Raw genomic sequence first — 57,671 nt, forward strand, 5'->3', positions numbered from 1 at the left:
GGGAAGAAAGGCTATATGCTGCAAGTAAACGCTGATGAGTATGAAAGCAACGGCGCGCCGGTAGAAAAAGAAGAAGGCCAGGCCAGAGTTACAATCGAGTTGGAGCCAATCGAGAAGATGATCCAAGAAGAAGAGATTGTTTTAGAGCCAATCTATTTTGATTTTGATAAAGCCGATATCCGTAAACAAGCCGCCTTTGAGCTGGATAAATTGGTATCTATAATGAAGAAGCATCCGGAGATGGAAATCAAGGTAGAAGCGCATACAGATAAGCGCGGGCCACAAAATTATAACCAGCAACTCTCAGAGCGTAGAGCTAAGAGCACGGTAGATTATGTGGTATCGCAAGGTATAGACAAGACCAGGATAAACTGGGAAGCCTTTGGCGAGTCTAAACCAAAAGTAGAATGTGACAACTGCAGCGAAGAAGAATACCAAGAGAATAGGAGATCTAAATTCGTAATTATAAAAGAGTAATATAATTAAAATTTAAAGAAAAAGCGGTCTTAATGTTAAGACCGCTTTTTTTATTAGAGAGTATTTATAATTTCTGCTGCCGCTTCTAAGGTTTTATTTTGTTTTGCGAAACAGAAACGCAATACTTTGTCGTCTTGCATGTTTTTATTAAATACCGAGACAGGAATACTTGCCAGCTTTTTTTCTTTAATTAAGCGTATGGCATAATCTGTATCTTTTTCTTTGGTGATTGTTTTATAAGATGCTGTTTGAAAATAAGTTCCTTCAGAAGGTGTAAAGGTTAATCTGGAATCTTTTATAAGATCTAAAAAGTAATCCCTTTTTTGTTGGTAGAACTCTGCTAACTGCAGGTAATTTTCCTCTTTTTGTAAATATTGGTTTAAAGCAATTTGCAGCGGATGATTTACACAAAATACATTGTATTGATGCACTTTTTGAAATTCTTTCATCAAAGCTTTAGGAGCAACACAATAACCCAATTTCCAACCGGTAACGTGAAAAGTTTTACCAAAAGAATAGGTTATAAAAGAACGCTCGCGTAAGTCTATAAATCTTGCTACGCTTTGATGCTTATGCTCATCAAAAACAATATGTTCATAAACTTCATCACTTAACACCAACACATCCGTACCCGAAACAATTTCTTGTAATTTTAAAAGATCGTGTTTTTTTAAAACCTTACCGGTAGGATTATGCGGTGTATTAATAATTATCATTCTAGTTTTCTTCGAAACTTTTTGCTCTACCGCTTCCCAATCTATAGAGTAATCAGGGGCTTTCATTTGTATTAGCACCGGTTTACCGCCATACAATTCTATAGCCGGCTCATAACAATCGTAAGCGGGTTTAAATACAATTACCTCATCGTCTTTTTTTACAAAGGTAGAAATAGCCGTAAATATAGCTTGAGTTGCACCGGCGGTGATAGTAATGTCTGTTTCCGGGTGATAATTACTATTATAAAGATAGTTCAATTTGTTACACAAGGTTTTACGCAAACTAAAAATTCCCGGTAAGGGTGCATATTGATTTTTACCTGCTTTACGGAAAGATTCTTCTACTAAATCCAATAATTTTGAATCGGGCATATAATCTGGAAATCCTTGAGAAAGATTTATGGCTTCGTGTTTATTTGCCAAATTACTCATTTCAGTAAAAATAGTGGTTCCTGTATTGGGAAGTTTGGAGGTGAATTTCATGCTTTACAATTTACTTGGCTATAAGATAAAAAAAATCCCAAACTCTATAAGAATTTGGGAAGTTTTTATAAAATAAACGTTACTATTTATTTCTTGGTCGTAGCCGAAAGGTATTCGCGGTTCATTCTTGCGATGTTTTCTAAAGAAATTCCTTTTGGGCATTCTAGTTCACAAGCACCTGTATTACTACAATTACCAAATCCTTCTTCATCCATTTGTCTTACCATTGCTTGCACTCTATCTGCTGCTTCTACTTCTCCTTGTGGTAACAAAGCATATTGCGACACCTTGGCAGAAGTAAACAGCATTGCGCTGGCATTTTTACAAGCTGCTACACAAGCCCCACAACCAATACAAGTTGCTGCGTTAAAAGAGTCGTCTGCATCGTGCTTATTTACCGGAATAGTGTTGGCATCTATCGTATTACCTGAAGTATTTACAGAAACATAACCACCGGCTTGTTGAATACGATCAAAAGAAGTGCGGTCTACAATTAAATCTTTTATAACCGGAAAAGCAGTTGCTCTAAATGGTTCTATTACAATAGTATCTCCATCTTTAAAGCTACGCATATGTAGCTGGCAAGTGGTGGTAAGTTTTTCTGGACCGTGCGGCTCACCGTTTATTTGTAAGTTGCAAGAACCACAGATACCCTCTCTACAATCATGGTCAAATTCTACAGGATCATCGCCTTTAGCAACCAATTCTTCGTTAAGTACATCTAGCATCTCTAAAAAAGACATATCTCCTTCTATGCCATCTATCGGGTAGTCTACTATTTTTCCTTTTGCGTTGGCGTTTTCTTGACGCCATATTTTTAGTGTAAGTTTCATATTCTCTATTAGATTTTAGTATTGAGTATTGAGTACCGAGTGGCTAAATCCTAACACCTCTTTTTCAATACTTACATCTATTTATAACTTCTTGTTTTTAACTCGATGTAATCAAATTCTAAGTCTTCTTTGTGCAATTTGGCTTCCCGCGGATCACCGGTGTATTCCCAAGCTGCAACATATTTATAATTTTCGTCGTCGCGCAAGGCTTCGCCTTCTTTGGTTTGGTATTCTTCTCTAAAGTGACCTCCACAAGATTCGTTACGGTGTAGGGCATCTTTAGCAAACAATTCTGCCAATTCTAAAAAGTCTGCTACACGACCAGCTTTTTCCAGTTCCGCATTTTTATTATCGGTTTTACCGGTTACTTTTACATTTTTCCAGAAATCTTCGCGTAAAGCTCTAATTTCATCTAAAGCTTCTTTTAAACCATCAGCGTTTCTAGCCATACCGCATTTATTCCACATTATCTTACCTAATTTTTTGTGGTAGTGGTCTACAGAATTTTGACCGGCGGCATTCATTAAACGATCAATCTTATCGCGAACAGCATTTTCTGCTTCTTCAAACTCTTTCGTGTCGTCCGGGATAGGACCGGTTTTAATATCGTCTGCCAAGTAATCTCCTATGGTATAGGGTAAAACAAAATAACCGTCTGCCAAGCCTTGCATTAATGCAGAAGCTCCAAGTCTGTTAGCGCCGTGATCTGAGAAATTAGCTTCTCCTGCGGCATAACAACCGGGTATGGTGGTTTGTAAATTATAGTCTACCCAAAGTCCTCCCATTGTATAATGCACAGCGGGATAAATCATCATTGGTGTTTCGTAAGGGTTTTGGGCTACAATTTTTTGATACATTTCAAACAAGTTACCGTATTTGTTCTCTACGGCTTCTTTTCCTAAACGAATAATCTCTTCTTTCGAAGGATTTTTATGTCCGGAAGCAAAAGCTTTTTCTTTTCCATAACGCTCAAAAGCGCTAGAGAAATCTAAGAAAACAGCTTCACCGGTTTTATTTACCCCAAAACCTGCATCGCAACGTTCTTTTGCTGCTCTAGAGGCAACGTCTCTTGGTACTAAGTTACCAAAAGCGGGATATCTTCTTTCTAAGTAATAATCACGTTCGTCTTCCGAAAGCTCTGTTGGCTTTAGTTTTCCTTCGCGAATGGCTACCGCATCTTCTTTCTTTTTAGGAACCCAAATCCTTCCGTCATTCCGTAAAGATTCTGACATCAAGGTTAATTTAGATTGATGATCTCCGGAAACGGGAATACAAGTTGGGTGAATTTGCGTATAACACGGATTGGCAAAATAAGCTCCACGTCTGTGCGCGCGCCAAGCTGCCATAACATTGCTTCCCATTGCATTGGTAGATAAGAAAAATACATTACCATAACCACCAGAAGCAATTACTACTGCGTGGGCTGCGTGTCTTTCTATCTCGCCGGTAATCATATCGCGGGCAATAATACCGCGGGCTTTGCCGTCTACTAAAACCAAATCCATCATTTCGTGGCGGTTAAAAGCTTGAATTTTACCGCGATTAATTTGACGGTTCATTGCAGAATATGCTCCTAAAAGAAGCTGCTGTCCTGTTTGTCCTTTGGCATAAAAAGTTCTGGAGACTAAAACCCCACCAAAAGAACGATTATCTAAATAGCCGCCGTATTCACGCGCAAAGGGAACTCCTTGTGCCACACATTGGTCAATAATATTACCGGAAACCTCTGCCAATCTATAAACATTGGCCTCACGAGAGCGGTAATCACCACCTTTTACAGTATCGTAAAACAAGCGGTAATCTGAGTCGCCATCGCCTTGGTAATTTTTAGAAGCGTTTATACCTCCTTGTGCCGCAATAGAGTGCGCACGACGCGGAGAGTCTTGGTAGCAAAAAGTTTTTACATTATAGCCTAATTCTGCTAGTGTTGCTGCAGCACTGCCGCCTGCTAAACCTGTACCTACAACAATAATATCTATATTACGTTTATTTGCCGGGTTAACCAGGTTGATATTATTTTTATGATTATTCCACTTTTCTGCTAGTGGTCCTTCTGGTGTTTTTGATTCTAAAACTGACATAAATCTTCCGTAAATTATAATGTATTAATATAGTGATAAAGGGCAATAAAAATAAACCCTAACGGTACAATAATGGCGTAAGCGGTAGTAAGACCGCGCACCCATTTAGAGGCACTGTCTTGGTAGCCTTTAATACCTTCTTGGTATTTGTTTTTGACGCCTAACGATTGAAAAGATGAAGCAAAACCATGCAATAAATGCAGCATTAAAAATATAAAAGCAATTACGTACAAGCCAACGCGTACGGGACTCTCAAATTTGGTTACTAAATCTTCGTAATAGCGTGTAGAGTTTTCGCCAATTGGGTTGGTTTCTACATATTTATGAATCATTTCGGGAACCCAAAAATCGTAAAAATGTAAACCTAAAAAGGCTAATACAACGGCGCCAGAGAAAATCATATTTCTAGAAACCCAAGAAGAATTTGCACTTCCATTAAACTTGACATAATTGACAGCCCGGGCTCTGTTGTTTTTAATTTCTAAGTAAATACCCATTATAAAGTGAAAAACCACTCCAAAAATAAGTACCGGTTGCAATAATGCTTGCACCACAAAATTATTACCCATAAAATGAGAAAAACTGTTAAAGAGTTCTGCGCTTATTACAGAAGTAAAGTTTACAGTTAAATGTTGAGCTAAGAATAAAACTAGGAAAAGTCCGGATAAGGCCATAGCAACTTTTCGTGCTATGGTTGATTTTAATAATCCACTCATTGGTTTTTGTTTGTTTAGAGAAATTTCTAACAAAAATACGGTTACTTAAAGTTATTAACAAACTTTGCTCCGCGTTTAAGTTTTATTTAGAATTAGTTTAATCAAGGATAAGATTGCTAAATAGATTTACTAAGTTTTAAGAAGTATTAAAGTGTAGTATACTATAGAATTAGTAATTTTGAAGAAATCTAAAATTATATAGTTATTATGAGATATACGCCCATAGATTCTAGTTTATTTAAAGAAAATCGTAAAAATTTTATGGCGCAAATGCGGCCAAAAAGTTTGGCTGTTTTTAACTCTAACGATGTATACCCAATTGGGGCAGACAGTACCATTCCATTTCAACAGGATAGAAATATTTATTATTTAAGTGGGGTAGACCAAGAAGAAAGTATTTTGGTTTTATTTCCCGATGCTCCCAAAGAAAAGCACCGCGAAATTCTTTTCCTTACGGAAACAAACGAACATATTGCCGTTTGGGAAGGCGAAAAGCTTACCAAAGAAAAAGCCTACGAAACCTCTGGCGTAAAAACCGTGTATTGGCTTAAAGATTTCCAAAAAGTTTTTCAAGAACTAATGTCCCAAAGCGAAACGGTTTATATTAACACCAACGAGCATTACCGTGCTAACATAGAAACAGAAACCCGGGAAGCGCGTTTTAATAAATGGTTAAAAGAAACCTATCCTGCCCATTCGGTAGAAAAAAGCAATCCTATTTTGCAGCGTTTACGTTCCGTAAAGCATCCTTTAGAGCTGGAAGCTATGCAAGAAGCTTGTAATATTACCAAAAAAGGCTTTAAAAGAATTCTCAATTTTGTAAAACCCGGGGTTTGGGAATATGAGATTGAAGCCGAGTTTATGCACGAATTTTTGCGTAACCGTTCGCGCGGATTTGCTTATACGCCAATTGTGGCTTCGGGGCAAAATGCCAATGTGTTGCATTATATAGAAAATAAAGACCAGTGTAAAAAGGACGAGCTTATCTTGTTGGATGTTGGCGCAGAATATGCCAATTATGCTAGCGATATGTCGCGTACCATTCCCGTTTCCGGAAGGTTTACAAAACGACAAAAAGAGGTTTATAACAAAATTAACCAGATTAAAAAAGAAGCTTCTAAACTATTGGTGCCAGGCACAATGTGGGAAGAATACCACAAAGAAGTTGGTAAAATGGCAACCGCAGCTTTCTTAGAGCTGGGCGTGTTGGATAAAGCCGATGTACAAAGCGAAGATCCGGATTGGCCGGCATATAAAAAATATTTTATGCACGGGACTTCGCATAATATTGGGTTAGATACACACGATTATGGCCTGCTTTACGAACCTATGAAAGCAAACCAAGTTTATACCGTAGAACCGGGAATTTATTTGCCGGACGAAGGCTTCGGGATTAGATTGGAAGACGATTTGGTAATACAAGAAAAAGGCGAGCCTTTTAACTTGATGCGCGATATACCTATTGAAGCAGACGAGATTGAAGATTTAATGAATCAATAATTTCGGTTTAACTTAATAGCAAAAAACCTGCTTAAATTTATTTTTAAGCAGGTTTTTTTTACTGAAAATTTTGAGTTTTTTTATTGAAAAATCACTCTTCTACTCTTTCTAATCGTAAATCACCAAAATTAAAACTAAAGTCGGTTATTGGGGCAATATATTCTAAGGTGACACTTTGGGCTTTTCCGTTTTTATCTAAATTAAAAAGCACAAATACATCGGCATCAAAACTTCTGTTATTCCATTTTGCTACATAAGTGGTTGTGTTGTACGGCAACAATTCACCTTTCAACTGCTCAGATTCTTCCGAAGCAATTTTTAGTTTCCCATTTTCTTTACTAATTGTTACTTCTCCAAACCAATTGTCTTTATAAGTACCAATTACTTGTTCCGGTTGCAGGGCAATACCTTTTTTCTGCATTTCTTTTACCTGCTGGTAAACCGCTGTTTTTATACTATCGTTTTTAGCTAGCCATTTATCGTGTTTTGGTTTCAATTTTTTTAACCAATCCCGGTTTTCATAGTCTAAATAACTATCTTTTATCGTATTGGTAATTGTATTAAAAGCGCTTCCGCTCATTTGATTGGTAAGCACTACGATGCCTAAATCTTTTTCGGGTAGTAAGGTAAATTGCGTTACCGTACCTAGCAAACCACCGGTGTGCGTAACTTCTTTAAAACCGCCTTTTACATCTTTTACAAACCAGCCCAAACCGTAACCGTAAAAATGTGTATCATAAGAATTCTCTTTACTTACCGGCAATGGCATTTGCATCTGCCAAAGATTATGCAATTGTTTTTCGCTTAGCAAACGTTCTCCATCTTTGGTTACGGCATCGTTCATTAAAAACTCTGCCCAGGTTAACATATCGGTAATGTTGCTTACCAAGCCGCCGGCAGGATTGGCAGTTTCGCTCCAATCGTGCGGAATTTGAATTACTTCTCCTTCGGTACGGGCGTGGGCGTCTATTATATTCGATTTATCGGTTACGCGATTGTACGAAGCTTTGGTGGCCGTCATTCCCACCGGTTTTAAAATACGCTCTTCTATAAATTCTTCCCACGTCATTCCGCTTAAGCGTTCTAAAACTTCGCCGGCAACAATAAACATATTGTTGTTGTATTCAAATTTACTGCGGAAGGAACTGGTAGGCTCAATATATTGTAAATGGTCTAAAATATCTTCTGCGGAATAGCTATTGCCTTCAGGAAAAAACATCAAATCGCCGCCGCCAAGTCCTAAACCGCTGCGGTGCGTGAGCAGATCTTTAACGGTAAAATTTTCGGTAACCCAAGCATCTTTTAATCTAAATTCCGGTAAATGTTCCCGCACTTTATCATCCCAATTTAACTTACCATCGTCTACCAACATTGCCAATGCAAAAGCGGTAAAACCTTTGGAGTTAGAAGCAATTCCTACCAAGGTGTTTTTGTTCATAGGTTTGCCGGTTGCCAACGAGCGTTTGCCAAAACCTTTGGCGTAAACTGTTTTTCCGTCTTTGATTATTCCTACAGAAATGCCCGGCACATCAAATGCTTCTAAAGTGTTTTCTATTAATTTGTCTAATTTTTTTTCTTTTATCTGTGCGGAAATGGTAAAGGAAACTAAGAAAAAACCAACGGAGAGTAATTTTAAAATTTTCATATAAGCTTGCTGTTTAGCGGTTAAAACCGATTATTTTTGCGCTATGCAAAATTTCGTAAACTACAAAAATATACAAATTGCCTATGCTACTCAAGGCAAAGGCGAGGTAATTGTGCTTTTGCACGGTTTTTTAGAGAGTTCTGATATGTGGCGGCACAGTATTCCGCTTTTTGAAAACACGCACCAAATGGTAACAATAGATTTGCTGGGACACGGTTTTACAGATTCTTTGGGGTACATTCATAGTATGCAAGAAATGGCGCGCAGCGTAAAAGCGGTTTTAGATTATTTAAAAATAGAGAAAGTTAGTTTTTTAGCACATTCTATGGGAGGTTATGTGGCCTTGCACTTTACGGAATTGTTTCCGGAAAAAACCAAAAATTTATGGTTGTTAAATTCTAGTACCAAGCCAGACTCGCCAGAACGAAAAGATAATAGAACCCGCGCCCAGGCTTTGGTAAAGCAAAATAAAGACGCGTTTGTGCGAATGGCCATAAGAAACTTGTTTGCCGAAGAAACCAAAGATAACTACCAAAAGCAAGTAAACCGAAACATTGCCATTGCGCAAGAAATGAGCGTACAAAGTATTGTAGCAACTATAGAAGGTTTAAAAACCCGAAAGGATACTACCGAAGTTTTGCGCAATTTTAAAGGAGAGAAAATAATTTTTACGGGAAAAAAAGATCCTATTATTCCGTTAGGAAATATTAAAAATGTGGCTGCAGAAACCGGTAGTAAATTAGTTGTCTTCCCAAAAGGACATATGAGTTATATAGAAGACCAGGAGGTTTTTTTAGAAGCTATGGAAGGTTTGGTTGAAAATAAGAGGTAGGTAGTAGAGATTAGGTGTTAGGTGTTAGGTGTTAGGTGAAAAAATATCCCTAAATAAAGTTGACCGTTTTTAATTAATTTTCAGTAAAAAAAATGGCACTCGATGCAATCGAATGCCGGAAATTAAATGAAGTGATTTTTTGGCAAGAAGCTGTACCAGTCTTGCGTACAAAAGTTCTAAGTAAATTGGTTAATTTTTATACACTAGCCACATTATAAAAAGTGAGCATATTTTGGTAAAAGCCTAAGCTGCCATTGTCTTTTTCTAAGCAAGATTTTAATAAAGCTTCTAACGATTGGTATTCAAAATTTACGTTAACGTGTTTATTGCTTTCCACCAGTATTTGAAGATGCAGGGTGTTTTCTTTAATATCTATACTTACTTCACTTGCTTCAAAATGCTTTTTTAAAAGCGCTTTATGAAAGGTAGAAAACCGCTCTGTAGAAATGTTTTGATTATTACAACTATAAGTAATCAAATTATTCATTTCTCTTAAAATAGTAGTTGATTGATAAGAAGTTCTCATGGCTAATTGTTTTTTACGAATATAGCCCGTGATATGTTAAGAGGTTATTAATAAAATGTTGCTTATTAGTCAATTAACTAATTTTAAGAAGCTTGTTATACCGTTTACAGAAGATAACGCAATTTAATAGGACTGTTTATTAATTTAGAATTTTTATTAAAAGAAGTAGCGTTTACGTAGGTAATTTTATTACGGCTAATCTTTCCGTAGTTATTGTGTAAATGGCCAAAAATATGAAATTGTGGTTGTATCTTTTCTACGCGCTTGCGTAAATGTTCGCAACCCAAAGCAACTTCTGCTTCAGACTCATCTAAAATATTGTACGGTGGTGTGTGTGTTAATAAGACATCTGTATCTTGTGGGATTTTCTCCCAATGTTTTGCAATAGCATTACTTGTTTTACTAAATGCCCAGCGAGAATTAATAGGACTATAAGGAGAGCCCCAAAATTTCACATTTTCTATACAAATAGAACTTTGAAATAAATAATGCACATTAGATGGAATGATTTCTGCCAATTGCGTGGTGTTAATCTTTTCTAAGTAAAACTCGTGATTTCCGGCAATACAAACTTTATAGGGGTGCGGTTGTTGCGCAAACCATTTAAAAAAATCTACTACTTCGCGTTTGGTGCCGCCTTCTGTAAAATCTCCCGTATGTACTAACACTTCCCCGTAAGGAATATTTAGCAAACGATGCTGGTTATGCGTGTCAGAAATACAAATAATGTTCATTACTCAAGAAAAACTTTTATCAGATGCTAACAAGGTACAAAAAAACAAGGTGTAATTATTTCTCTTCGGAAGGTAAAATTTTGTTTACGCCCTTAATTACGGCTATGCAAATTAAAATTGCAGAAAGTATAAAGAATAGAAATTTGGCCAATAAATTATCACTGTATAACATACTGTAAATGCCAAGAGCAATTTCGGCAAATAAGAACAGTAAAATAAAACTAAATTTTAAAAGCATGGTATACATAATTGATTGGCAGATAAATATACAGTGAGCTTGCTTTCAAAAAAAAGTTAGCAGTCTCTTTAGCTGAAATTTAACGCAGCAATTGCGGCTAGCTTAATTTTTTAAGTTAAAATATCTTAAAGCTAATTAGCTTTTTAAAAAGAATAATATCTTGGTAGAAAACAAATTCTAAGATTTGAAAAATATACTTAAAAAAATTCTAGTTGGGCTTTTAGTTTTAGCCGTAATATTTGTGGGTCTTCATTTTTTTGCCCGCTATAAAGTAGGCAAATTATTAGATGGTATAGACAAAGAAAATTTTAGTTATAAAGAATATTCTATAAATTTATTTCAAGGAAATCTTTCTGTAAAAGATATTTCTTACCGGCCAAAAAAGCAAAACCTACAAGCCAAAACAGTAAGCATACGTAATTTTAATTATCTTTCTTATTTAGTCTTGGGTGATTCTATTGTTGTAGACGAGATTCAGATAGAAAAACCAAACCTTCGGTTATCTAAAAAAAATGATTCTAGTGTTAATGGCAAGAAAAGCAATAAGTTTTCAGAAAAAATACGTATCAATGCGCTAGCAATAACCAACGGGCGCTTAAGTTATAGAAGAGATAGCATAAAGAGGTTTAAGGTACCTAAAATCAATTTAAAAATAAAAAATATAAAAACCGGTCCGGATCAAATCAAACAAAAAATTCCTTTTCAGTATGGCGATTATTTTTTAGAAGCAGACAGTCTAAATTTTGTAGCCAATGCCTATCAAGACTTATCTGTAGCAAGAGTAGAGATTAGTGAAGAAGAAGTGCTCTTGCAAGACCTTCGGTTTCTACCAACCAAAAATCGTAAAGATTATGTAAACTACATTCCGTACGAAAAAGATTTAATGAATTTAAAATTGGACAGTATTCATATCCCGTCTTATAAATTTTCGTACAAAGAAGAAGCGCCGCATTTTTCTGCTGGACTGTTATCACTTAGCGCTATAGATTTTTCTATTTACAGAGATAAAACCGTCAAAGACGATCTGCGTAAAAAAGATATGTACAGCACAATGATTCGTAAGCTGCCAATACAATTAAAGATAGATTCTGTAGCCCTAAATAAAGCAGAAATAACGTACGAAGAAAAAATAAAAAAAGACCGTAACCCGGGTAAGGTAAACTTCAAAAACTTAAATGCTAAAATTTATAATATCACCAATTTAGATTTAGATAGAAAAGATTTTCCTACTACCAAAGTACAAATTAATACTTCGTTTTTTGGTAAATCTCCTATAGAGATGAATTGGCAGTTTAAAGTTAACGATACAACAGGTAGGTTTCGCTTTCGCGGAAATGTACAAAACGTGCCACCAAGTTCTATGAATGAGTTTTTTATTCCGGCTATGAATGTAAAAGCAAAAGGAAGTATGCAGGCTGTTTATTATGATTTTGAAGGAAATAGAAATACAGCCCGCGGCAAAACAAAATTGGTCTATGATGATTTTGATTTGGCAGTTTTAAAAGGAGATAGCAGATCAGAAAGTGATATTCTTAGTTTTTTGGCAAATATTATTGTAAATAAATCACCAAAAAATGGCTCGATTACCTCTCAAGTAGAATCGGTAAAAAGAGACAAGACCAAATCTTTTTGGAATTATTTTTGGTCTTGTCTCGAGGCCGGTATAAAAAAATCTTTACTCTAAAGCTTAAAAGTAATTACCGGTATGTCTGCGTGGTTAACCAAATCTTCGCTTATACTGCCATTTAACATATGAGCCAAGCCTTTACGCCCGTGGGTACTTATACCTACTAAACCGGCATTGGTTTTTCTGGCAAAATTTAAAATACCTTCTTCTATTGTATTGTCGTTATATATACTAAAACTGTAATTTTCTAAATCTACCTCTTTTAAGAAAGTTTTTATACGGTTTTCAATACTTTCAGAAGTTTGAAACTTGTTAGCGGTATTTACATAAACCAAATGCAACTTGGCATTTATACTTTTGCTAAAATCTACCGCTTCTTTAAAAGATTTTTTATTTTTTTCTTCAAATTCTGAAGCATATACAAAATTCTCTACATCAAAAATTGGCAACTCTTCTTTAATTACCAAAACAGGTATATTAGAATTTCTCACCACTTTTTCTGTATTAGAACCAATAAAAACTTCTTTTAGGCCAGTGGCTCCCTGGGAGCCCATCACAATTAAATCTATACTTTTATCTTCGGCAACTTCCATAATTCCTTCAAAAGCTTGATGAAATTGAACCGTTTCGTGCACAGTAACTTCTTCTAGGAAATCTGCTTCCATGATTTCGTTAAACCGTTTGTGCGCTAATTTCATAAAAAATAAAGCTTCGGGTGGGTTATTTTGGGCTGCTTGTTGCTGTGTGGTAGGGTCCATTAACTCCAGAGGCAATTCTAGCATGTGAAGCAAGAAAATTTCTGCTTTGTTTTTTTTAGCTATTTGCGCCGCCACTTTTAAGGCATTTTCGGCATGTGTGGAAAAATCTGTGGGGACAAGAATTCGTTTCATTTCTATTTTAATTTAAATTAATTAGTTTTTTAAAGTTACAAATAAAATTCGTTTTGCTAATCATTTCTTATGTGAGAAATAATTATTATATTTGCACCCGAAAGATTGAAAAATTATTGGAGGGGACAGCGGTCCCCTCTTTTTATAAGGATATTTAATGCAGAAAGAAAACGTTAAACAGTTGTTGGATACGGCTTTGGAGCAAAATCCTAACTTGTTTTTAATAGATTTGCAAATCAAGCCGGCCAATCAGATTTTAGTGGTGATTGATGGCGATGAAAGTGTTTCTGTAGAAGATTGCATGCAAATTAGTCGTGCTATAGAGCATAACTTGGATAGAGAGAAAGAAGACTTTTCTTTAGAAGTAACTTCTGCCGGGGCAACTTCTCCCTTATTAATGTCGCGACAGTTTAAGAAAAATATTGGCAGAAAATTGGAAGTACATACAGAAAACGAAAAATATGAAGCAAATCTTGAAGCTGCTAATGAGGAAAATATTACCTTGCGGTGGAAAACTAGAGAGCCAAAACCGGTTGGTAAAGGTAAAGTAACTGTTAAGAAAGAAGTGATTTTGCCTTATAAGGAAATTACAGAAGCAAAAGTGAAGATAAAATTTTAAGCATAGTTTTGGTATGGAAAATATCGAGTTGATTAACTCTTTTTCAGAATTTAAAGATGATAAGTTGATAGATCGTGTCACGTTAATGGCGATCTTAGAAGATGTTTTTAGAAATGCACTGAAAAAGAAATTTGGAGAAGATGATAATTTTGATATAATTATAAATCCAGATAAAGGTGATTTAGAAATTTGGCGAAATAGAATTGTTGTGGCAGATGGCGAAGTAGAAGACGATAATCGTGAAATTTCATTAAGCGCAGCAAGAAGAATTGAACCTGATTTTGAGGTAGGAGAAGATGTATCTGAAGAAGTGAAATTGATAGATTTGGGAAGAAGAGCGATTTTGGCGCTTCGTCAAAACCTGATTTCTAAAATTCACGAGCACGATAGTACCAATATATATAAGCAGTTTAAAGATTTGGAAGGCGAGTTGTATTCTGCAGAAGTGCATCACATCCGTCACCGAGCTGTCATATTATTAGATGATGAAGGCAATGAATTGATTATGCCAAAAGATAGGCAAATTCCTTCAGACTTTTTCCGTAAAGGAGATAATGTGCGCGGTATTATAGATAGTGTAGAATTAAAAGGTACAAAACCGGTAATAATTTTGTCTAGAACTGCTCCCTTGTTTTTAGAGAAGCTTTTTGAGCAAGAAATACCGGAGGTTTTTGACGGTTTGATAACCGTAAAAGATGTAGTGAGAATACCAGGCGAAAAAGCAAAAGTTTCGGTAGATTCTTATGACGATCGTATAGATCCTGTTGGAGCTTGTGTAGGTATGAAAGGTTCTAGAATTCATGGCATTGTTCGTGAATTAGGAAATGAAAATATAGATGTAATTAATTTTACCAATAATACACAGTTGTATATAACCCGCGCGTTAAGTCCGGCAAAAATAACCAACATTTCAATAAACGAAGAAACTATGCGGGCAGAGGTGAAACTGTTGCCTTCAGAAGTTTCTAAGGCAATAGGTCGCGGTGGTCACAACATTAGATTGGCCGGGCAGCTTACCGGTTATGAGATAGATGTGATTAGAGAAGGCGAAGAAGATGATGAGGATGTAGAATTGTCTGAATTTTCAGACGAAATAGAAGCCTGGATCATTCAAGAATTTTCTAGAATAGGTTTAGATACCGCAAAGAGTATTTTAGAAAAGGACGTACAAGATTTGGTTAAAATAACAGATCTGGAAGAAGAAACCATTTTAGATGTGGTTCGTATTTTAAAAGAAGAATTTGAAGAGTAATTATTTAGTATAATTAATCACGATAATTAAAGGAATAAAAGAGGTAATTTAGAGGCGATTTATGGCTGGAAAAACAATGCGATTAAATAAAGTTTTGCGTGAATTCAATATTTCACTAGACCGGGCTGTAGAATATTTAAATTCTAACGGTTACGATATTGAGGCACGTCCTACTACAAAAATTTCAGAAGAAGTTTACCAAGTACTTTTTGATGAGTTTCAAACAGATAAAAGCAAAAAGGTAGCTTCTAAAGAAGTAGGGGAAGAGCGCAAAAAAGAGAAGGAAGAAATCCGTATTGCTAGGGAAAAAGAACTAGAAGAAAAACGGAAAAAAGAAGAGGAGAAGCGCCAATTAGAATTGGAGAAAGAAAAAGAAAATGAAGTTGTTTCTGGGCGTAAACAGCTTAACGGCCCTAAGCAGGTGGGTAAAATAGACCTCGATAAGCCTTCTTCTAAAACAAAAAAAGAAGAACCTAAGCCAGCGGAAGAAAAGCCAAAAGTATCTGAGGTCGAGAAACCGACTCCAAAAGTTGAAAAACCCGAAGAGAAACCGGTTCAAGACGTTGAAAAATCTAAAGGGGAAGCGCCTAAAGAAGAACCGACTACGAAAGAAACTAGCAAGAAAGAAACTAGCAAGAAAGAACCGGCAAAAGAAGAAGCTCCTAAAGATAAGGAAGAAAAAACGCAAGAAGAGCGTTTAGAAACCAAGTATAAGAAATTAGATGGGCCGAACTTTACCGGGGAAAAAATAGATTTAAGCCAGTTCTCTAAAAAGCCTAAGAAAAAAGACGATAAAGACGCTAAATCTGGAGCAAAATCTAAAAAGAAAAAGCGTAAACGTATAAGTAAAGATGCTCCTGGCAAAGGCGGGGTGCAAAAACGTTCTAACTTCAAAAAAGGAGGTAAGAAACGACGTCCAGCCGTTGCTAAAGAAGATCCTACAGAAGAAGAAGTACAAAAGCAAATTAGAGAGACGCTAGAAAAACTTCAAGGCAAGTCTTCTAAAAAGAAGGGTGCTAAATACCGTAAAGATAAGCGTGACCAGCATCGGGAAAAAACCGAGCAGGAGCAAGCACAGCAAGAACAAGAAAGCAAAACATTAAAAGTTACAGAATTTGTTACAGTAAGTGAGGTTGCTACAATGATGGGGGTGCCGGTAACAAAAGTGATTTCTGCTTGTATGTCTTTAGGAATGATGGTTACAATGAACCAGCGTTTAGATGCAGAAACTTTGAGTATTGTTGCTGAAGAATTTGGCTATGAAGTGGAGTTTGTAACAGCAGATTTGGAAGAATCTATAGAAGAAGAACAAGACAAGCTGGAAGATTTAGTGTCAAGAGCCCCAATAGTTACAGTAATGGGTCACGTAGATCACGGTAAAACCTCTTTATTAGATTATATCCGTAAAGAAAACGTTATTGCCGGAGAAAGTGGTGGTATTACTCAGCACATTGGAGCCTATGGAGTGCAATTGGATAACAAAGAAAAATTAGCATTTTTAGATACTCCTGGTCACGAGGCTTTTACAGCTATGCGGGCAAGGGGAGCGCAAGTTACAGATATTGCAATTATTGTAATTGCTGCAGATGATGATGTGATGCCGCAAACCAAAGAGGCTATCTCACACGCTCAAGCTGCGGGAGTGCCAATTGTTTTTGCTATAAACAAAGTAGATTTACCAACTGCCAATCCGGAGAAGATTAAAGAGAAATTGGCGGGTATGAATTTGTTGGTAGAAGATTGGGGCGGTAAAGTACAATCGCAAGATATTTCTGCTAAACAAGGAACGGGCGTAAAAGAATTGCTCGAAAAAGTATTATTAGAAGCAGAAATTTTAGAGTTAAAAGCCAATCCAGATAAAATGGCTACCGGAACTGTAGTAGAAGCGTATCTAGATAAAGGGCGAGGTTATGTTTCTACCATTTTGGTGCAAGCAGGAACTTTAAATATAGGAGATTATGTTTTAGCCGGTACAACTAGCGGTAAGATTAAAGCAATGCAAGACGAACGCGGTAACGAAGTAAAAGAAGCCGGGCCATCAACGCCAGTATCTATTTTAGGATTAGATGGCGCACCACAAGCCGGAGATAAGTTTGTGGTTATGGAAGATGAGCGTGAAGCAAAAGAAATTGCAGCTAAACGAACGCAATTGCAACGTGAACAAACCGTTAGAACACAACGTCATATTACCTTAGACGAAATAGGTAGACGTATTGCTTTAGGCGAATTTAAAGAACTAAACATTATTCTAAAAGGAGATGTAGATGGTTCTGTAGAAGCCTTGACAGATAGTTTCCAAAAGCTTTCTACAGAAGAAATAGAAGTAAATATTATTCATAAAGGTGTAGGTCCGGTTACCGAAAGTGATGTGCTATTAGCATCTGCATCAAACGCTGTAATTATTGGCTTTAACGTGCGTCCGGCTGGTAATGCTAAGCAATTGGCAGATAAGGAAGAAATAGATATTCGTACTTACTCTATTATTTACGATGCTATCAACGATTTAAAAGATGCGATGGAAGGCATGCTTTCACCGGAATTAAAAGAAGAAATTACCGGTAATGCCGAAATAAGAGAAACCTTTAAGATTTCTAAAATTGGAACTATTGCCGGTTGTATGGTAACAGATGGTAAAATTTACAGAAATAGTAATATACGTCTTATACGAGATGGCGTGGTAGTATACACTGGCACATTGGCTTCTTTAAAACGATTTAAAGATGACGTTAAGGAAGTTGCAAAAGGCTACGAATGTGGATTGCAAGTAAAGAACTACAACGACATTAAAGAAGGGGATGTAGTAGAAGCATTCCAAGAAGTGGCAGTTAAGAAAAAGTTGAAATAATTTACATATTTCATTGCATAAAAAAAGAGGTTGTTTTTAAAAACAACCTCTTTTTTGTGGTATTAAGAAGTGATTTAAGGCCTAAAAATAAAGGCACTTTTAAAATCTTTTTTTAAAATAACATAAGCTCTTTCAGCTTCCAATTTATTTCTAAAATCTCCAACCCATACTTTATAATTGGGAGCTTCGTATTCTATACTTGATGGCCATTTGGCGTGTTCTCTTTCAAATTCTGCTTTTATCTTATTGGCAGCTTCTAAAGTTTCACCATAAAATAATTGAATTTTATAGCGTTCGCCCAATTCATTGTTTTCGGTCATCTTAGCTTTTAATACTAGCAACTCTGGTATTAACGGGTCTTGCTGAATTGAAGATTGAGCAAAAATTCCAATAGGAAAGAAAAGCAAAGCTATTCCACCTAAAACTAAAAAACGCATATTCTTTTTCATACAATGAGATTTATTTACAAAAATAAAATTAATCTGCTATAATATGACAAATATCATTATTTAGAAACAGTATAAATTAACTATTAACACTTCACTAACATTCCGAAAATCATCTTTAAGTGTTACTTTTGCTCTTGAAATTTTGCGCAGTGAAGGCTTGTTTTTGCAACAACTTCACTATCAAAATGGTAACAAATTAGACGTTAATTTAGTTGTGATATGAAAAAGGTGACCAACCGCCATTCCATTTCAAGAACACTACTTTTGGCTGTAGTGCTTTTATTTTCAATTTTTAACTCCGCATATGCTCAAGAAGGAGAAGAGGATTCTTCTCAAACTGAGGTTCCGGCTGACGCAGAAGAAGACTCTGAGGGAGGTTCTGATGTGCAAGGCGATGTAGCTGCGGGTAAAGATTTATTTAATTCCAATTGTGCTGCTTGTCACAAATTATACAAGCGCTCAACTGGTCCAGCTCTTCATGGGGTTACAGATAAATACGACAAGCAATGGTTGTATAACTGGATTCATAATAGCCAGGCTATGGTGCAAGCTGGAGACCCAGATGCAGTAGCAATTTTTGAAGAATTTAATAAAGTTCCAATGCCTCCTTATCCGCAGTTTTCGGAAGAGGATATTGATAATATCTTGGCGTATGTAGAGCAGCCAAAACCTGAGCCTAAAGCTCCAGCATCTGCAGAAGCTGGTGGTGTAGATAAAGCTTCTCAAGGTGGGGGCGGTGTTTCTACAGAGGTTATCTTAGGGGTTCTCTCGTTTGTATTGTTGTTATTGGTAGTTATTTTATTCTTGGTAAATAAAACCTTAACGCGTTTTGCTAAAGCAAGTGGTGTAGAGGTGCATAAAAGAGAAAAAGAAAAAAGAACACCTATCTGGAAAGCTTTTGTTCAAAACCAATTTTTAGTAATTGTTGTTTCTATCGTATTCTTGCTTGGGGCTGCTTATTTTGCCTACGGTTATTTGATGCAGGTTGGTGTAGATCAGGGTTATGAGCCTGTGCAGCCAATTCACTATTCGCATAGAATTCACGCTGGTGATAATGGTATAGATTGTAAATATTGTCACTCCTCTGCAAGGGTAAGTAAGCACTCTGGCATACCTTCTTTAAATGTTTGTATGAATTGTCATAAATCTATTTCTGAAGTAGCACCAGAAACAGCTACTGAAGAGTATTCTAAAGAGTTTTACGATGCAGAAATAGCAAAACTATACGATGCCGTAGGGTGGGATGTTGAAACGCAATCTTATACTGGCGAAGAAAAGCCGGTAAAATGGGTAAGAATACACAACTTGCCGGACTTTGCATATTTTAATCACTCGCAGCACGTTAGTGTAGCAGGAATTGCTTGTCAAAACTGTCACGGTCCGGTAGAGGAAATGGAAGTGATGAGACAGTATGCGCCATTAACTATGGGTTGGTGTATAGAATGTCACAGAGAAACAAATGTAAAAATGGAAGGCAACAAGTATTATGAAAAAATTCATGAGCAGTTGTCTAAAAAATATGGTGTAGAGCAGTTGACGGCCGCCCAAATGGGAGCCTTAGAGTGTGGAAAATGCCATTATTAATAATCAAGAAGTAATTTATAGTATATATGTCATCAAACAAGAAATACTGGAAAAGTGTTGAGGAGCTTAAAGAGAATAGCCCTGTTGTTGAGGCACTTCAGCAAAATGAATTTGTAGAAGAAATTCCTACAGATGAATTTTTGGGAGACAAAGAGTCTCTACAGAGTTCGAAAACTTCTCGTCGAGATTTCTTAAAATTTGTAGGTTTTAGTACCGCCGCAGCTTCTTTGGCTGCCTGTGAAGGCCCAGTAGTTAAGTCTATACCTTACGTGGTGCAGCCCGAACGAATAGTTCCTGGGGTGGCAAATTATTATGCTACGACCATGGCAGATGGGTTTGATTTCTCAAGTGTGTTGGTAAAAACACGAGAAGGTAGACCTATTAAAATAGAAAATAATGCGTTAAACGGAATTAGTGCCGGTGCTGGTGCTAGAGTTCATGCATCTGTATTATCTTTATACGATAATAATCGTGTAATGCGGCCAATGATTAAGGGCGAACCTGCTTCTTGGGCAGATTTAGATGCAGAAGTTTTAAGCAGTTTAGGTCAAGTTTCCGGTGATATTGTATTATTAACGCAAACTTTCGCAAGTCCGAGTACTACCAAGCTGATAAAAGAATTTTCAGATAAATATGGTAACGTACGTCATATAACTTATGATACGGTTTCAGAAGATGCAGGTTTAAATGCATTTGAAGCTAAGTATGGTTATCGTGCGCTTGCTAATTATGATTTTACAGAAGCTAAAACAATTGTCTCTGTTGGTGCAGATTTCTTAGGAGATTGGCAAGGCGGAGGTTATAGTCCTGGCTATGCAAAAAGTCGAATTCCTAAAAACGGAAATATGTCTAAGCATATTCAGTTTGAGTCTAATATGACCCTTTCCGGAGCTAGCGCAGATCAACGAATAAAAGCCACACCTTCACAGCAAAAAGCTGTTTTGGCAGCTATTTATGGTTATATTGTTAGTGGTTCGTCTACAAGTAACCTTCCTGCAAAATTAGATGATGCTGTTGTGAAAGCTGTACGTCAGTTACGTAAAGGTGGAAGTAAGTCTGCTGTTGTTTCCGGTATTCCGGAAGATGACGCGCAAGCGCTTGTTTTAGAAATAAACGAAACCTTAGGGAGTAGCTTGATGGATACCGAAAATGGTAAAATGACCCGTCAAGGTAGCGCTAAGGCTGTTCAGCAATTAGTAAAAGATATGAATGCAGGTAGTGTTGGCGCTTTATTAGTTGCCGGCGTTAATCCTGCGTATAGCTTACCTAATGCAAACGAGTTTGTAGAAGGTATGAAAAATGTAGGTCTTTCTGTTGCATTCAGTATGAAGGAAGATGAAACTGCTAAGCTTTGCGACTATGTTGCCGCAACACCACACTATCTAGAAAGTTGGGGTGATGTGCAGTTTACAAAAAATACATTTGGCTTAATGCAGCCTACAATCCGACCTTTATTTGATACGCGTCAATTTCAAGACACGATCTTAACTTGGACGGAAAATAAAGCAACCTATTATGAATATTTAAAAGATACCTGGTCAAATGCTTCTATAGGATTTGATTGGAACAGTGCAGTTCATGATGGTGTTTTTGAAGGTAAATCTCCTGTAAAGGTCGAAACCAGTGGTGTAGTTGGAGGGAGCGCAGCTGGAGCAGCCGGCAGGTTGGCGCAAGCAGAGCCTGCAAATGGTAAGTTTGAATTGGTTTTGTATACCAAAACTGCCTTAGGAGATGGGAAGCAGGCTAATAATCCTTGGTTACAAGAGTTGCCAGATCCTATTACCAGAACTACTTGGGATAATTACATAACTATTTCCAAACCCGATGCAGATAGGTTAGGTTTAGAAAACCCTATCGTGTCCAACGGGGCAATGAACGGAAATTATGTAAATCTAAAATTAGACGATAAAACATTAAATAATATTCCGGTAATTATACAGCCCGGTCAAGCCGAAGGTTCTATTGGTTTAGCATTAGGCTATGGTCAAAAAGAAGCTATACAGGAAGAAATGCAAGTTGGGGTTAATGCATATCCTATTTACAAAGACTTTAAAGCGTTTCAGAATGTTAGTTTAGAAAAAGCTGCGGGAGAACATGAATTTGCTTGTACGCAATTACAAAGTACAATGGTAGGTCGTGGCGATATTGTGCGCGAAACTACCTTAGAAATATTTAATACAAAAGACAGAGAGCATTGGAATCATATTCCTAAAGTTGGTTATAACCACGTAGAAACGCCAGTTGGGGTTCCGGGAAAAACAGATATTTGGGAGTCTTTTGACGATACGGTTGGGCATCATTTTAACCTTTCTATAGACTTAAATGCTTGCACCGGTTGTGGAGCTTGTGTTGTCGCTTGTCATAGTGAGAACAATGTACCTGTGGTAGGAAAAGATGAAGTTCGTAAATTCCGCGATATGCACTGGCTACGTGTAGATAGATACTATTCTTCTGCCAATACCTTTGCGCAAGAAAAAGAAGATTTAGAGAATTTAGGAGCTTTTGAAACGTTTACCGATGTAGAAACTGCTTCTTACGATAATCCGGAAGTAGCCTTTCAGCCGGTTATGTGTCAACACTGTAACCACGCTCCTTGCGAAACAGTATGTCCAGTAGCAGCAACTTCTCACGGTCGTCAGGGTCAAAATCAAATGGCTTATAACAGATGTGTAGGTACAAGATATTGTGCAAACAACTGTCCGTATAAAGTTCGTCGATTCAACTGGTTCCTTTACAATAAAAACGATGAATTTGACTACAATATGAACAACGACTTGGGTAGAATGGTATTAAACCCAGATGTTGTTGTACGTTCTAGAGGAGTTATGGAGAAATGCTCTATGTGTATTCAGAAAACGCAAAAAACTATTCTGGATGCTAAACGCGAAGGTAGGGTTATTAAAGATGGCGAATTCCAAACTGCGTGTTCACAAGCTTGTGATACCGGCGCAATAGTTTTTGGAGACGTAAATGATAAAGATTCTGAAGTATTAAAGTTAAAAGAAAACGATCGTATGTATCACATGCTGGGAGATTTGGGTACCAAACCAAATGTGATGTATCAAGTAAAGGTTAAAAATACAACGGAAGTTTAAAAAAGATTAGTAAAATTAATTAAGTAAGAATATGTCGTCACATTACGAAGCACCGATAAGAGAGCCTTTGGTTATTGGAGAAAAGTCCTACCATGACATAAGTGTAGATGTAGGAGCTCCGGTTCTGGGAAGGGCCAATAAATCTTGGTGGATTGTTTTTTCTATTGCCTTAATTGCATTTCTATGGGGATTAGGCTGTATCATCTATACCGTGTCTACTGGTATTGGAGTTTGGGGTCTTAATAAAACTATTGGATGGGCTTGGGATATTACCAACTTTGTTTGGTGGGTAGGTATCGGTCACGCCGGAACCTTGATTTCTGCCGTATTGCTTCTTTTTAGACAAAAATGGAGAATGGCAGTAAACCGTTCTGCAGAAGCAATGACTATTTTTGCGGTTGTGCAAGCTGGTCTGTTCCCTATTATACACATGGGGCGACCTTGGTTGGCATATTGGGTGTTACCAATTCCAAACCAATTTGGTTCGCTTTGGGTGAACTTTAACTCGCCATTACTTTGGGATGTTTTTGCTATCTCTACTTATCTTTCGGTATCGTTAGTTTTCTGGTGGACAGGTTTGCTTCCCGATTTTGCGATGTTGCGAGATCGTACTACAAATGATTTTCAGAAAAAAATATATAGCTTGCTTAGTTTTGGCTGGAGTGGGCGTGTAAAAGATTGGCAACGTTTTGAAGAAGTTTCTTTGGTTTTGGCAGGTTTAGCTACTCCGTTAGTACTTTCTGTACACACCATTGTATCTTTTGACTTTGCTACCTCTGTAGTTCCTGGTTGGCATAGTACCATTTTCCCTCCATATTTTGTGGCAGGTGCTATTTTCTCCGGCTTTGCAATGGTTCAAACTTTACTAATCGTAATGCGTAAAGTATCACATTTAGAAGAGTATATTACAGTTGTTCATATAGAATATATGAATAAAGTTATCTTAGTTACCGGTGGTATCGTTGCTGTTGCCTATATAACGGAGTTTTTTATAGCCTGGTACTCTGCTACTTCCTATGAGAATTATGTTTATTTATCGTTTGGAGCGGCTACCGGACCTTACTGGTGGGCCTTTTGGGCGCTTATTACTTGTAACTTTATAGTGCCATTAACTCTTTGGGTAAAAAAGCTAAGAAGAAATATATTATGGACGTTTATAGTAGCATTAATTATTAATATAGGAATGTGGTTTGAGCGTTTTAATATTATTGTGGTAGATCTTAGTAAAGGCAGAACACCATCTGGGTGGGCTTTATTCTCACCTACTTTTGTAGATATTGGTACATTTATAGGTACAATAGGGTTCTTTTTTGTGCTTTTCCTACTTTACGCAAGAACCTTCCCGGTTATTGCGCAGGCAGAGGTAAAAACTATACTTAAATCTTCTGGACAAAGATTTAAGCAACTCAGAGCTCAATATGGCGATGATTATCATATAAAGCAAGTAGAGCAATATCCTGCTTCTGGAGGTCCGGCAGCCAATACTGCGAAGGACCGTAACGATGAAGCAGATTTTGATTCTCTTTCAGACAATGAGCCAAAAGATAACGAGCAAAATAACGCGCACAAAGACACGGTTCATGCAGATGCTTTGGCAAACGAAGAGCAGAAAGAACGTATAGATAAAATGCTAGAACGTATTGGTACGTTTAACCCAGCTACGCAAAATGAAGACGACCTAACCAAAATTGATGGTATAGGGCCGCTTATGGAACAAAAACTTCATCAGTTGGGTATTTATACTTTTAATCAAATAGCAAATATGACATCAAAAGATTACGCGCTTTTAAACGAAATCATTGACGATTTTGATAATGCAGCAGTACGCGATAATTGGACAAGTCAGGCAATAAAACTTAAAAACAACTAGTATGGCAGCAAAGGTTATACATGCGCTTTATACGGATGACGATTTGTTAATGCAAGCTGTCAAAACAACACGCGCAGAAAATTATAGTATTTTAGAAGTGTTTACCCCATTTCCTGTCCACGGTTTGGATAAAGCTATGGGAATTGCACCTACAAGACTTGCAATCACATCTTTTATTTATGGATTGGTTGGCTTCTTTGTGGCAATTTGGATGATGAATTTTATGATGATTCAAGATTGGCCGCAAAATATAGGTGGTAAACCAAGTTTTACGTTTTTTCAAAATATGCCGGCCTTCGTGCCAATTATGTTTGAATTAACAGTGTTTTTTGCTGCCCATCTAATGGTTATTACATTTTATTTAAGAAGTAGATTATGGCCATTTAAAAAAGCTGAAAACCCTGACGTAAGAACCACCGATGATCATTTTTTGATGGAAATAGCGGTGGCAAACCACAATGTTGACGATTTATCAGATTTCCTTTCAAGGACGGGAGCCGTAGAAATTAAACTAATTAACAAATAAACCCTATGAAAAGTTTATTTAAAATAACACTTGTTTTAGTAATAGCACTTAGTCTGAGCTCCTGCTTTGACGAAGATCATAGAAACTACGAGTATTTTCCTAATATGTATGAGCCTATAGGTTATGAAACTTACGGAGCCTACGATATTTTCTTAAACGAGCAGGAAGCCAAGTTGCCGGTAGAAGGTTCTATTCCTAGGGGTTGGATGCCTTATTCTTATGAAGATAATTTAGATGGTTACGATAAAGCTAAAGCGGAATTGAAAAACCCCTTACCTTATACAGAAGAAAACGTAAATGAAGGTCAAGCTTTATTTACATTGTACTGCGCAATTTGTCACGGCGATAAAGGTAATGGAAAGGGTACGCTGGTAGAGCGCGAGAAGATATTAGGTGTTCCTTCCTTTGATGATGCAGGTAGAGCTATTACAGAAGGTAGCGTTTATCACGTGATGTATTACGGTCTTAATACTATGGGATCTTATGCTGCGCAAACAAGCGAAAAAGAACGTTGGCAAATAGACCATCATGTGATGGACTTAAAAGCCGAATTGGAAGGAGGTTCTAAAAGAGAATTTTTGACAGAAGAAGAGGCAGACCAATTTAGAAATAACAACGCACGTTACAAAAGAGTTTTTGGTAATGCTTTTGGTAATAGTATAGAGCAAAATTTCGATAAGGAAAAAACAGTTACCAAAAACGACACAACAACGAAGTAAATCAAGAATAAACCGTATTATATATTTTAGTATGTACAAGCTATCTGGTAAATTAAAATTATTCTCTATCATCTTTATGGTAGTAGGTGCTTTAGGATTAGGTTATGGCTTTTTAACCGCTCCTTCAACCACAGAAGATGTTGAAGAAATATTAGCATCGCACGAAGCACACGACGAAGGTCATTCTACACACGAGGCGCAATCTCATGAAGATGAAGCAGGTTTTGTAGACAAAGCAAGAGGTGAACAGGGCTTTGCCGAAAATGCAATGTCGCAAGAAGAAGAGCATCATCACGAAAGCCATTTAAAACACGTATTGCATCAAATGCAAGCAAAACCTTGGTCTGCAATATTTGTATCGGCTTTCTTTTTCTTTATGATTGCTCTAGGCGCCTTGGTGTTTTACGCAGTTCAATATGCATCATCTGCTGGCTGGTCTCCAGTATTGTATAGAGTTATTGAAGGTATTACAGCCTATTTGTTACCAGGATCTATATTTGTTTTCTTGATTGTTATTTTTGCCGGTACACATTTCTTTCCTTGGCAAGATGCAGAGTTGGTTGCAGAAGATGAAATTTTACAAGCTAAATCAGGTTATCTCAATTTCCCATTCTTCGTAATTCGAGCAATTATATATTTGGTGGGTTGGAATCTCTATCGTCATTTCTCAAGAAAATATTCCTTAAAGGAAGCAAGCGGTTCTAATAACGAGTTTTATAAGAAAAATTTTAAAGCAGCTGTTTTCTTTTTAATTTTCTTTATGATTACCGAAAGTATGATGGCTTGGGACTGGTTTATGTCTATGCAACCACACTGGTATAGTACTTTATTTGGGTGGTATGTATTTGCAACAATGTTTGTGACAGCTATTACAGTGATAGCTTTAGTAACTATTTCATTAAAGAAATTAGGTTTCTTAGACTTTGTTAACGATAGTCACTTACATGACTTGGCAAAATATATATTTGCGTTCAGTATATTTTGGACTTATCTTTGGTTCTCACAATTTATGTTGATATGGTATGCAAATATTCCAGAAGAAGTAACTTATTTTATTGTTAGAATTCAGGAATACGGCTTTTTATTTTGGTTTATGTTGGTACTTAATTTTGTATTTCCAATATTAATGTTGATGAATAGTGATTATAAACGTGTACCTTGGTTTGTAGTAATGTCTGGTGTAGTGGTGCTAATAGGACACTTTATTGATGTTTTCCTATTAATCACACCATCTGCCGTAGGTCCGTATTGGTCTTTTGGAATTACAGAAATAGCTGGTATATTGTTCTTTTTAGGATTGTTTGTCTTGGTTGTAGGATCTGCTTTAGGGAAAGTATCTCTAAGACCACGTGGCAACCCTTTCATTAAAGAGAGTGAAAATTACCATTATTAAGAAATAAATTAGTTTTAAAGAAGATTTATAACAATGACTGTATTTTTAATCATAATAGTAATAGCGCTTCTAGGAGTTACCTTTTGGCAGATGTCGAAAGTATTACAATTGTCTAAACCTAAACATACAGACGATTCTCAGATCGCTAATAATGAAGACAACAGAAAGCAAGCCTATATTCTCATAGCCTTTACGGTTTTTCTTTATGGCTTAATGCTTTATAGTTTCTGGAACCATTCTAGTTATTACTTACCAGAGGCGGCATCAGAACACGGAGAAAGCTTTGATAATTTAATGATGCTTTCAATCGTGATTATCATGATCGTACAGGTTATCACTCAGTTTTTGTTGCATTTCTTCGCTATTAAATACAGAGGAGAAGAGGGTAAAAGAGCGCTGTTTTACGCAGATAATGATAAATTAGAATTTATTTGGACTATTATTCCTGTTATTGTATTAGCTGGCCTAATTATCTATGGTTTGTTTACTTGGTCAGATATCATGAATTTTGACGAAGATGAAGATGTCATGGTGGTAGAGATTTATGCCTATCAATTTGGTTGGAAAGCACGATATGCCGGTCAAGATAATGTTTTAGGAAAAGCTAACGTGCGTTTTATCGAAGGTAAAAACACATTAGGAGTTGACGAAAGTGATACTTATGCAGAAGATGATAAAATAACTTCTAAGCTGCACTTGCCTGTAAATAAGAAAGTTTTGTTTAAATTTAGATCACAAGACGTATTGCACTCTGCTTATTTTCCTTTCTTTAGAGCGCAGATGAATGTTGTGCCGGGTATGATTACACAATTTAGCTTTACCCCAACTATCACTACAGAAGAAATGAGAACGTCAGAATATATGACAGAAAAGGTAGAAACCATTAACGAAATTAGAGAGGAAAGAAGTGAAGATTTAATGGCGAAAGGAGACGTAGCTTTAGATCCATATGAGTTCGATTATTACCTATTATGCAACAAGATTTGTGGTATTTCACATTATAATATGCAAATGCAAATAGTAGTAGAAGGCGAAGAAGATTTTCAGCAATGGTTGTCAGAGCAAGCAACTTTTGAAGAATACATGAAAGATTAATAATAACGGTAAGTAGTTTTTAAAAGAAATTTATATAAATAGATATGTCAGCAACAGCAAACGCAACTTTAGCACACGATCATCACGCACATGATGATCACGGACATCATCATAAAGAAACCTTTATAACCAAGTATATTTTTAGCCAAGATCATAAAATGATTGCTAAACAATATCTTATTACAGGTATTATAATGGGAATTTTGGGCATACTTATGTCCGTGCTCTTTAGAATGCAATTGGCCTGGCCAGAAGAATCTTTTGTGATTTTTAAATGGTTGTTAGGTGAGAAATATGCGCCAGATGGTGTTATGACGCCAGAAGCTTATCTTGCTTTAGTTACCATTCACGGTACAATAATGGTATTTTTCGTTTTGACGGCTGGTCTAAGTGGTACTTTTAGTAACCTTCTAATTCCTTTACAAATTGGAGCGCGAGATATGGCATCTGGTTTTCTAAATATGCTGTCTTATTGGATATTCTTTATATCCTGTGTAATTATGTTAAGTTCGCTTTTTGTTGAGTCTGGCCCTGCCTCAGCAGGTTGGACAATCTATCCGCCGTTAAGTGCCTTGCCGGAAGCAATTCCTGGTTCAGGAACTGGGATGACTTTATGGTTAATTTCTATGGCATTTTTTATCGCACAATCTTTATTAGGCTCTTTAAATTATGTGGTTACTGTAATAAATCATAGAACCAAAGGTATGTCTATGACAAGATTACCGCTTACCATTTGGGCTTTGTTTATTACTGCAATTATTGGTATAGTGTCATTCCCAGTTTTATTATCGGCAGCTCTAATGCTTATAATGGATAGGTCTCTTGGTACTTCTTTCTTTCTTAGTGATATCTATATTCAAGGGGAGGTATTGGCTCACCAAGGCGGTTCACCGGTATTATTTGAGCATTTATTCTGGTTTTTAGGTCACCCCGAAGTATATATTGTTATTTTACCGGCAATGGGTATTGTATCAGAGATTATGTCTACAAACGCCAGAAAGCCAATTTTTGGTTACCGTGCTATGGTAGCTTCTATTTTGGCAATTGCTTTCTTATCTACAATTGTTTGGGGACACCACATGTTTGTTTCTGGTATGAACCCGTTTTTAGGGTCAGTGTTTACCTTTACAACGTTATTAATTGCAATTCCTTCTGCCGTAAAGGCATTTAACTGGATAACCACGCTCTGGAAAGGTAATCTTCAGATGAATCCGGCTATGCTATTTTCTATTGGCTTTGTTTCTACTTTTATAACTGGAGGTCTAACGGGAATTATATTAGGAGACAGTACTTTAGATATTAACGTGCACGATACATATTTCGTTATTGCACACTTTCATTTAGTAATGGGGATTTCTGCCATATATGGATTATTAGCCGGCGTATACCACTGGTTCCCAAAAATGTTTGGTAGAATGATGAATAAAAATTTAGGTTATGTACATTTCTGGATAACCGCAGTAGCGGCCTATGGCGTGTTTTTCCCAATGCACTTTATTGGCTTGGCAGGACTTCCTAGACGTTATTATACCAACACAGCATTTCCATATTTTGATGATTTAGCAGATACTAATGTGTTAATTACGGTATTTGCAATAATTGCAGCAGCAGCACAAGTAATCTTCTTGTACAACTTTATTGCAAGTATGTTTTACGGAAAAAAAGCAACACAAAACCCTTGGAATGGTACTACATTAGAATGGACAACTCCTGTCGAGCATGTTCACGGAAACTGGCCTGGAGAGTTACCAACCGTTTACCGTTGGTCGTATGATTATAGTAAACTTAACAAAGAAGAAACAGATTACGTTTTACCGGGACAAGACTTTGTACCACAAAACGTACCGCTTCAAGAACACGAAGAAGAGCTTAATCACTAAGTAATAAAACATATAATTTCAGTAAAAAGCCTTTTCTAATTTTTAGAAAAGGCTTTTTCTTTATCTTTGTAATTATGAACGAAAACCTAGACCCAACAGGCGAAAGTTTCTCTCCGGAAGAGTTTGATATAGAAAGAGCCTTACGGCCGCTAAGTTTTGATGACTTTGCAGGACAAGAACGGGTATTAGAAAACCTAAAAGTTTTTGTACAGGCAGCCAATCAAAGAAATGAAGCTTTAGACCACACGCTTTTTCACGGCCCGCCGGGCTTAGGAAAAACTACCCTGGCCCATATATTGGCAAACGAGCTTAACGCAGGAATTAAAGTAACCTCCGGTCCGGTTTTAGACAAACCCGGAGATTTGGCCGGTTTGCTTACCAATTTGGGCGATCGCGATGTGTTGTTTATAGACGAAATTCATAGGTTAAGCCCGGTTATAGAAGAATATTTATATTCTGCTATGGAAGATTTTAAAATAGATATAATGATAGAAAGCGGACCCAACGCGCGTTCGGTTCAAATAGATCTTAATCCGTTTACATTAGTCGGGGCTACTACGCGTTCAGGATTATTGACGGCACCAATGCGTGCGCGTTTTGGTATTTCCAGTAGGTTGCAATATTATTCTACAGAATTGCTTTCAGATATTTTACAACGTAGCGCCGGTATTTTAAACGTTCCCATGAATTTAGATGCTGCTATAGAAATTGCCGGAAGAAGTAGAGGAACCCCGCGAATTGCCAATGCACTTTTAAGACGTGTTCGGGATTTTGCACAAATAAAAGGCAACGGGAAAATAGATATGGAAATTTCTAAATTTAGCCTCGAAGCCTTAAATGTTGACGCAAATGGTCTGGACGAGATGGATAATAAAATCCTTAGCACGATAATAGACAAATTTAAAGGCGGTCCGGTTGGTATTACCACTTTATCAACAGCCGTAAGTGAAAGCGCCGAAACCATAGAAGAAGTCTACGAGCCTTTTCTCATTCAGGAAGGTTTTATTATAAGAACGCCGAGAGGTCGTGAAGTAACCGAAGCCGCTTATAAGCATTTAGGAAAAACCAGACATAATTCTCAAGGCGGACTTTTTTAAAAAACTTATTTTGAGTCATAGGCATAAATCAGAATTGTAGAACCAAGAAAACATACTTTTTTGACTAATCCAGAAAAATATACCAAATTCATTAAAGACAAAGCCAAAGAATTGGGTTTTTTGTCCTGTGGTATTAGTAAAGCAGTATTTTTAGAAGAAGAAGCACCGCGTTTAGAGCAATGGCTGAAAGAAAACCGGAATGGCAAAATGCAGTATATGGAAAATTTTTTTGATAAGCGCTTAGATCCTACCATCTTGGTGCCAGGTTCTAAAAGCGTGGTTTCTTTGTTACTGAATTACTTTCCGGAAGAAAAACAACGCCAAGACACCTATAAGATTTCTAAATATGCTTACGGTCGTGATTATCATTTTGTGATAAAAGATAAATTAAAAACGCTTTTAGATTATATTCAAGAAGAGATTGGCGAAGTTAGCGGACGTGCTTTTACAGATTCTGCACCAGTATTAGACAAAGCTTGGGCGGCAAAAAGCGGCTTGGGATGGATTGGTAAAAACTCTAACCTTTTATCTAAAAAAACGGGCTCTTTCTTTTTTATTGCAGAACTTATCATAGATCTCGATTTAGAATACGACACGCCGGTTACAGACCATTGCGGTAGTTGTACTGCCTGCATAGACGCTTGCCCCACAGGCGCTATTTACGAACCTTATCGGGTAGACGGCAGCAAATGTATTTCTTATTATACCATCGAGTTAAAAGATGCGATTCCGCAAAGCGAAAAAGGAAAATTTGAAGATTGGATGTTTGGCTGCGATATTTGCCAAGATGTTTGTCCGTGGAACCGTTTTTCGCAACCCCACAACGAACCACTTTTTAATCCGCATCCTGATTTATTAGAATACAGCAAAGCAGATTGGGAAGACATTACCAAAGAAACCTTTGGGCAAATTTTCAAGAAATCTGCCGTAAAACGTACAAAATTTAGCGGTTTGCAAAGAAATATAGAATTTTTAAAAAGCTAAGTTTTTAGTATTACAACTTCTATGTTACCTTTGTTAGTCCGCAAAATAAAAAACTATGAGCAACCACGAAGAACGCAAGAGAAGAGAAGCTTTAATCTACCATGCCAAACCTATACCCGGCAAAATAAAAGTGGTGCCTACCAAAAAATATTCTACCCAACGGGACTTGGCTTTGGCATATTCGCCTGGCGTGGCAGCACCTTGTTTAGAAATTGAAAAAGATTTAAATAATGCCTATAAATATACCGGTAAAGGTAATTTGGTTGCAGTAATTTCTAACGGAACCGCGGTGTTGGGCTTGGGGGACATTGGTCCCGAAGCTTCTAAACCCGTAATGGAAGGTAAAGGTTTGTTGTTTAAAATTTTTGCAGACATAGATGTTTTTGATATTGAAGTAGGTACTAAAGACATAGATTCTTTTATAGAAACCGTAAAAAATATCGCTCCAACTTTTGGCGGAATAAATTTGGAAGATATTAAAGCTCCCGAAGCTTTTGAAATAGAAAGAAGACTTAAAGAAGAATTAGATATTCCCGTAATGCATGACGATCAGCACGGGACGGCGATAATTTCGGCGGCAGCCTTATTAAATGCTTTAGAAATTGCAAACAAAAATATAGAGGAAGCCAAAATGGTTATTTCCGGAGCCGGTTCTGCGGCTATTGCTTGTGCAAAGCTCTACGTCTCTTTAGGGTTAAAACCCGAAAATATTATCATGTTCAACAGTAAAGGTTCTTTGCAAAAAGACGACCCGAAATTGTCGGAAATGCAAAAAGAATTTGCTTCCGAAAAGAAATATAAAGATTTGGCAGATGCGGTCAAAAACGCCGATGTTTTTGTAGGACTTTCCGTGGGCGGAATACTTTCTGCAGATATGCTTAAAACCATGGCCAAAAACCCGGTGGTTTTTGCAATGGCCAATCCTAACCCGGAAATAGAATACAAGCTTGCCGTAGATACTAGAGACGATGTTATTATGGCCACCGGCCGAAGCGACAATCCAAACCAGGTAAATAATGTGTTAGGTTTCCCTTTTATATTTAGAGGAGCTTTAGATGTTAGGGCAACCAAAATAAACGAAGAAATGAAACTGGCTGCCGTAAAAGCTTTAGCCAATTTAGCGAAAGAACCGGTGCCAGAACAAGTGAATATAGCCTACGGCGAAACAAAAATGAATTTTGGCAGAGAATATATTATTCCAAAACCATTTGATTCTCGTTTGCTTACCGTGGTGCCACCGGCAGTTGCAAAAGCTGCTATGGAGAGTGGCGTTGCCAAAGAACCAATAGAAGATTGGAAACGCTACGAAGACGAGTTATACGAACGCCAAGGTGGCGACAATAAGATTACACGCCTATTGCTAAACCGAGCCAAAACCAATCCGAAGAAAGTGGTTTTTGCAGAAGCAGATCATTTAGATGTGATGAAAACCGCTCAAATTGTACACGACGAGGGTATTGCTATTCCTGTACTTTTGGGTAGAAGAGAGGTTATTGAAGAGTTGATGCAGGAAATCGAGTTTGAAGGCAAAGGCATTAGCATCATAGATCCAAAATCTGATGAAGAAAAAGAGCAACGCGATAAATTTGCTGAAATATTTTGGCAATCTCGAAAACGCGACGGAATCACGCTTTACGATGCACAAAAATTAATGCGGGAGCGCAATTATTTTGCCGCCATGATGGTAAACGAAGGGCAAGCAGATGCTTTGCTTTCGGGTTACTCCAGAGCTTATCCTTCTGTGGTAAAACCAATGTTAGATTTAATTGGTATGGCAAAAGGCGTTTCTCGAATTGCCGCTACCAATTTGATGAATACTTCCCGCGGCCCATTATTTATAAGCGACACTTCCATAAATATAGACCCGGACGCTAAAGATTTGGCACGCATTGCGCAAATGACGGCCTACACCGTTAAAATGTTTGGTTTAGAGCCGGTAATGGGTATGATTTCTTACGCCAACTTTGGTTCTTCCGAAAAGCCTAGTGCCAGCAAGGTAAAAGAAGCTGTGGAATACTTGCATAAAGTATGTCCTGATATTTGTGTAGACGGAGAGCTGCAAGTAGATTTCGCATTGAACAAAGAAATGCTTCAAAATAAATTTCCTTTTTCAAAATTAGTAGGTCGCAAAATAAACACCCTTATTTATCCTAATTTAACCGCAGCAAATAGCACCTATAAGTTACTGAAAGAATTAAACAATACAGATTCTATAGGACCAATTATGATGGGCTTAAACAAACCTGCACATATTTTACAATTGGGTGCCAGTGTAGAAGAAATGGTAAATATGACGGCAGTTGCGGTAGTAGATGCACAAGAGAAAGAAAGAAAGAAAAAACCAGAGATGCATATTTAACGTTTGTAAGCTTTAATTCGCTATGGTTAAAATTTTTACATCTTAATTATTTTCCTACATTTGAAGCTTTAACTTTTGGTTAACTTATGATTACACACCTAAGGGGGAAATTAGTAGAGAAAAATCCTACAGATATTATTGTAGAATGTGGCGGAGTAGGATATTTTTTAAATATTTCTTTGCATACCCACGCCTTGATTCCCGAACAAGAAAATATCTTTATTTTAACTTATTTACAAGTTAGGGAAGACGCTCAAACCCTTTTCGGATTTATGGAGAAGGCAGAGAGAGACTTGTTTGTAAAGCTAATTTCGGTTTCAGGAATTGGTGCAAGTACAGCGCGTACAATGTTGTCATCACTTTCTCCTGCACAAATTATCGAGGCCATAACTACAGAAGATGTGCCTACCATAAAAAGCGTAAAAGGCATTGGGGCAAAAACTGCACAACGTGTAATTATAGACCTAAAAGATAAACTGGGAGCGGTAGAAGATGTAAACAAAATATTAACATCTCAGGGCAATACCCATAAAGAAGAAGCGTTATCTGCATTAGAGACGCTCGGATACACCAAAAAACAATCGGATAAAATAGTTAAAAAGGTGGTTTCTGAAAATCCCGATGCAAGCGTTGAAACTATAATAAAGTTGGCACTTAAAAACCTTTAGATACCTTGAGAGAAACTATTTTTCTTAATTCGTTGTGTAAAAACCTTTCTGTCTTTCTGGTTGCATTTTTAGGCGCTTCCGGGCTCTTTGCGCAAGAAGAAAATCAAACCGAACAAGACTCTACAAAAACCGGTTATAGCTTAGGGCAAATACAAATGGCAAATCCGCAAAGCATCGTACATAAATATTCTTACGATCCGCTTTTAGACCGTTATATCTTTGTAGAAAAAATTGGTAGCGTTAATGTAAGTTACCCATTGGTGCTTACGCCTGAAGAATACGAGAAACGCGTAATGGAAGAGCAGATGAAGGCTTACTTTAAAGAAAAGTCAGATGCAATGACAGGCCGCGGCGACGATGCAAAAGACAGCCAAAAAAACCTGTTACCAATATTTTATGTAAACAATACTTTTTTTGAAAGCGTTTTTGGCGGAAGCGAAATAGAAGTTATACCACAAGGTTCTGTAGAGCTAGATTTAGGGGTTTTATATACCAAACAGGACAATCCATCTTTGTCTCCCAGAAACCGAAGTAACTTCACTTTCGATTTTAATCAACGCATTAGTTTGAGTTTATTAGGAAAAGTTGGGAAACGTCTTAAAGTAACTGCCAACTACGATACAGAATCCACTTTTGATTTTCAAAACCAGATAAAGCTAGAATACACCCCAACCGAAGATGATATTGTTAGAAAAATAGAAGTTGGTAACGTTAGTATGCCGTTAAACAGTTCTTTAATTCAAGGTGCACAAAGTTTGTTTGGGGTAAAAGCACAGTTGCAATTTGGTAAAACAACTATTACTGGAGTTTTTTCAGAACAAAATTCAGAACGGCAAACGGTAAACATTCAGGGTGGTGGCGCAGTACAGGAGTTTGATAAGTTTATTTTAGATTACGACGAGAACCGTCATTTTTTCTTAGCACATTATTTTAGGGATAATTATGACGATGCGCTGCAAAACTATCCGTACATAAATAGCAATGTGCAAATTACTAGAATAGAGGTTTGGGTAACCAATCGTACCAATTCTACAGAAAGCTTAAACAATACCAGAAATATTGTTGCCCTTCAAGATATAGGGGAAGCTAGTCCAGAAAATATTGGAGTTTTGTTAGATGCTAACGGCAACCCGATAAATCCGCCAAGCTTTTCCGGATTTTTAAATGCCACGCCAGATTCTTATCCTAACAACTCCAATAACAATTTCAACCCGATGGGCATTACCGGTCCGCAGCAATCTGTGTTAACGCCGGCTATTCGAGATGTTGCCAGTGTAGATCAAGGGTTTGGGGTAAATAGTGCGGACGTAAATGAAGGTGTAGATTATGCCAAACTAGAAAATGCCAAACAATTACAAAATTCAGAATATACCTTAAACAGTCAATTAGGGTATATTTCTTTAAACCAACGGCTTAGTAACGATGAAATTTTAGCGGTAGCTTTTCAATACACCGTTAACGGACAAGTATACCAAGTGGGAGAATTTGCAAATGGCGGCGTAGATGCTACAGAAACACAACCAAACCCTACAAGTCCCGGCAACGACGTTGCTATAAATCAAAATTTAGTTGTAAAATTATTAAAAAGTCCGGTTACCAATGTAAACGAGCCTATTTGGGATTTGATGATGAAAAACATCTATAGCTTAGACGCTTACCAACTAGAGCGCGAAGACTTTAGGTTTAATATTTTATATTCAGACCCGCAACCGCTTAATTATATTACACAAGCACCCAATGCAACAACACCTTTACCGGACGATGTAGAAGACACCAATTTGTTGCGCGTTTTTAGTTTAGACCGTTTAGATGCCAATAATGATCCGGTAATTGGAGGCGATGGCTTTTTTGATTATGTTCCGGGAATTACCATAGATCCACAAAACGGAAAAATAATTTTTACCTCCGTAGAGCCTTTCGGTGAATATTTATTTAAGAAGTTAGATAATACGCCTAATGGCGGATCAGAAAGTTATGAAAATCCTGCCACCTATAATGAAAATCAAGAAAAATACGTATTCAAAAGTTTATACGCTACCACCAAAACACAAGCAGAGCAAGAAGAAGCAGATAAAAATAAATTTCAGTTAAAAGGTAGCTATAAATCATCAGGACAAGACGGCATTCCTATTGGGGCGTTTAACGTTCCGCAAGGTTCCGTAACTGTAACTGCCGGCGGAAGGGTCTTGCAAGAAGGCGTAGATTATACAGTAGATTACCAATTAGGTAGGGTTAAAATTTTAGATGAAGCATTATTGGCTTCAGATACACCAATACAAGTTTCTACAGAAAATAACGCTACTTTTGGACAACAAACCAAGCGTTTTACCGGTTTAAATGTAGAGCATAAATTTAGCGAAGATTTAATTGTAAACGGAACCTTTATAAACTTTAACGAGCGGCCGCTTACCCAAAAAGCAAATTACAGTTACGAACCGGTAAATAATTCTATTTACGGTTTCAATTTTAATTACACTACAGAAGTTCCTTTCTTTACCAGATTGGTAAACAAGTTGCCAAATATAGATACAGATGTAGAGTCTAATCTTTCTTTGCGTGGCGAATTTGCTTACCTGCAACCCGGTTCACCTAAAGGCGATAATTTTAACGGCGAAGCAACTTCGTATATAGATGATTTTGAAGCTTCGCAAACTTCTATTTCTATTTTGTCGCCGCTTTCGTGGCATCTTTCTAGCGCTCCACTTGGTTTTGGTGGCGAAAAAGCAAATAACGATTTAAGCAGTAGTTACCGGCGCGCAAAATTAAATTGGTACACCATAGATCCTATTTTTTATAGTAATCAACGTCCGGCGGGAATCAACGACGACGATTTGTCACAATATTCTACCAGACGTGTTTTTATAGATGAAATCTTCCCCGATATGGATGTCGTGCAAGGCCAATCGCAGGCAATATACACTCTAGACGTGGCTTACTATCCGCAAGAACGCGGGCAATATAACTACAATCCTGCAGCAGCTGGTAGTAATACCTTACCAAATCCCGAACAAAATTTTGGCGGCATAATGCGGGAAATTACTACAACAAATTTTGAACAGTCTAACGTAGAGTTCATAGAGTTTTGGGTGATGGATCCTTACATTTATCCCGAAAATGCTACCACAAGCAATGGTAAAATTACGTTTAACTTAGGAAGTATTTCAGAAGATATTCTAAAAGACGGAAGGAAACAATACGAAAATGGCTTACCTAAAGACGGTTCTGCCGGCAATACCTTAAGTACAGCCTTTGGGCGCGTACCTTCTAATCAGTCTTTAGTTTATGCTTTTGATACAGAAGGTGCAGAGCGCGTTAATCAAGATGTTGGTTTAGATGGTATTCCAGATGCAGACGAAGCAAGTGCTTTTCCTGAATTTGCTGGGTTAGAAGATCCGTCTAACGATAATTACCTATATTATTTAGCTGCCGAAGGAGGCATTGTAGAACGCTATAGAAATTATAACGGTTACGATGGTAACTCGCCCACAGATGTTGGTCAAAACAGCAGGGGAAATACTACCGTACCTTCTGCAGAAGACATAAATCGCGATAACACGATGAATACCATAGACAGTTATTTTGAGTATGAGATTCCTGTTTATCCGGGTATGAGTGTAGATAACAACACTAGTAGCGTAGCGGGGGTAAACCAAGATTATATTACCGATGTAAAAAATGTAACCACAACTTTGCAAAACGGACAGCAAATGGAAGTAAAATGGGTGCAGTTTAAAGTGCCTTTGCGTACCAGTAGCGAATACTCTGTTGGCGGTATTGCAGATTTACGTTCTATACGTTTTATGCGTATGTTTTTATCTGGCTTTCAGGATGATATTGTTTTACGATTTGGAACCTTAGATTTGGTGCGCGGAGATTATAGACGTTATACCCAAGCCGTGGAACCTAATGGCACAAACCCTGACAATACGCCAAATACCAGTTTAGAAGTAACAGCAGTTAGTCAAGAACAAACCTCAGATTATGTTACGCCACCGGGTGTTGTTAGAGAAGAATTGGTAAATAACAACCAAACCATTCGCGAAGACGAGCAATCTTTATCACTTACCGTAAAAAACCTTTCTCCAAACGATTCTCGGGCGGTATATAAGAATTTTCAAGTAGACATGCGGCAGTATAAAAACTTAAAAATGTTTTTACACGCTAGAAGTTTGCCTGCGCCGGCGCCAACTTTGCAAGATGGGCAACTATCTGCCTTTATACGTATGGGAAGTGATTTTACGGATAATTTTTACCAAGTAGAAGTTCCGCTTAAGGTTAGCGATATTAGTTCTACCCAGCCGCGCGATGTTTGGCCGGAAGTAAACGACCTCGATCTACCTTTAGAATTATTACAACAAATAAAATCTCTAATTATAGGTAACGAAACTTATAATGCCGGAGAGCTTAACTTTTTCGATAAAAACCTAAATCCGGTTTCCGGTTTAGACACGCCAGATGAAATGCGCGTTGGTATAAAAGGTAATCCTAGTTTTGGCGATGTAAGAATGATTATGTTAGGATTAAAAAACACCGGTAATGTTGATGCTACCGGAGAAGTTTGGTTTAACGAAATGCGTCTTTCTGACATGAAAAATCAAGGAGGTTGGGCTGCTGTTTTAAATATGGATACCAACTTGGCAGATTTTGCTTCAATATCTGCAACGGGAAGAAGAAGCACCATTGGTTTTGGCTCGGTAGAGCAAGGCCCAAACCAACGTAGTCGCGAAGATGTCAAGCAATACGATGTGGTTACCAACGTAAATGTTGGGCAGTTGCTACCCAAAGATTGGGGAGTTAACATTCCGGTAAGTTATAGCCGTGGCGAAGAATTAATAACACCACAATACGACCCCGAATATTCAGATTTAGAATTAGAAACTTTAATAGATAATACAAACGACGCTGCCAGAAGAGAAGAACTTAAAGAACGTGCAGAAGATTATACAAGACGACAAAGTGTAAGTGTAATAGGTTTACGGAAAGATAGAACACAAGAAGACGCTAAACCAATGCCGTATGATATTGAAAACTTTACCTTTTCGGGAACTTACAATCAAGTAGACCATCGTGATTTTGAAATTGAAGAATCTTTAGATCAAAGTGTAAACGTTGGCGCTACCTACGATTATGGTTTTGAACCTTTCAAATTAGAGCCATTCAAAAATATAGCGGCTTTAGATAGCAGTGCATATTACCAACCAATAAAAGATTTTAATCTTAATTTGTTGCCTACCAATATTTCGGCAAGTGGTAATATAATAAGACAATATAACGAGCAAGTTTTTAGAGAAATAAACCTTCCGCCGGGTTCTATTGGTTTGCCAAAGTTATATCAACGTAACTTTACTTTCGATTGGCAGTATAACATCAATCATAATCTTACAGAGTCATTAACTTTCTCTTTCAATACTATGAACAACCGTATTGTTAGAAATTATATAGATCCGCAAAGCAATCCAGATAATTCTATTGGCATTTGGGATGGGTTTTTTAATGTAGGAGACCCTAACCTACATTATCAAAATTTACAAGTAAATTACGATATACCTTTTGATAAAATTCCGGCGCTTCGCTTTTTACGAGCGCAATATTCCTACACCGGTAGTTTCCAGTGGCAAAAAGGCTCTGAAGTAAGAAACAGCTTACCGGGAATTCCAGATTTGGGTAACAATATTCAAAATTCTAATAAGCATCAAATAAATGGCACATTAGAGATGAACAGCCTTTATAGTTATCTAGGTTTAAAGAAAAAACGAGGTCAAAAAGATACACGCTCTCGCAGTAGAAGAGGAGATGGCGCTAACAAATTAGGTTTTAGTCGTAGTAGTAAAAACTTACAATCTGATGAACCAGCAACCAAGCTTTCTGCAGGAGATAAAGCGCTAAATACTGCTATTGGCTTAGCAACCGCAATTAGACGTATTACGGTAAATTATGATGAAACCAATGGTACTTTCTTGCCCGGCTATACAAACGATGTGGGTTTTGTAGGAACTTTAAAACCAACTGCAGGTTTTACTTTTGGTAGCCAAGCAGATGTTAGAGAAATTGCAGCTAGAAATGGTTGGCTTACGATGTACCAACAATTTAACGAACAATATACAGAAACAGAAGTAAAGAATTTGAGCATACAAGCCAATTTAAACCTGTTACCGGATTTAACCTTAGACTTGAATGCAAACAGAATGTATTCTGAAACCTATACAGAAAACTATAGAGTTAGTCCGTTAGATTTGCAATACCGTTCTTTAACGCCCAACACTTACGGTAACTTTAATATTTCTACTATTATGATTGCTACAGCATTTAGCAAAAGCGATCAAGATTTTTCAGAAACCTTTCAAGAATTTAGAGATAATAGACTTACCGTTGCCAACCGTTTGGCGCAAAATGCTGGGATAGATATTGGCAATCCGGATAATATTGATGCAGATGGTTACCCAAAAGGTTTTGGTAGAACCAGCCAACAAGTTTTGCTGCCCGCATTTCTTTCGGCTTATACCGGTGGCGATGCCGGCAGTGTAGATTTAGGCTCTTTTAGAGATACGCCATTGCCAAACTGGAGTTTAAAATATACCGGTTTAATGCGTTTAACTTGGTTTAAAGATAAATTTAAACGTTTTAGTTTGCAGCATGGTTATACCTCGTTATATAATATTAACCAGTTTCAAACCAATTTAGAATACGATCGTAACGACCCTTACAGCAGTGCAAATTTAGATCAAGGTGGTAATTTTAGAAGTAAATATTTTATATCAAACGTAAACTTGGTAGAACAATTTTCACCACTTATAAAAGTAGATATGGAGTTGAAAAACTCTATTAAAGTTTTAGCAGAAGTAAAGAAAGATAGAGCGCTATCACTAAGTTTTGATAATAATTTACTTACCGAAATTCAAGGTAATGAATACATTCTTGGTTTGGGCTACCGCATTAAAGATTTAAAGATTGGCACCAATATAGGAGGGCAAAAAAGAATCTTAAGTAGCGATTTAAATTTTAAAGCAGACGTTTCTTTTAGGAGAAATCAAACAATAATCCGATATTTGGATATTAATGATAGCCAGACCACGGCGGGACAAGATATTTGGTCTATAACGTTTAATGCAGATTATGCGCTTACCAAAAATCTAACAGCTATCTTTTATTACGATCATACATTTTCAGAATACGCAATTTCTACCGCATTTCCGCAAACAACTATTAGGTCTGGTATAACATTGCGTTATAACTTTGGAAACTAAAAATTAAAAACAAAAAATATGAACATCCCAGCAGAATTAAAGTACACCAAAGATCACGAGTGGATCAAGATTGATGGCGACATAGCCACAATTGGTATTACAGATTTTGCCCAAGGCGAGTTGGGCGATATCGTATTTGTAGAAGTAGAAACCTTAGACGAAACCTTAGACCGCGATGAGGTTTTTGGAACCGTAGAAGCCGTAAAAACAGTTTCCGATTTATTTCTACCGCTAAGTGGCGAAATTATCGAGTTTAATGAAACCTTAGAAGACGAACCAGAAAACGTAAATTCTGATCCGTATGGAGAAGGTTGGATGATAAAATTAAAAATGACAGACGAATCGCAAGTTGATGATCTTTTAGATGCCCAAGCTTATAAAGAAATTATTGGATCCTAAACTAGGTTTGGTCCTAGCGGTAATCTATACGCTCGCACTTTTATTACTTTCGTTAATAAGCTTGCAAGGTTTACCACAAGCAGAAGTAGAAAATGCAGATAAGATTTTTCATACTTTAGCCTATGCCGGACTAACTTTTTTGTGGTATTTGCAATATTTTTCGCGCAGCACACGAAATAAAAAACGTCTCAAAAAAAAGCCATTATTGTTAATTTGTTTGGCAATTGTGCTTTTTGGCATTTTTATTGAAGTGTTACAAGAAAGCATTACCGCTTACCGCACTTTTGACGTGTGGGACATAACAGCCAACTTTTTAGGAACGCTTCTAGCATTAATGGTTATTTTGGCCTTAGAACCGAAGTTAGAAAAAGTTAAAAAGAAATTATAATTTAGATATTTATAAAAAATAATTACATTAGCAATCCAATAACTACAAGATTATGGAACCAAAGAAAAACCCGAAAAAAGATTTAGGAAGAAAAAGTGTTCTTTTTTTTCAAATAGGGTTGATTATTATGTTGTTCATTACTTGGCGCGCCATCGAGTGGAAAACTTACGATAAGGACGATTTAGGTCAGCAAGTAGTGCAATTTGATCAGCTAGACGAAGAAGAAACGGTTGTAATGCAACCCAATACACCTCCGCCGCCACCACCTCCGCCACCACCACCGGCTCCCGAAGTTATTGAAGTGGTAGAAGATGACGAAGAAGTAGAAGAACAAGTAATTGAGTCTACAGAGGTTACAGAAGAACCACAACCAGTTGAGGTAGAAGAAGTACAAGAAGTAGAAGAAGAGCCAATTGCAGACGTTCCTTTTACAGCTATTGAAGATGTACCAATTTTTCCTGGTTGCGAGCAATTTTCTTCTAACGATAAAAGAAGAGCTTGCATGAGTTCTAAAATTAAAGACTTTGTAAACAAGAAATTTAATACAGATCTTGGTGCAGAATTAGGACTTTCTGGAGTAAACCGAGTTTACGTAAAGTTTAAAATTGATGCAAAAGGAAAAGTTGTAGGCGTACAAGCGCGTGCACCCCACCCAAGACTGCAAAGAGAAGCAGAGCGCGTTGTAAAAATGTTGCCAGATATGACACCTGGTAAACAGCGAGGAAAAGCAGTAGGTGTGCTTTACTCTCTACCAATCGTATTTCAAGTACAGTAATTATTTTATATAAAGTATCACAAGCCTTCTCGATTTCTAATCGGGAAGGCTTTTTTTATTAGCTTTATAACCATTTCTTTATCTTTTTATACTTAAATTTTTCCGTCAAGCGGAAGAATAAGCTTTGCGCATTTTTAAAACTTTTCTGGTTTTTATTTACAAACATTGCCGTTTTAAAAAGTGAAAATCGCATTTTTTTATTCCGAAAAGTAAACCTCTACGCCAAGTTGATAATTAAAAAACTAGTTTTTTATGTATCTTGCCGAAGTTTTAAAGCCAGATAATATATGCGTCAATTTTTAGGTAGTTTATTGTTTATATTTCCCTTATTAATTTTTGGACAAGAAAATGTCGGTAAGTCAGAGCGGTATCCAATTTTTCCTGCTTGTGATAGTGTGAGTGCCAAAATGCAAGAAAATTGCTTTAATAAAACTTTGATTAAGAAATTAAAGGAGAATTTTAAGCTTCCCGCTTTGGTTGCAGAAGAAAATTATACCGGGCAAGTAACGGTTCTTTTTGAAGTGACTCCGGAAGGCAACTTTCGTAGTATTTATGTAGATGCTTATTACGAGGAGTTAAAAACAGAAATAGAACGCGTAATAAAAGAATTGCCGCAAGTAAAACCTGCAACCTACAATGGCCGACCTATTTTTATGCAATTTAAAATGCCGGTAAGAATTCCTATAGAAGAAAACACTGCCAAAACTTTACCTATAGACACTAAAAAGTATTCTACTTTTGGTGCAGAAAATACCAAAGAAACAACCCAAACTAAAAAAAGTACTAACAGAATAAATACAGAATACGATAGTATAAGCAAAAATACCACCGGTAAAAATTGGGGAAATCCTTCGTATTCCAGTAACATTAATATTCCGTTTTCACACGAAGTTTACAGTAGGTTTGACGATGATTTGAACCAAATAGGTACAAATGCGCATACCGCGGTAAAACCATATTTGTATAAAAAAGTAAATACCTACTACAATTTTGAAGAAGAAAAGAAAAACTTAGCGTACGATACAGATACTTGGTTTGGTAGAAAATTTTTTAACGAGCATTTGGTGCGTTTGCAAGGAGAAGATTTTTGGTTTACTGCAGATGTAGCAGCAGATTTGCAAATAGGAAAAGATTTTGATGCAGATTTTAATTATACCTATAATAATACCAGAGCGGCTGTTATACAAGGTGGTTTGGGAGACTCTTTTAATTTTTATGCTGCAGTTTACGAAAGTCAAGGGCGTTTTGCGCAATATTTTAATCAGTACGCGGAGTCTATTCGACCAGATGGCGGGAATCCGGCAATAATACCCGGGCGCGGAATTGCAAAAGATTTTAGAGGAGAAGATTATGATTATCCGCTTGCAGAGGGTTATATATCTTATAGTCCAAGTAAATTTTTTAATTTACAATTCGGGCACGGAAAAAACTTTATAGGAGATGGTTATCGTTCTATGTTAATGAGTGATGCCGCCAGCCCTTATCCTTATTTTAAAGTAACTACCAATTTTTGGAAATTACAATATACCAATACTTGGATGTCTATGCGCGATGTACGGCCTGCAGTTACAGATAGTGGTTCCTTTAGAACAAAATACATGGCAACGCATTATTTAAGTTATAATGTTACCAAACGCTTAAACATTGGTTTATTTGAGTCTGTAGTTTGGGAAAATGACAACGATCGTGGGTTTGATTTAAATTACTTAAATCCAATAATTTTTTATCGTGCTATCGAGTTCTCTACAGGATCTCGGGGAGGTAATGCGCTTATTGGTTTAAGCGGTAAATATAAATGGAGTGACCATTTTAATATGTATGCGCAATTAATGATAGATGAGTTTTCTTCCGGCGATATTTTTGGTGGGAAACAAAGTTTTAAAAATAAACTGGCTTACCAAATTGGCTTAAAGTATTTTAATGCCTTTGATGTTAACAATTTGCAATTGCAATTAGAATATAACCAAGCCAGACCTTATACATACTCTCATAACACCATAACGCTAAATTACGGCCATAATAACCAATCTCTAGCCCATTTGTGGGGTGCCAACTTTAGGGAAGTAATTGCTATTGCGCGGTACAAGAAAAATCGTTGGTATGGTAGTGCAAAACTAATTGTTGGTAAACGCGGCTTAGAATTAGAAAAAGATTTGGATCCTTACTACGGGGGCGATATTTATGGTTCTGAATACGATATAGAAACAAAAGATGGCAATGAAATTCTACAAGGCAATAAAACAGATTTCTTTTACGGCGAAGTAGAGTTGGGGTATATTGTAAATCCCGCTACTAATTTAAAAGTATATACCAATATAATTCATAGAAAATTAGATTCTAGTATTCCTGATACACCAAGAAAATTACAAGAAAACACTACTTGGCTAAATTTTGGTTTTAGAACAGACTTGTTTAACTGGTACTACGATTTCTAAGTAAAATCTTTAATTAAATTTATGGTTAATTGGCAATCTTTAAAAATCAAGCCGAGTTTATTCCGTAAAGAAATAATTAAAATACACTAAACGCGTACCAAAATTGCGAGCTTGTGTAGGTTGTTTTTTACCGAAAAATTTAACGCTTCTTGCCTCTTGCTAAGACTGTTTTTAAGAGTATCTTTGCAGCCGAAAAACAAGTGAATTTTTTTGAGCAAGGCAATATCAAATAACGCTTCTGTAAGCTTTGGGGCAGATTTTAAAGAAATAACCAAAATGCGGTTAACGGTAAGCGTTGTGTTTTCGTCTGCAGCAGGTTATTTTTTGGGAGCTCCGGTAGTAGATTTTGTTACGCTGTTATTGTTGGCCATAGGCGGTTATTTAATGGTTGGCGCGTCTAACGCTTTTAACCAAATAGCCGAAAAAAATCTAGACGCCAAGATGAACCGCACAAAAAACAGACCCATTCCCGCAGGACGAATGAGTGTTACCAGTGCGGCGGCCATTGCTATCTCGTTTACAATTTTAGGTTTGTATGTCTTGTATTACATCAACCCGATAACTGCGGTTTTTGGAGCAGTTTCTATCTTTTTATATACTTGTGTCTATACGCCTCTAAAAACCAAAACACCTTTATCTGTATTTGTTGGTGCTTTTCCCGGAGCCATTCCGTTTATGATGGGCTGGGTTGCCGCAACCAATCAATTTAGTATAGAGCCGGGAACGTTATTTATGATTCAGTTTTTTTGGCAATTTCCGCATTTTTGGGCTCTGGGCTGGTGGCTTTACGACGATTATAAACGTGGTGGATTTTTTATGTTGCCTACCGGAAAAAGAGACCGCGGTACGGCAATTCAAATAATTTTATACACAATTTGGACAATTCTTGTCTCTATAATTCCTGTTTTTCAGGTAACCGGTAGGTTGTATTTAACACCAGTCTCCGGTGTTTTAATTTTCTTGTTAGGTTTAGGAATGTTGTATTATGCAATAAAATTATATAAAAAGAGAGACGAGAAAACAGCCAAACAACTAATGTTTGCAAGTGTAAGTTATATTACCTTGCTACAAATAATATATGTATTAGATAAATTTTTAAGAGTATGGATTTAACCGAAGGTACAACCCAGGAAAAGAATGTTCGTTCTAGAAAAATGATGCTTTGGTTTGCAATTGTAAGCATGGCCATGATGTTTGCCGGACTTACCAGTGCTTATGTAGTAAGTAAAAATAGACCAGATTGGTTAACAGAGTTTCAATTGCCAGATTATTTTTTATGGAGCACAATAGCCATAGTGATTAGTAGCTTTAGTTTTCATTTTTCTAAAAAAATGATTTTAAAGAACGAACGAAAAAAAGCAACCGGTTTATTAGTTCTTACTTTAGTGTTAGGACTTATATTCGTTTTTTTACAATTTAAAGGTTTTAGGGCAATTGTAGAACAAGGTTATTATTTTACCGGAGGAGAAAGTACGGTAACTACTTCCTTTCTTTATTTGTTTGTACTTGCGCATATGGTGCACATTTTAGGAGGCTTAATTACTCTTTTGGTGGTAATTTATAATCATTTTAAACAACGTTACAAATCAGGTCAAATGCTTGGTATAGAACTGGGTGCGACCTTTTGGCATTTTTTAGATATTCTGTGGCTTTACCTGTTTTTCTTTTTATATTTCTTTAGATAATAAAATTAACTATTTTTGCTAAATACTTAACAATAATCTCTCTTTATGGAAACTGCTGTTGCGAAAACAGGTACAGAAGATAAAACCTGGGGTGGAGGACCAAAATCTCCTTTAAAAGTGAGTTACGGTAAGTTGATGATGTGGGTGTTCTTAGCATCAGACTCGTTAACTTTTTCCGGCTTTTTGGCATCCTACGGTTTAATGCGTTTTAAATTTTCAGATGAATGGCCTATCGCCGATGAGGTCTTTAATCACTTTCCTTTCTTACACGGGGTAGATGCGCCAATGTATTATGTGGCATTAATGACTTTTATCTTGATTTTTTCATCTGTAACTATGGTGTTGGCTGTAGATGCGGGGCATAAAATGCAGAAAGGGAAAGTCACCACCTACTTGTTTCTAACTATTATTGGAGGTTTGATATTCTTAGGTTCACAAGCTTGGGAGTGGAAAAACTTTATTAATGGTACTTATGGAGCGGTAAAAACCAATGGTGGCAATATTGTTCAATTTGTAGACAAGCAAGGCGAGCGTTTGGCTATTGGAGATGTAGCGCAATCTCTACCAGGACAACGCGTTCATCAGAAACCAAGCGAAGCTATTTGGTATAGTTTTGATGAAAGAGACATACCAACGTATAGTTTAGAAGAAGTAAAGAAAGGTTTTATGGCCAATGAAGATATCTTGGTTCGTATTCAAACCTTAGACGAAAGAGGTCAAAAAGTTATTTTGTCTCGTGATAAGTCTATAAGTCTTATAGAAAACCAAGCAGCAGGTGTTGTAGAAGGTGCAAATCTTACAGAAAATGAATACGGTCCGCCGCTATTTGCAGATTTCTTTTTCTTTATTACCGGCTTTCACGGCTTTCACGTTTTTATTGGAGTATTGCTCAATATTATTATTTTCTTTAATGTTCTTATAGGAACCTACGAAAAAAGAGGTAGTTATGAAATGGTAGAAAAAGTTGGGCTTTACTGGCACTTTGTGGACCTTGTTTGGGTTTTTGTATTTACATTCTTTTATCTTGTATAATCTTTTTAGACCTTAAAAATGGCAGAAACGAACACACATACAAAAAACGATAACTCCGCTGTAAAAAGAATTTGGACGGTATTTGTAATACTATCTATAGTAACTATTGTAGAAGTGTTGCTAGGTATTTTTAGACCAGATTTCTTAGTACATACAGACTTTGTTTATTTAAGTCTTCTTAACTGGATATTTATTCTTTTAACCATCTATAAAGCTTACTATATAGTTTGGGCATTTATGCATATGGAGCACGAAACCAAAGGGCTGCGAAGAGCTATAATTTGGACATCCGGGTTCTTGATAATTTATTTGGTGTTTATCTTTCTCACCGAAGGAAATTATATTTACAACGTTATGAAAAACGGATTTGTAGCCTGGGATTTTTAAAAGTTAAAAATACAGAAAAGACGGTTTATTGAAGCCGTCTTTTTTACTTTTGCACGAGGTTGTTTAAATCTTAGCTATGAAAAAAACTGTAGTCCTCATTGTGCTGTTTGCGCTACCAATTGTAGCCTATTTATTCTTCTCTTCTGGGGTTAACAATTTTGTAAAATTGCCCACCTTAACTTCCAACGTAAAAGAAATTAATAATTTTTCTCCTCTCAATGAAGGTTCCGTAAAGTTAGAAGATAAAATTACTATACTTTCCGTTTACGGCTCAGATATAGAAAAAATGGGCGGGAACGCCTTTAATCTTAATGAAAAGATTTACGATAAGAATTACGAGTTTAACGATTTTCAATTTGTAGTTTTAGCAGAAGATGGTACGCAAGAACAAGCAAAAAAACTTTTACAACAAATAGGAACTACCATTAATCCAAAAAAATGGAATTTTGTTTTTGGTTCTACAGAGCAAATTCAGAAAGTTTTTGAGAGCTTGCAAACAGATTTAGAATTGGATAAAGATTTTGCCACGCCATATACTTTTATAATAGATAAAGAACGCAATTTAAGAGGTAGAAATGACGACGAGAAAATTAAAGATGGTACGCTATACGGCTATAATACCAGTTTGGTTGGCCAATTGAGCAATAAAATGGTAGACGATGTAAAGGTTATTTTGGCGGAATACAGATTAGAGTTGAAAAAATACAAAGATAGGAAGTAAAAAAATGAAACGTAAATATTCTTATATAGGTTTAGCAATAATAATTTTGGTATTTGGCATTATAGTAATTCCTAAAATAGCCGAACGTACCGCTAAAGGTAATATTGTAGAAAACGATAGACTAAGTAGTACACCCAAAACAACAAGTAATAACGATTTAGCGTATATTAATATTGAGGGCAAAAACAAAAAAGTACCTGAATTTGAATTTGTAGATCAGCATAACGATACAATTACCAACCAAGATTATAAAGGAAAAGTGTATGTAGTAGAGTTCTTTTTTACTTCTTGTCCTACCATTTGCCCTAAAATGCATGACAATATGTTGCAGGTGCAAAAAGCTTTTAAAGAGGAAAAAGATTTTGCGGTTGCATCTATAAGTATAGATCCTAAAAATGATACTCCGCAGAAATTAAGAGAATATGCAGATAAAAATGGGGTAGAACATCCGCATTGGCATATGCTTAGTGGCACGCAAGAAAGCGTTTTTGAGTTGGCCAATAAAAGTTTTAATCTTTATGCAGCCTATAATCCGGAAGTAGAAGGAAATTTTGAGCATTCCGGCTATTTCGCTTTGGTAGACCAGAACGGTTACATCCGGTCACGAGAAGATCAATTTGGTAACCCTATTCTATTCTATAATGGTTTAGATCAAGACCAAATAGATATGTTAATAGCAGATATTAAAAAATTATTGTAATGCAGTCAACTAGTAAAAAAGATAAAGTGGCCATTCCGGTTATTGTTCTTTTGTCTGTACTTGTTCCGTTAATCGTGTTGGTTTTAATGAATTTACCCACGCGCTATGATTTACTTGGTTTAGATTTAGGAACCTTTCCTTTTTTTCACGCACTTTTAAACGGTACCACGGCAATTTTGCTACTATTGGGATATTTTTTTATTAGAAACGGAAAACGCAAAAGTCACCGCAACGTGATGATAACTGCGTTTGTCTTATCAACGGTATTTCTTATTAGTTATGTAATTTCTAAAATAAGTAACGATCCGGTGCCTTACGGCGGAGAAGGTTTTTTAAAGCCAATTTATTTCTTTATTCTTATAACGCATATTTTATTATCTGCTATTATTGTACCTTTAGTTTTGTTTACAATGTATCGCGGATTAACCAAAGAATACGAGAAGCATAAAAAAATTGCTAGATGGACATTCCCAATATGGTTATACGTAGCCATTACCGGAGTTTTGGTATATTTGTTTATGTTGCCCTATTATTGATAATTTGATAAAACCTGTTCTAATGCAACTAAAAAAAATAATTGTTTCTTTATTAATCATATTTGTTGGTTTTGCTGCCAATGCACAATGTTCTATGTGCCGGGCAGTTCTAGAAAGTCAAGACAGTGGTAGTGCGGCAGCCGGCATTAACGACGGTATTATGTACCTTATGGTTTTTCCCTATTTGTTAATAGGAATTGTTGGTGTTGTAATTTATCGTATGAATCGTAAAGGAGTAGCAGAAAAAGAAAATTAATTTTTTTGCCTATACAATGTAACATTTCCGCCTTTTAAAAGTCATATAAATAAATTGTTCTACTTTTTGCGCAATATATTTATATGATTGAAATAAAAAACCTACATAAATCTTACAAAACCGGCGCCACTGCATTACACGTGCTTAAAGGCATTAACTTTAGTGTAAAAGAAGGCGAACTGGTCTCTATAATGGGCTCTTCGGGTTCCGGGAAATCTACGCTACTCAATATTTTAGGAATGTTAGATGAAGCAGATAAAGGTTCTTACACCTTAGACGGTTTTCCTATAAAAAATTTAAACGAAAAAGTTGCAGCGCGTTACCGCAACAAATTTCTTGGGTTTATCTTTCAATCCTTCAATCTAATTGGTTATAAATCTGCATTAGATAATGTAGCCTTGCCCTTATATTATCAAGGGGTAAACCGGCAAGAACGTATAGACAAATCTATGGCTTATTTAGAAAAGGTTGGTTTAGCGCAGTGGGCAAAACACTTGCCAAACGAGCTTTCAGGAGGTCAAAAACAACGAGTAGCAATTGCGCGAGCTTTGGCCAGCGATCCTAAAGTATTGCTAGCAGATGAACCAACCGGAGCTTTAGATACCAAAACCTCTTATGAAGTGATGGATTTGATTCAAGGCATAAACGACGAAGGTAAAACCATTTTGGTAGTAACCCACGAAGAAGACATTGCCCACATGACAAAACGTATTGTCAATCTTAAAGATGGGCTTATCATAGACGATTCCAGAGTAGAACAAGTTAGGGCCGCAAAGCATGTTTAATATAGAACGTTGGCAGGAAATATTTGAAACTATCGGAAAAAATAAACTCCGTACTTTTCTTACGGGCATATCGGTAGCTTCAGGTATTTTTATTTTGGTTACTCTGCTTGGCGTAGGAGAAGGTATGCAAAACGGTATTCAAACCCAGTTTCAAAGCGATGCTACCAATCGTATTTCTGTCTGGACCGGCTTAACTTCTGTAGAATATAATGGTTTAAATCCCGGACGTCGCATTCAATTAAAAAATAAAGATTTTTTCTTTACGGAAAAGAAATTTTCTGACAATTTAGAATACCGCTCACCTTTATTTCGTGTTTGGGGGCAACTCATCAGCTATAAAAAAGAATCTGGCAGCTACCGTATTGAAGGTGTCTTTCCAGATTACCAGTTTTTAGAAAGCCAAAGTATGCTTGCCGGTAGGTTTCTTAATTATACAGATCAAGAAAACTATGAAAAGATAATGGTAATTGGTCAAAAAGTAAAAAACGATTTATTTAAAAATAACGAAACCGCATTAGGAAAACTGGTGCAAGTCTCCGGGATTAATTTTAAAGTAGTTGGGGTTTTTCAAGATCCTGGCGGAGAACGCGAAGAAGCTCGTGTTTTTATTCCGCTTTCTACAGCACAAAGAGTTTTTAGCGGCGGCAACGATCTAAGAGGCTTAGCTTTCACTTTGCCCCAAGAAGCTTCTTTTGATGTGGCTTTGGCAGCTTCCGAAAATTTTATCAAGCAATTAGAAAAGCAGTTAAAAAAAGAACATACCGTTGCGCCAAATGACGATAGTGCCATACGCATAAATAATTCTTTAGAAGAGGCCAAACGCTTTTACGATTTAATAGGTATGATAAAAGCTTTTTTCTGGGGTGTGGGCATTGCCACCATTTTTGCCGGTATAGTTGGCGTGAGTAATATTATGCTCATTATAGTTAAAGAGCGTACCAAAGAAATAGGTATAAGAAAAGCTTTAGGCGCAGAACCGCTTTCTATTATTGGTATGATATTGCACGAAGCCATCTTTGTAACTGCTATAGCCGGATTTATAGGTTTGTTTTTTGGTTTATTGTTGTTAGAATTTGTTGGGCCAATGGTGCAAACAGATTTTATTACCAATCCTACCGTAAATTTTAATGTTGCCCTTACTACGGTGGTTATTTTAATAATTGCCGGCGCCGTGGCAGGCTTTTTTCCTGCCAGAAAAGCTGCCTTGATAAAACCTATTGTAGCACTAAGAGATGAATAAATATGTTTAGTAGGGATAAATGGAATGAAATAATAGAATCGTTAAGCGCTAATTGGTTTCGTACCATCTTAACAGCTTTTGGTGTGCTTTGGGGTATCTTTATTTTGGTTATTCTGCTGGCAGCGGGAAAAGGTTTAGAAAATGGCGTGAAAAAAGGTTTTGGAGGTTTAGCAACCAACACCATGTTTATGTGGACGCAAACGGCTTCTAAACCATACCAAGGTCTGCCAAAAGGTAGAAGGTTTAATTTTAAAACTGGCGATGTACCAGCTATAGAAAATAATGTGCCCGGGCTTAAATATATTTCCCCTAGAAATCAATTGGGTGGTTTTGGTGGTAACAATAATGTAGTTCGCGGATTAAAATCGGGAGCGTTTAATGTTTATGGAGATTACCCCGAAATAATTAAACAACAACCTATGGATATTACTTCCGGCAGGTTTATTAATTACAACGACATTCAAGAAAAACGCAAGGTTGCCATTATCGGTAACGGCGTAAAGAGCACCTTATACACTATAGAAGAAGAAGTTATTGGCTCGTACATAAAAATAAACGGCGTTAATTTTAGAATAATTGGCACTTATAGAAAAAAAGGACAAGGCGGTGGTAATTCAGAAGAAGATCAAAAAGAGATTTATGTACCGTTTACTTCCTTCTCACAAGCATTTAATAAAGGAGATGTTGTTGGCTGGATGGCCATTACCGCCCAAGATAATAATTCTATAACTTCCTTAAAAGATCAGATTTTTGAGTTGCTTAAAAAACGCCATAGCATTCATCCGGAAGACGATCGCGCTATTGGTAATTTTGATTTGTATAAAGAATTTAGCAAAGTTAACGGTTTGTTTATAGCGTTAAAAGCGGTTGCTTATTTTGTAGGCATTTTGGTTTTACTTTCGGGCATAATAGGTATAAGTAACATTATGCTTATTGTAGTAAAAGAACGCACCAACGAGATTGGCGTACGCAGAGCTTTAGGTGCAACACCTTGGGATATACGCGGTCAAATTTTGTTAGAATCTGTTTTCCTTACAATTATTTCAGGAATGGCCGGAATAATTTTAGCCACCGGAGTTTTGGCTTTAGTAAATAAAATTTTAGACCAAAATACAAGTCCGGATACAATGTTTGCAAACCCAAGTGTAAATTTGGGCGTTATTGCCACCGCTTTATTTATCCTGGTTGTTTCGGGTTTATTGGCGGGGTTAATTCCTGCGCAAAATGCTATTCGTATTAAACCGGTAGATGCATTAAGAACAGAATAAAAATTTAAAATAGTATAAACACCAATTTTATTATTTCAATGAAAAGAATTTTAACCATAGTAATTTTAGTAGTTATAGTTTTAGCTTTCGGAGCTTCTATGTACTATTTATATCAGAAAAATCAAGAAAGTCCGGTGGTTTTTAAAACCGAAAAACCTTCTAATAAAACCATTATTAAAGAAACGGTTGCTACGGGAAGTATTGTTCCTAAAGAAGAAATTCTTATCAAGCCTAACATTTCAGGAATAATAGATAAGATTTATATAGAAGCCGGAGATAGTATTCAAAGCAATGATTTAATTGCGCAATTGCGCGTAGTGCCAAATGTTTCTAATTTGGCCAGTAGTAAAAACCAAATTACCTCTGCCAAAATTGCCTTAGATAACGAGACCAAAAGCTACAACCGGCAACAAGAATTGTATGAGAAAGGAGTTATTTCTGCCAACGAATTTGATAAAGCAGAAGTTGCTTACCAACAAGCACAACAAACTTACAAGGCGGCCAAACAAACTTACGAGATTATAAAAACCGGTACTTCTGCCGGCTTAGATAATGCTGCCAATACCCAAATAAGATCTACCATTTCGGGTATGGTGTTAGAAGTTCCCGTTAAGGAAGGCAACCAGGTTATAGAAGCCAATAATTTTAACGAAGGTACTACTATTGCTGCCTTAGCCAATGTAGATAATATGATTTTTGAAGGAAAAGTAGACGAGTCTGAAGTAGGAAAAATTAAAGAAGGTTTGCCTTTAGAAATTACAGTTGGCGCTATAGAAAACAAAAAATTTGACGCTATTTTAGACTATATTGCTCCAAAGGGCGTAGATGAGAATGGCGCAATTCAGTTTGAGATTGAAGGTACTTTAAAAAATCGGGACACCACTTTTATACGAACTGGTTTAAGTGCAAATGCTTCTATTATTTTGGCTAAAGCCGAAGATGTTTTGGCAATAAAAGAAGCCTTGGTGCAATTTGATAAAGAAACCAAAGAACCCTTTGTTGAGGTAAAAACCGGCGAACAAGAGTTTGAACGTCGTGATATAGAACTCGGCATTAGCGACGGACTTTATGTAGAGGTATTAAACGGTTTGGATAAAGACGATGAAGTAAAAATTTGGAACCCGGTAAAGCCGGCAACCAATTTTAAATCGTAATTTTAATGTTTAACGAATAAAATTTTAGATTTTTGACGTATGAAAAAATTAGCAATAGCCTTATTCGTGTTTTTTTTGCAGCTTAACTTGTTTGCACAACAGAAAAAATGGACACTCCAAGAGTGTGTAGAATATGCGTTAGAGAATAATATCTCTATAAAACAATCTGAGTTAGATTTAGATAATGCGAAGCTCAATAAAACAGATGCAATTGGTAACTTAATACCTTCTTTAAACGGTTCTGTTCAATACAGCCGAAACACGGGAGCAAGTATTAACCCGGTAACCAACCAATTTGAAAATGAAGTCTTTTCTTCCTATACCGGTGGTGTTAATTCTAGTCTTACACTTTTTGACGGTCTTCGAAATATTAGACAATTACAACGCTCTAAGTTAACCATCTTGGCCAGCCAGTACCAAATGGAGCAAATGGAAAATGACATTGCGTTAATGGTCGCCAATGCCTATTTAGAAGTGCTTTTAAACAAAGCTAACCTACAATCGCTACAAGCACAAAACGAGCTAACTTTAGAACAGTTAGAACGCACGCAGCAATTGGTAGATGCCGGCACGCTTCCGCAAGGAGATATTTTAGAAATAAGAGCCAACAATGCGCAAGATCAACAACAAATTGTTCAAGCCAAAAATAACATTCAAATAGCACTTATTAATTTGGCGCAATTATTACTCATAAAAGATTACGAAAATTTTGAAATTGTAGACGAAGGTTACGAAATTATCTCTACCAGTTTGGCAGAAAAACCCGTTAATGAGATTATTAATAAAGCTCAAGAAACCAGACCGGAAGTTAAAATTGCAGAAAAAAGCGTAGAACTGGCAGAAAAAGACTTACAAATAGCAAAAGGTTCATACTATCCTACACTATCTGCTTTTTTTAATTATAATACACGTTATTCAGATAACGATGTTTTT

At 36.7% G+C, this 57,671-nt stretch carries 46 protein-coding genes (1 of these 46 running past the window's edge); 37 read left to right on the plus strand and 9 right to left on the minus strand.

Annotation, left to right across the window (positions count from 1 at the left end):
* Window positions 1–477: OmpA family protein (locus FKR84_RS03605; RefSeq protein WP_141420835.1), on the plus strand; the 477-nt coding region annotated here is incomplete at its 5' end.
* Window positions 478–530: 53 nt separating this feature from the next.
* Here the strand turns inward: FKR84_RS03605 and FKR84_RS03610 are convergent.
* The 4 genes from FKR84_RS03610 to FKR84_RS03625 all read right to left on the minus strand — a co-directional run bounded on the left by FKR84_RS03610 (window position 531) and on the right by FKR84_RS03625 (window position 5,306).
* Complete coding sequence (locus FKR84_RS03610) at window positions 531–1,676, minus strand: methionine aminotransferase (RefSeq protein ID WP_141420836.1); 1,146 nt, start codon at window positions 1,674–1,676, stop codon at window positions 531–533.
* Window positions 1,677–1,762: 86 nt separating this feature from the next.
* Entirely contained in the window at window positions 1,763–2,509 is a 747-nt protein-coding gene (locus tag FKR84_RS03615; RefSeq protein ID WP_141420837.1) for a succinate dehydrogenase/fumarate reductase iron-sulfur subunit, read from the minus strand.
* A 77-nt stretch (window positions 2,510–2,586) separates the two neighbouring features.
* On the minus strand, window positions 2,587–4,590 hold the full coding sequence (locus FKR84_RS03620; protein ID WP_141420838.1) for a fumarate reductase/succinate dehydrogenase flavoprotein subunit: 2,004 nt from the start codon (window positions 4,588–4,590) through the stop codon (window positions 2,587–2,589).
* A gap of 14 nt (window positions 4,591–4,604) precedes the next feature.
* Window positions 4,605–5,306, minus strand: a complete 702-nt coding sequence (locus FKR84_RS03625) for a succinate dehydrogenase cytochrome b subunit (RefSeq protein WP_141420839.1) — start codon at window positions 5,304–5,306, stop codon at window positions 4,605–4,607.
* 207 nt (window positions 5,307–5,513) lie between these two features.
* Here FKR84_RS03625 and FKR84_RS03630 point away from each other — a divergent pair, with 207 nt between their 5' ends.
* Complete coding sequence (locus FKR84_RS03630) at window positions 5,514–6,806, plus strand: aminopeptidase P family protein (RefSeq protein ID WP_141420840.1); 1,293 nt, start codon at window positions 5,514–5,516, stop codon at window positions 6,804–6,806.
* A gap of 91 nt (window positions 6,807–6,897) precedes the next feature.
* Here the strand turns inward: FKR84_RS03630 and FKR84_RS03635 are convergent, their stop codons facing one another.
* Window positions 6,898–8,451 carry a serine hydrolase gene (locus FKR84_RS03635; RefSeq protein ID WP_141420841.1) on the minus strand — a complete coding sequence of 518 codons (1,554 nt, stop codon included), beginning with the start codon at window positions 8,449–8,451 and terminating at the stop codon, window positions 6,898–6,900.
* A 43-nt stretch (window positions 8,452–8,494) separates the two neighbouring features.
* Here FKR84_RS03635 and FKR84_RS03640 point away from each other — a divergent pair, with 43 nt between their 5' ends.
* Window positions 8,495–9,283, plus strand: coding sequence for an alpha/beta fold hydrolase (locus FKR84_RS03640; protein WP_141420842.1), 789 nt, complete (start codon window positions 8,495–8,497; stop codon window positions 9,281–9,283).
* Between the two features lie 196 nt (window positions 9,284–9,479).
* On the opposite strand, the gene FKR84_RS03645 is transcribed toward FKR84_RS03640, so the two are convergent.
* Together FKR84_RS03645 and FKR84_RS03650 are read right to left on the minus strand one after the other, a co-directional pair.
* On the minus strand, window positions 9,480–9,809 hold the full coding sequence (locus tag FKR84_RS03645; protein ID WP_141420843.1) for a hypothetical protein: 330 nt from the start codon (window positions 9,807–9,809) through the stop codon (window positions 9,480–9,482).
* A gap of 104 nt (window positions 9,810–9,913) precedes the next feature.
* Entirely contained in the window at window positions 9,914–10,543 is a 630-nt protein-coding gene (locus FKR84_RS03650; protein WP_141420844.1) for a metallophosphatase domain-containing protein, read from the minus strand.
* 422 nt (window positions 10,544–10,965) lie between these two features.
* Here FKR84_RS03650 and FKR84_RS03660 point away from each other — a divergent pair, with 422 nt between their 5' ends.
* Complete coding sequence (locus tag FKR84_RS03660) at window positions 10,966–12,465, plus strand: AsmA family protein (RefSeq protein ID WP_141420845.1); 1,500 nt, start codon at window positions 10,966–10,968, stop codon at window positions 12,463–12,465.
* On the opposite strand, the gene FKR84_RS03665 is transcribed toward FKR84_RS03660, so the two are convergent.
* Window positions 12,462–13,298, minus strand: a complete 837-nt coding sequence (locus FKR84_RS03665) for a universal stress protein (RefSeq protein WP_141420846.1) — start codon at window positions 13,296–13,298, stop codon at window positions 12,462–12,464. The genes FKR84_RS03660 and FKR84_RS03665 overlap by 4 nt on opposite strands.
* 157 nt (window positions 13,299–13,455) lie before the next feature.
* Between FKR84_RS03665 and rimP the strand changes: the two genes are divergently transcribed.
* The 3 genes from rimP to infB all read left to right on the plus strand — a co-directional run bounded on the left by rimP (window position 13,456) and on the right by infB (window position 18,014).
* On the plus strand, window positions 13,456–13,917 hold the full coding sequence (gene rimP, locus FKR84_RS03670; RefSeq protein ID WP_141420847.1) for a ribosome assembly cofactor RimP: 462 nt from the start codon (window positions 13,456–13,458) through the stop codon (window positions 13,915–13,917).
* 13 nt (window positions 13,918–13,930) lie between these two features.
* Window positions 13,931–15,169, plus strand: a complete 1,239-nt coding sequence (gene nusA / locus FKR84_RS03675) for a transcription termination factor NusA (protein WP_141420848.1) — start codon at window positions 13,931–13,933, stop codon at window positions 15,167–15,169.
* Between the two features lie 61 nt (window positions 15,170–15,230).
* Complete coding sequence (gene infB / locus FKR84_RS03680) at window positions 15,231–18,014, plus strand: translation initiation factor IF-2 (protein WP_141420849.1); 2,784 nt, start codon at window positions 15,231–15,233, stop codon at window positions 18,012–18,014.
* 74 nt (window positions 18,015–18,088) lie between these two features.
* Here infB and FKR84_RS03685 read toward each other — a convergent pair whose 3' ends face one another.
* A complete protein-coding gene (locus tag FKR84_RS03685) occupies window positions 18,089–18,463 on the minus strand; it encodes an SPOR domain-containing protein (RefSeq protein ID WP_141420850.1) in 375 nt (124 codons plus the stop codon).
* 219 nt (window positions 18,464–18,682) lie between these two features.
* Here FKR84_RS03685 and FKR84_RS03690 point away from each other — a divergent pair, with 219 nt between their 5' ends.
* From FKR84_RS03690 to FKR84_RS03835, 30 genes are all read left to right on the plus strand, one after another.
* Window positions 18,683–20,047 (plus strand): c-type cytochrome, encoded by a 1,365-nt coding sequence (locus FKR84_RS03690; protein ID WP_141420851.1) that lies wholly within the window; start codon window positions 18,683–18,685, stop codon window positions 20,045–20,047.
* Between the two features lie 26 nt (window positions 20,048–20,073).
* Window positions 20,074–23,142, plus strand: a complete 3,069-nt coding sequence (locus FKR84_RS03695) for a TAT-variant-translocated molybdopterin oxidoreductase (RefSeq protein WP_141420852.1) — start codon at window positions 20,074–20,076, stop codon at window positions 23,140–23,142.
* A 31-nt stretch (window positions 23,143–23,173) separates the two neighbouring features.
* Complete coding sequence (gene nrfD, locus FKR84_RS03700; RefSeq protein WP_141420853.1) at window positions 23,174–25,012, plus strand: NrfD/PsrC family molybdoenzyme membrane anchor subunit; 1,839 nt, start codon at window positions 23,174–23,176, stop codon at window positions 25,010–25,012.
* 1 nt (window position 25,013) lies between these two features.
* Complete coding sequence (locus FKR84_RS03705) at window positions 25,014–25,538, plus strand: DUF3341 domain-containing protein (RefSeq protein WP_141420854.1); 525 nt, start codon at window positions 25,014–25,016, stop codon at window positions 25,536–25,538.
* Window positions 25,539–25,543: 5 nt separating this feature from the next.
* On the plus strand, window positions 25,544–26,257 hold the full coding sequence (locus tag FKR84_RS03710) for a c-type cytochrome (protein ID WP_141420855.1): 714 nt from the start codon (window positions 25,544–25,546) through the stop codon (window positions 26,255–26,257).
* Between the two features lie 31 nt (window positions 26,258–26,288).
* Window positions 26,289–27,650: a quinol:cytochrome C oxidoreductase gene (locus tag FKR84_RS03715; protein ID WP_141420856.1), complete on the plus strand. Its 1,362-nt coding sequence runs from the start codon at window positions 26,289–26,291 to the stop codon at window positions 27,648–27,650.
* 33 nt (window positions 27,651–27,683) lie between these two features.
* Window positions 27,684–28,745, plus strand: coding sequence for a cytochrome c oxidase subunit II (locus tag FKR84_RS03720; protein WP_141420857.1), 1,062 nt, complete (start codon window positions 27,684–27,686; stop codon window positions 28,743–28,745).
* A gap of 44 nt (window positions 28,746–28,789) precedes the next feature.
* A complete protein-coding gene (locus FKR84_RS03725; protein WP_141420858.1) occupies window positions 28,790–30,625 on the plus strand; it encodes a cytochrome c oxidase subunit I in 1,836 nt (611 codons plus the stop codon).
* 74 nt (window positions 30,626–30,699) lie between these two features.
* A complete protein-coding gene (gene ruvB / locus FKR84_RS03730) occupies window positions 30,700–31,722 on the plus strand; it encodes a Holliday junction branch migration DNA helicase RuvB (RefSeq protein ID WP_141420859.1) in 1,023 nt (340 codons plus the stop codon).
* Window positions 31,723–31,782: 60 nt separating this feature from the next.
* Complete coding sequence (gene queG, locus FKR84_RS03735) at window positions 31,783–32,706, plus strand: tRNA epoxyqueuosine(34) reductase QueG (RefSeq protein ID WP_141420860.1); 924 nt, start codon at window positions 31,783–31,785, stop codon at window positions 32,704–32,706.
* Window positions 32,707–32,761: 55 nt separating this feature from the next.
* Complete coding sequence (locus FKR84_RS03740) at window positions 32,762–35,065, plus strand: NADP-dependent malic enzyme (RefSeq protein ID WP_141420861.1); 2,304 nt, start codon at window positions 32,762–32,764, stop codon at window positions 35,063–35,065.
* 86 nt (window positions 35,066–35,151) lie between these two features.
* Window positions 35,152–35,733 carry a Holliday junction branch migration protein RuvA gene (gene ruvA, locus FKR84_RS03745; RefSeq protein ID WP_141420862.1) on the plus strand — a complete coding sequence of 194 codons (582 nt, stop codon included), beginning with the start codon at window positions 35,152–35,154 and terminating at the stop codon, window positions 35,731–35,733.
* A 5-nt stretch (window positions 35,734–35,738) separates the two neighbouring features.
* Window positions 35,739–42,977 (plus strand): T9SS outer membrane translocon Sov/SprA, encoded by a 7,239-nt coding sequence (gene sov / locus FKR84_RS03750; protein WP_141420863.1) that lies wholly within the window; start codon window positions 35,739–35,741, stop codon window positions 42,975–42,977.
* A gap of 18 nt (window positions 42,978–42,995) precedes the next feature.
* On the plus strand, window positions 42,996–43,376 hold the full coding sequence (gene gcvH / locus FKR84_RS03755; RefSeq protein ID WP_141420864.1) for a glycine cleavage system protein GcvH: 381 nt from the start codon (window positions 42,996–42,998) through the stop codon (window positions 43,374–43,376).
* A complete protein-coding gene (locus FKR84_RS03760) occupies window positions 43,342–43,764 on the plus strand; it encodes a VanZ family protein (RefSeq protein ID WP_141420865.1) in 423 nt (140 codons plus the stop codon). Before gcvH ends, FKR84_RS03760 begins: the two co-directional genes overlap by 35 nt.
* Before the next feature lie 52 nt (window positions 43,765–43,816).
* On the plus strand, window positions 43,817–44,539 hold the full coding sequence (locus FKR84_RS03765; protein ID WP_141420866.1) for an energy transducer TonB: 723 nt from the start codon (window positions 43,817–43,819) through the stop codon (window positions 44,537–44,539).
* Window positions 44,540–44,826: 287 nt separating this feature from the next.
* The gene (locus FKR84_RS03770) at window positions 44,827–46,974 is read left to right on the plus strand and encodes an energy transducer TonB (RefSeq protein WP_141420867.1); all 2,148 of its coding nucleotides are present in this window, start codon (window positions 44,827–44,829) and stop codon (window positions 46,972–46,974) included.
* 210 nt (window positions 46,975–47,184) lie between these two features.
* Window positions 47,185–48,087: a heme o synthase gene (gene cyoE / locus FKR84_RS03775; RefSeq protein ID WP_141420868.1), complete on the plus strand. Its 903-nt coding sequence runs from the start codon at window positions 47,185–47,187 to the stop codon at window positions 48,085–48,087.
* Window positions 48,078–48,659 carry a cytochrome c oxidase subunit 3 gene (locus FKR84_RS03780; RefSeq protein WP_141420869.1) on the plus strand — a complete coding sequence of 194 codons (582 nt, stop codon included), beginning with the start codon at window positions 48,078–48,080 and terminating at the stop codon, window positions 48,657–48,659. Before cyoE ends, FKR84_RS03780 begins: the two co-directional genes overlap by 10 nt.
* A gap of 45 nt (window positions 48,660–48,704) precedes the next feature.
* Window positions 48,705–49,691, plus strand: a complete 987-nt coding sequence (locus tag FKR84_RS03785; protein WP_141420870.1) for a cytochrome c oxidase subunit 3 — start codon at window positions 48,705–48,707, stop codon at window positions 49,689–49,691.
* A gap of 18 nt (window positions 49,692–49,709) precedes the next feature.
* Window positions 49,710–50,078, plus strand: a complete 369-nt coding sequence (locus tag FKR84_RS03790) for a cytochrome C oxidase subunit IV family protein (protein WP_141420871.1) — start codon at window positions 49,710–49,712, stop codon at window positions 50,076–50,078.
* Between the two features lie 76 nt (window positions 50,079–50,154).
* On the plus strand, window positions 50,155–50,799 hold the full coding sequence (locus FKR84_RS03795) for a hypothetical protein (protein ID WP_141420872.1): 645 nt from the start codon (window positions 50,155–50,157) through the stop codon (window positions 50,797–50,799).
* A gap of 4 nt (window positions 50,800–50,803) precedes the next feature.
* The gene (locus tag FKR84_RS03800) at window positions 50,804–51,499 is read left to right on the plus strand and encodes an SCO family protein (protein ID WP_141420873.1); all 696 of its coding nucleotides are present in this window, start codon (window positions 50,804–50,806) and stop codon (window positions 51,497–51,499) included.
* On the plus strand, window positions 51,499–52,035 hold the full coding sequence (locus FKR84_RS03805; RefSeq protein ID WP_141420874.1) for a DUF420 domain-containing protein: 537 nt from the start codon (window positions 51,499–51,501) through the stop codon (window positions 52,033–52,035). The genes FKR84_RS03800 and FKR84_RS03805 overlap by 1 nt, the downstream gene beginning before the upstream one ends.
* A 22-nt stretch (window positions 52,036–52,057) precedes the next feature.
* Complete coding sequence (locus FKR84_RS03810; protein WP_141420875.1) at window positions 52,058–52,291, plus strand: hypothetical protein; 234 nt, start codon at window positions 52,058–52,060, stop codon at window positions 52,289–52,291.
* Between the two features lie 83 nt (window positions 52,292–52,374).
* On the plus strand, window positions 52,375–53,076 hold the full coding sequence (locus FKR84_RS03815; protein ID WP_141420876.1) for an ABC transporter ATP-binding protein: 702 nt from the start codon (window positions 52,375–52,377) through the stop codon (window positions 53,074–53,076).
* Window positions 53,069–54,316: an ABC transporter permease gene (locus FKR84_RS03820; RefSeq protein WP_141420877.1), complete on the plus strand. Its 1,248-nt coding sequence runs from the start codon at window positions 53,069–53,071 to the stop codon at window positions 54,314–54,316. Before FKR84_RS03815 ends, FKR84_RS03820 begins: the two co-directional genes overlap by 8 nt.
* A 2-nt stretch (window positions 54,317–54,318) precedes the next feature.
* Window positions 54,319–55,584 carry an ABC transporter permease gene (locus FKR84_RS03825; protein ID WP_141420878.1) on the plus strand — a complete coding sequence of 422 codons (1,266 nt, stop codon included), beginning with the start codon at window positions 54,319–54,321 and terminating at the stop codon, window positions 55,582–55,584.
* 38 nt (window positions 55,585–55,622) lie between these two features.
* A complete protein-coding gene (locus FKR84_RS03830; protein WP_141420879.1) occupies window positions 55,623–56,738 on the plus strand; it encodes an efflux RND transporter periplasmic adaptor subunit in 1,116 nt (371 codons plus the stop codon).
* Between the two features lie 39 nt (window positions 56,739–56,777).
* Window positions 56,778–57,671, plus strand: partial view of a TolC family protein gene (locus tag FKR84_RS03835; RefSeq protein WP_141420880.1) — the 5' portion only. 438 nt of this gene lie beyond the right edge of the window; 894 of the gene's 1,332 nt are visible here — the first part of the coding sequence; the start codon lies at window positions 56,778–56,780; its stop codon lies off the right edge, out of view.

Origin of the sequence: Haloflavibacter putidus, assembly GCF_006546625.1 — a bacterium.
Classification (GTDB): domain Bacteria; phylum Bacteroidota; class Bacteroidia; order Flavobacteriales; family Flavobacteriaceae; genus Mesonia; species Mesonia putida.

Coding starts and splice junctions, on each gene's coding strand:
- FKR84_RS03610 (WP_141420836.1), bottom strand. CDS start 1,676: ATGAAATTCACCTCCAAACTTCCCAATACAGGAACCACTATTTTTACT.
- FKR84_RS03615 (WP_141420837.1), bottom strand. CDS start 2,509: ATGAAACTTACACTAAAAATATGGCGTCAAGAAAACGCCAACGCAAAA.
- FKR84_RS03620 (WP_141420838.1), bottom strand. CDS start 4,590: ATGTCAGTTTTAGAATCAAAAACACCAGAAGGACCACTAGCAGAAAAG.
- FKR84_RS03625 (WP_141420839.1), bottom strand. CDS start 5,306: ATGAGTGGATTATTAAAATCAACCATAGCACGAAAAGTTGCTATGGCC.
- FKR84_RS03630 (WP_141420840.1), top strand. CDS start 5,514: ATGAGATATACGCCCATAGATTCTAGTTTATTTAAAGAAAATCGTAAA.
- FKR84_RS03635 (WP_141420841.1), bottom strand. CDS start 8,451: ATGAAAATTTTAAAATTACTCTCCGTTGGTTTTTTCTTAGTTTCCTTT.
- FKR84_RS03640 (WP_141420842.1), top strand. CDS start 8,495: ATGCAAAATTTCGTAAACTACAAAAATATACAAATTGCCTATGCTACT.
- FKR84_RS03645 (WP_141420843.1), bottom strand. CDS start 9,809: ATGAGAACTTCTTATCAATCAACTACTATTTTAAGAGAAATGAATAAT.
- FKR84_RS03650 (WP_141420844.1), bottom strand. CDS start 10,543: ATGAACATTATTTGTATTTCTGACACGCATAACCAGCATCGTTTGCTA.
- FKR84_RS03665 (WP_141420846.1), bottom strand. CDS start 13,298: ATGAAACGAATTCTTGTCCCCACAGATTTTTCCACACATGCCGAAAAT.
- rimP (WP_141420847.1), top strand. CDS start 13,456: ATGCAGAAAGAAAACGTTAAACAGTTGTTGGATACGGCTTTGGAGCAA.
- nusA (WP_141420848.1), top strand. CDS start 13,931: ATGGAAAATATCGAGTTGATTAACTCTTTTTCAGAATTTAAAGATGAT.
- infB (WP_141420849.1), top strand. CDS start 15,231: ATGGCTGGAAAAACAATGCGATTAAATAAAGTTTTGCGTGAATTCAAT.
- FKR84_RS03685 (WP_141420850.1), bottom strand. CDS start 18,463: ATGAAAAAGAATATGCGTTTTTTAGTTTTAGGTGGAATAGCTTTGCTT.
- FKR84_RS03690 (WP_141420851.1), top strand. CDS start 18,683: ATGAAAAAGGTGACCAACCGCCATTCCATTTCAAGAACACTACTTTTG.
- FKR84_RS03695 (WP_141420852.1), top strand. CDS start 20,074: ATGTCATCAAACAAGAAATACTGGAAAAGTGTTGAGGAGCTTAAAGAG.
- nrfD (WP_141420853.1), top strand. CDS start 23,174: ATGTCGTCACATTACGAAGCACCGATAAGAGAGCCTTTGGTTATTGGA.
- FKR84_RS03705 (WP_141420854.1), top strand. CDS start 25,014: ATGGCAGCAAAGGTTATACATGCGCTTTATACGGATGACGATTTGTTA.
- FKR84_RS03710 (WP_141420855.1), top strand. CDS start 25,544: ATGAAAAGTTTATTTAAAATAACACTTGTTTTAGTAATAGCACTTAGT.
- FKR84_RS03715 (WP_141420856.1), top strand. CDS start 26,289: ATGTACAAGCTATCTGGTAAATTAAAATTATTCTCTATCATCTTTATG.
- FKR84_RS03720 (WP_141420857.1), top strand. CDS start 27,684: ATGACTGTATTTTTAATCATAATAGTAATAGCGCTTCTAGGAGTTACC.
- FKR84_RS03725 (WP_141420858.1), top strand. CDS start 28,790: ATGTCAGCAACAGCAAACGCAACTTTAGCACACGATCATCACGCACAT.
- ruvB (WP_141420859.1), top strand. CDS start 30,700: ATGAACGAAAACCTAGACCCAACAGGCGAAAGTTTCTCTCCGGAAGAG.
- FKR84_RS03740 (WP_141420861.1), top strand. CDS start 32,762: ATGAGCAACCACGAAGAACGCAAGAGAAGAGAAGCTTTAATCTACCAT.
- ruvA (WP_141420862.1), top strand. CDS start 35,152: ATGATTACACACCTAAGGGGGAAATTAGTAGAGAAAAATCCTACAGAT.
- gcvH (WP_141420864.1), top strand. CDS start 42,996: ATGAACATCCCAGCAGAATTAAAGTACACCAAAGATCACGAGTGGATC.
- FKR84_RS03760 (WP_141420865.1), top strand. CDS start 43,342: ATGCCCAAGCTTATAAAGAAATTATTGGATCCTAAACTAGGTTTGGTC.
- FKR84_RS03765 (WP_141420866.1), top strand. CDS start 43,817: ATGGAACCAAAGAAAAACCCGAAAAAAGATTTAGGAAGAAAAAGTGTT.
- FKR84_RS03770 (WP_141420867.1), top strand. CDS start 44,827: ATGCGTCAATTTTTAGGTAGTTTATTGTTTATATTTCCCTTATTAATT.
- FKR84_RS03780 (WP_141420869.1), top strand. CDS start 48,078: ATGGATTTAACCGAAGGTACAACCCAGGAAAAGAATGTTCGTTCTAGA.
- FKR84_RS03785 (WP_141420870.1), top strand. CDS start 48,705: ATGGAAACTGCTGTTGCGAAAACAGGTACAGAAGATAAAACCTGGGGT.
- FKR84_RS03790 (WP_141420871.1), top strand. CDS start 49,710: ATGGCAGAAACGAACACACATACAAAAAACGATAACTCCGCTGTAAAA.
- FKR84_RS03795 (WP_141420872.1), top strand. CDS start 50,155: ATGAAAAAAACTGTAGTCCTCATTGTGCTGTTTGCGCTACCAATTGTA.
- FKR84_RS03800 (WP_141420873.1), top strand. CDS start 50,804: ATGAAACGTAAATATTCTTATATAGGTTTAGCAATAATAATTTTGGTA.
- FKR84_RS03805 (WP_141420874.1), top strand. CDS start 51,499: ATGCAGTCAACTAGTAAAAAAGATAAAGTGGCCATTCCGGTTATTGTT.
- FKR84_RS03810 (WP_141420875.1), top strand. CDS start 52,058: ATGCAACTAAAAAAAATAATTGTTTCTTTATTAATCATATTTGTTGGT.
- FKR84_RS03815 (WP_141420876.1), top strand. CDS start 52,375: ATGATTGAAATAAAAAACCTACATAAATCTTACAAAACCGGCGCCACT.
- FKR84_RS03820 (WP_141420877.1), top strand. CDS start 53,069: ATGTTTAATATAGAACGTTGGCAGGAAATATTTGAAACTATCGGAAAA.
- FKR84_RS03825 (WP_141420878.1), top strand. CDS start 54,319: ATGTTTAGTAGGGATAAATGGAATGAAATAATAGAATCGTTAAGCGCT.
- FKR84_RS03830 (WP_141420879.1), top strand. CDS start 55,623: ATGAAAAGAATTTTAACCATAGTAATTTTAGTAGTTATAGTTTTAGCT.